52 protein-coding genes (2 of these 52 running past the window's edge) are annotated in these 56,225 nt (G+C 69.2%); 26 read left to right on the top strand and 26 right to left on the bottom strand.

Going from position 1 to position 56,225, the window contains the following annotated elements; all coding sequences use genetic code 11:
* Nucleotides 1-558 carry the 3' portion of a cysteine desulfurase-like protein gene (locus ACSMXX_RS24695; protein ID WP_473180891.1) on the top strand. Its footprint begins 654 nt before the window's first position, so the window shows 558 of its 1,212 coding nt (coding positions 655-1,212); its start codon lies off the left edge, out of view; its stop codon occupies nt 556-558.
* Nucleotides 559-634: 76 nt separating this feature from the next.
* On the opposite strand, the gene ACSMXX_RS24690 is transcribed toward ACSMXX_RS24695, so the two are convergent.
* Complete coding sequence (locus tag ACSMXX_RS24690; protein WP_473180890.1) at nt 635-880, bottom strand: hypothetical protein; 246 nt, start codon at nt 878-880, stop codon at nt 635-637.
* Here ACSMXX_RS24690 and ACSMXX_RS24685 point away from each other — a divergent pair.
* Nucleotides 879-1,667 carry a hypothetical protein gene (locus tag ACSMXX_RS24685; protein WP_473180889.1) on the top strand — a complete coding sequence of 263 codons (789 nt, stop codon included), beginning with the start codon at nt 879-881 and terminating at the stop codon, nt 1,665-1,667. The genes ACSMXX_RS24690 and ACSMXX_RS24685 overlap by 2 nt on opposite strands.
* Nucleotides 1,668-1,725: 58 nt before the next feature.
* Here the strand turns inward: ACSMXX_RS24685 and ACSMXX_RS24680 are convergent, their stop codons facing one another.
* Nucleotides 1,726-3,336, bottom strand: a complete 1,611-nt coding sequence (locus ACSMXX_RS24680) for a transporter (protein ID WP_473180888.1) — start codon at nt 3,334-3,336, stop codon at nt 1,726-1,728.
* The gene (locus ACSMXX_RS24675; protein WP_473180887.1) at nt 3,333-4,184 is read right to left on the bottom strand and encodes an ABC transporter ATP-binding protein; all 852 of its coding nucleotides are present in this window, start codon (nt 4,182-4,184) and stop codon (nt 3,333-3,335) included. The genes ACSMXX_RS24680 and ACSMXX_RS24675 overlap by 4 nt, the downstream gene beginning before the upstream one ends.
* Before the next feature lie 257 nt (nt 4,185-4,441).
* Between ACSMXX_RS24675 and ACSMXX_RS24670 the strand changes: the two genes are divergently transcribed.
* The 5 genes from ACSMXX_RS24670 to ACSMXX_RS24650 all read left to right on the top strand — a co-directional run bounded on the left by ACSMXX_RS24670 (nt 4,442) and on the right by ACSMXX_RS24650 (nt 7,997).
* Entirely contained in the window at nt 4,442-4,621 is a 180-nt protein-coding gene (locus ACSMXX_RS24670; protein WP_473180886.1) for a hypothetical protein, read from the top strand.
* Nucleotides 4,622-4,678: 57 nt separating this feature from the next.
* Nucleotides 4,679-4,906, top strand: coding sequence for a DUF2188 domain-containing protein (locus tag ACSMXX_RS24665; RefSeq protein WP_473180885.1), 228 nt, complete (start codon nt 4,679-4,681; stop codon nt 4,904-4,906).
* Nucleotides 4,907-5,165: 259 nt separating this feature from the next.
* Nucleotides 5,166-6,773 carry a D-alanyl-D-alanine carboxypeptidase/D-alanyl-D-alanine endopeptidase gene (gene dacB, locus ACSMXX_RS24660; protein WP_473180884.1) on the top strand — a complete coding sequence of 536 codons (1,608 nt, stop codon included), beginning with the start codon at nt 5,166-5,168 and terminating at the stop codon, nt 6,771-6,773.
* A gap of 140 nt (nt 6,774-6,913) precedes the next feature.
* The gene (locus tag ACSMXX_RS24655; protein ID WP_473180883.1) at nt 6,914-7,255 is read left to right on the top strand and encodes a PadR family transcriptional regulator; all 342 of its coding nucleotides are present in this window, start codon (nt 6,914-6,916) and stop codon (nt 7,253-7,255) included.
* Between the two features lie 13 nt (nt 7,256-7,268).
* A complete protein-coding gene (locus ACSMXX_RS24650) occupies nt 7,269-7,997 on the top strand; it encodes an HAAS signaling domain-containing protein (RefSeq protein ID WP_473180882.1) in 729 nt (242 codons plus the stop codon).
* 78 nt (nt 7,998-8,075) lie between these two features.
* Here ACSMXX_RS24650 and ACSMXX_RS24645 read toward each other — a convergent pair whose 3' ends face one another.
* The 3 genes from ACSMXX_RS24645 to ACSMXX_RS24635 form a co-directional block, all read right to left on the bottom strand.
* The gene (locus ACSMXX_RS24645) at nt 8,076-8,807 is read right to left on the bottom strand and encodes a M23 family metallopeptidase (protein ID WP_473180881.1); all 732 of its coding nucleotides are present in this window, start codon (nt 8,805-8,807) and stop codon (nt 8,076-8,078) included.
* 65 nt (nt 8,808-8,872) lie between these two features.
* The gene (locus ACSMXX_RS24640) at nt 8,873-9,409 is read right to left on the bottom strand and encodes a DUF6083 domain-containing protein (protein ID WP_473180880.1); all 537 of its coding nucleotides are present in this window, start codon (nt 9,407-9,409) and stop codon (nt 8,873-8,875) included.
* Between the two features lie 116 nt (nt 9,410-9,525).
* Nucleotides 9,526-10,569 carry a chitinase gene (locus ACSMXX_RS24635; RefSeq protein WP_473180879.1) on the bottom strand — a complete coding sequence of 348 codons (1,044 nt, stop codon included), beginning with the start codon at nt 10,567-10,569 and terminating at the stop codon, nt 9,526-9,528.
* Nucleotides 10,570-11,151: 582 nt separating this feature from the next.
* Between ACSMXX_RS24635 and ACSMXX_RS24630 the strand changes: the two genes are divergently transcribed.
* From ACSMXX_RS24630 to ACSMXX_RS24620, 3 genes are read left to right on the top strand one after another with little or no spacing between them, the layout of a single operon-like run.
* Nucleotides 11,152-11,568 carry an ImmA/IrrE family metallo-endopeptidase gene (locus ACSMXX_RS24630; RefSeq protein ID WP_473180878.1) on the top strand — a complete coding sequence of 139 codons (417 nt, stop codon included), beginning with the start codon at nt 11,152-11,154 and terminating at the stop codon, nt 11,566-11,568.
* Nucleotides 11,565-12,836: an MAB_1171c family putative transporter gene (locus tag ACSMXX_RS24625; RefSeq protein WP_473180877.1), complete on the top strand. Its 1,272-nt coding sequence runs from the start codon at nt 11,565-11,567 to the stop codon at nt 12,834-12,836. Before ACSMXX_RS24630 ends, ACSMXX_RS24625 begins: the two co-directional genes overlap by 4 nt.
* Nucleotides 12,814-13,809, top strand: a complete 996-nt coding sequence (locus ACSMXX_RS24620; protein ID WP_473180876.1) for an aldo/keto reductase — start codon at nt 12,814-12,816, stop codon at nt 13,807-13,809. Before ACSMXX_RS24625 ends, ACSMXX_RS24620 begins: the two co-directional genes overlap by 23 nt.
* A 43-nt stretch (nt 13,810-13,852) precedes the next feature.
* On the opposite strand, the gene ACSMXX_RS24615 is transcribed toward ACSMXX_RS24620, so the two are convergent.
* Together ACSMXX_RS24615 and ACSMXX_RS24610 are read right to left on the bottom strand one after the other, a co-directional pair.
* Nucleotides 13,853-14,305, bottom strand: coding sequence for an XRE family transcriptional regulator (locus tag ACSMXX_RS24615; RefSeq protein ID WP_473180875.1), 453 nt, complete (start codon nt 14,303-14,305; stop codon nt 13,853-13,855).
* 299 nt (nt 14,306-14,604) lie between these two features.
* Nucleotides 14,605-15,342, bottom strand: coding sequence for a FadR/GntR family transcriptional regulator (locus tag ACSMXX_RS24610; RefSeq protein WP_473180874.1), 738 nt, complete (start codon nt 15,340-15,342; stop codon nt 14,605-14,607).
* Nucleotides 15,343-15,411: 69 nt separating this feature from the next.
* Between ACSMXX_RS24610 and ACSMXX_RS24605 the strand changes: the two genes are divergently transcribed.
* Nucleotides 15,412-16,893, top strand: a complete 1,482-nt coding sequence (locus ACSMXX_RS24605) for an Nramp family divalent metal transporter (RefSeq protein WP_473180873.1) — start codon at nt 15,412-15,414, stop codon at nt 16,891-16,893.
* Between the two features lie 110 nt (nt 16,894-17,003).
* Here ACSMXX_RS24605 and ACSMXX_RS24600 read toward each other — a convergent pair whose 3' ends face one another.
* Nucleotides 17,004-18,101, bottom strand: a complete 1,098-nt coding sequence (locus ACSMXX_RS24600) for a hypothetical protein (RefSeq protein ID WP_473180872.1) — start codon at nt 18,099-18,101, stop codon at nt 17,004-17,006.
* A 165-nt stretch (nt 18,102-18,266) separates the two neighbouring features.
* Here ACSMXX_RS24600 and ACSMXX_RS24595 point away from each other — a divergent pair, with 165 nt between their 5' ends.
* Nucleotides 18,267-18,953 carry a TetR/AcrR family transcriptional regulator gene (locus ACSMXX_RS24595; protein ID WP_473180871.1) on the top strand — a complete coding sequence of 229 codons (687 nt, stop codon included), beginning with the start codon at nt 18,267-18,269 and terminating at the stop codon, nt 18,951-18,953.
* A gap of 39 nt (nt 18,954-18,992) precedes the next feature.
* On the opposite strand, the gene ACSMXX_RS24590 is transcribed toward ACSMXX_RS24595, so the two are convergent.
* A complete protein-coding gene (locus ACSMXX_RS24590) occupies nt 18,993-21,260 on the bottom strand; it encodes an ATP-binding cassette domain-containing protein (protein ID WP_473180870.1) in 2,268 nt (755 codons plus the stop codon).
* 62 nt (nt 21,261-21,322) lie between these two features.
* On the opposite strand from ACSMXX_RS24590, the gene ACSMXX_RS24585 reads away from it, so the two are divergent.
* From ACSMXX_RS24585 to ACSMXX_RS24555, 7 genes are all read left to right on the top strand, one after another.
* A complete protein-coding gene (locus ACSMXX_RS24585) occupies nt 21,323-22,411 on the top strand; it encodes a helix-turn-helix transcriptional regulator (protein WP_473180869.1) in 1,089 nt (362 codons plus the stop codon).
* Between the two features lie 167 nt (nt 22,412-22,578).
* Entirely contained in the window at nt 22,579-23,856 is a 1,278-nt protein-coding gene (locus tag ACSMXX_RS24580; RefSeq protein WP_473184944.1) for an MFS transporter, read from the top strand.
* A gap of 11 nt (nt 23,857-23,867) precedes the next feature.
* Nucleotides 23,868-24,020 carry a hypothetical protein gene (locus ACSMXX_RS24575; RefSeq protein ID WP_473180868.1) on the top strand — a complete coding sequence of 51 codons (153 nt, stop codon included), beginning with the start codon at nt 23,868-23,870 and terminating at the stop codon, nt 24,018-24,020.
* A 562-nt stretch (nt 24,021-24,582) separates the two neighbouring features.
* Nucleotides 24,583-25,395: a basic amino acid ABC transporter substrate-binding protein gene (locus tag ACSMXX_RS24570; protein ID WP_473180867.1), complete on the top strand. Its 813-nt coding sequence runs from the start codon at nt 24,583-24,585 to the stop codon at nt 25,393-25,395.
* A 68-nt stretch (nt 25,396-25,463) separates the two neighbouring features.
* The gene (locus ACSMXX_RS24565; protein WP_473180866.1) at nt 25,464-26,249 is read left to right on the top strand and encodes an amino acid ABC transporter permease; all 786 of its coding nucleotides are present in this window, start codon (nt 25,464-25,466) and stop codon (nt 26,247-26,249) included.
* A gap of 6 nt (nt 26,250-26,255) precedes the next feature.
* Complete coding sequence (locus ACSMXX_RS24560) at nt 26,256-27,050, top strand: amino acid ABC transporter ATP-binding protein (RefSeq protein WP_473180865.1); 795 nt, start codon at nt 26,256-26,258, stop codon at nt 27,048-27,050.
* A gap of 1,288 nt (nt 27,051-28,338) precedes the next feature.
* On the top strand, nt 28,339-28,929 hold the full coding sequence (locus ACSMXX_RS24555; RefSeq protein ID WP_473180864.1) for a hypothetical protein: 591 nt from the start codon (nt 28,339-28,341) through the stop codon (nt 28,927-28,929).
* Between the two features lie 436 nt (nt 28,930-29,365).
* Here ACSMXX_RS24555 and ACSMXX_RS24550 read toward each other — a convergent pair whose 3' ends face one another.
* The 6 genes from ACSMXX_RS24550 to ACSMXX_RS24525 all read right to left on the bottom strand — a co-directional run bounded on the left by ACSMXX_RS24550 (nt 29,366) and on the right by ACSMXX_RS24525 (nt 36,618).
* Entirely contained in the window at nt 29,366-30,460 is a 1,095-nt protein-coding gene (locus ACSMXX_RS24550; RefSeq protein ID WP_473180863.1) for a CaiB/BaiF CoA transferase family protein, read from the bottom strand.
* Between the two features lie 39 nt (nt 30,461-30,499).
* A complete protein-coding gene (locus ACSMXX_RS24545) occupies nt 30,500-31,261 on the bottom strand; it encodes an SDR family NAD(P)-dependent oxidoreductase (RefSeq protein ID WP_473180862.1) in 762 nt (253 codons plus the stop codon).
* Nucleotides 31,262-31,378: 117 nt separating this feature from the next.
* Nucleotides 31,379-32,554, bottom strand: a complete 1,176-nt coding sequence (locus tag ACSMXX_RS24540) for a thiolase family protein (protein WP_473180861.1) — start codon at nt 32,552-32,554, stop codon at nt 31,379-31,381.
* A gap of 30 nt (nt 32,555-32,584) precedes the next feature.
* Nucleotides 32,585-33,595, bottom strand: a complete 1,011-nt coding sequence (locus ACSMXX_RS24535) for a TRAP transporter substrate-binding protein (protein WP_473180860.1) — start codon at nt 33,593-33,595, stop codon at nt 32,585-32,587.
* On the bottom strand, nt 33,582-35,216 hold the full coding sequence (locus ACSMXX_RS24530) for an AMP-binding protein (RefSeq protein WP_473180859.1): 1,635 nt from the start codon (nt 35,214-35,216) through the stop codon (nt 33,582-33,584). The genes ACSMXX_RS24535 and ACSMXX_RS24530 overlap by 14 nt, the downstream gene beginning before the upstream one ends.
* Nucleotides 35,217-35,256: 40 nt before the next feature.
* Complete coding sequence (locus tag ACSMXX_RS24525; RefSeq protein WP_473180858.1) at nt 35,257-36,618, bottom strand: MFS transporter; 1,362 nt, start codon at nt 36,616-36,618, stop codon at nt 35,257-35,259.
* Between the two features lie 235 nt (nt 36,619-36,853).
* Here ACSMXX_RS24525 and ACSMXX_RS24520 point away from each other — a divergent pair, with 235 nt between their 5' ends.
* Genes ACSMXX_RS24520 through ACSMXX_RS24510 form a run of 3 tightly spaced genes read left to right on the top strand, consistent with a single transcriptional unit; the run spans nt 36,854 to nt 39,446 of the window.
* A complete protein-coding gene (locus ACSMXX_RS24520; protein WP_473180857.1) occupies nt 36,854-37,621 on the top strand; it encodes an SDR family NAD(P)-dependent oxidoreductase in 768 nt (255 codons plus the stop codon).
* A 41-nt stretch (nt 37,622-37,662) separates the two neighbouring features.
* A complete protein-coding gene (locus ACSMXX_RS24515; RefSeq protein WP_473180856.1) occupies nt 37,663-38,868 on the top strand; it encodes an acyl-CoA dehydrogenase family protein in 1,206 nt (401 codons plus the stop codon).
* Entirely contained in the window at nt 38,865-39,446 is a 582-nt protein-coding gene (locus tag ACSMXX_RS24510; RefSeq protein ID WP_473180855.1) for a TetR/AcrR family transcriptional regulator, read from the top strand. Before ACSMXX_RS24515 ends, ACSMXX_RS24510 begins: the two co-directional genes overlap by 4 nt.
* A gap of 297 nt (nt 39,447-39,743) precedes the next feature.
* Here the strand turns inward: ACSMXX_RS24510 and ACSMXX_RS24505 are convergent, their stop codons facing one another.
* The 6 genes from ACSMXX_RS24505 to ACSMXX_RS24480 form a co-directional block, all read right to left on the bottom strand.
* Nucleotides 39,744-42,308, bottom strand: coding sequence for an acyl-CoA reductase (locus tag ACSMXX_RS24505; protein ID WP_473180854.1), 2,565 nt, complete (start codon nt 42,306-42,308; stop codon nt 39,744-39,746).
* Complete coding sequence (locus tag ACSMXX_RS24500; protein ID WP_473180853.1) at nt 42,305-43,471, bottom strand: LuxE/PaaK family acyltransferase; 1,167 nt, start codon at nt 43,469-43,471, stop codon at nt 42,305-42,307. Before ACSMXX_RS24500 ends, ACSMXX_RS24505 begins: the two co-directional genes overlap by 4 nt.
* Nucleotides 43,468-44,619: a GNAT family N-acetyltransferase gene (locus tag ACSMXX_RS24495; RefSeq protein WP_473180852.1), complete on the bottom strand. Its 1,152-nt coding sequence runs from the start codon at nt 44,617-44,619 to the stop codon at nt 43,468-43,470. The genes ACSMXX_RS24500 and ACSMXX_RS24495 overlap by 4 nt, the downstream gene beginning before the upstream one ends.
* Entirely contained in the window at nt 44,616-45,974 is a 1,359-nt protein-coding gene (locus ACSMXX_RS24490; protein WP_473180851.1) for an MFS transporter, read from the bottom strand. The genes ACSMXX_RS24495 and ACSMXX_RS24490 overlap by 4 nt, the downstream gene beginning before the upstream one ends.
* Nucleotides 45,971-47,233, bottom strand: coding sequence for a phenylacetate--CoA ligase family protein (locus ACSMXX_RS24485; RefSeq protein ID WP_473180850.1), 1,263 nt, complete (start codon nt 47,231-47,233; stop codon nt 45,971-45,973). Before ACSMXX_RS24485 ends, ACSMXX_RS24490 begins: the two co-directional genes overlap by 4 nt.
* Nucleotides 47,234-47,621: 388 nt before the next feature.
* Entirely contained in the window at nt 47,622-47,843 is a 222-nt protein-coding gene (locus ACSMXX_RS24480; RefSeq protein ID WP_473180849.1) for an AsnC family protein, read from the bottom strand.
* A gap of 427 nt (nt 47,844-48,270) precedes the next feature.
* On the opposite strand from ACSMXX_RS24480, the gene ACSMXX_RS24475 reads away from it, so the two are divergent.
* Nucleotides 48,271-49,125, top strand: a complete 855-nt coding sequence (locus ACSMXX_RS24475) for an oxidoreductase (RefSeq protein WP_473180848.1) — start codon at nt 48,271-48,273, stop codon at nt 49,123-49,125.
* Nucleotides 49,126-49,680: 555 nt separating this feature from the next.
* Here the strand turns inward: ACSMXX_RS24475 and ACSMXX_RS24470 are convergent.
* From ACSMXX_RS24470 to ACSMXX_RS24460, 3 genes are all read right to left on the bottom strand, one after another.
* Entirely contained in the window at nt 49,681-49,992 is a 312-nt protein-coding gene (locus ACSMXX_RS24470) for an SCO5918 family protein (RefSeq protein ID WP_473180847.1), read from the bottom strand.
* 114 nt (nt 49,993-50,106) lie between these two features.
* Nucleotides 50,107-51,618 (bottom strand): DEAD/DEAH box helicase, encoded by a 1,512-nt coding sequence (locus tag ACSMXX_RS24465; protein ID WP_473180846.1) that lies wholly within the window; start codon nt 51,616-51,618, stop codon nt 50,107-50,109.
* Nucleotides 51,619-51,910: 292 nt separating this feature from the next.
* Complete coding sequence (locus ACSMXX_RS24460) at nt 51,911-52,114, bottom strand: cold-shock protein (protein WP_197352952.1); 204 nt, start codon at nt 52,112-52,114, stop codon at nt 51,911-51,913.
* A gap of 537 nt (nt 52,115-52,651) precedes the next feature.
* Here ACSMXX_RS24460 and ACSMXX_RS24455 point away from each other — a divergent pair.
* Together ACSMXX_RS24455 and ACSMXX_RS24450 are read left to right on the top strand one after the other, a co-directional pair.
* Nucleotides 52,652-52,870 carry a hypothetical protein gene (locus ACSMXX_RS24455; protein WP_473180845.1) on the top strand — a complete coding sequence of 73 codons (219 nt, stop codon included), beginning with the start codon at nt 52,652-52,654 and terminating at the stop codon, nt 52,868-52,870.
* Nucleotides 52,871-53,492: 622 nt separating this feature from the next.
* Nucleotides 53,493-53,831 (top strand): MerR family transcriptional regulator, encoded by a 339-nt coding sequence (locus ACSMXX_RS24450; protein ID WP_473180844.1) that lies wholly within the window; start codon nt 53,493-53,495, stop codon nt 53,829-53,831.
* Nucleotides 53,832-54,229: 398 nt separating this feature from the next.
* On the opposite strand, the gene glnA is transcribed toward ACSMXX_RS24450, so the two are convergent.
* Complete coding sequence (gene glnA, locus ACSMXX_RS24445; protein WP_473180843.1) at nt 54,230-55,645, bottom strand: type I glutamate--ammonia ligase; 1,416 nt, start codon at nt 55,643-55,645, stop codon at nt 54,230-54,232.
* A 201-nt stretch (nt 55,646-55,846) separates the two neighbouring features.
* On the opposite strand from glnA, the gene ACSMXX_RS24440 reads away from it, so the two are divergent.
* Nucleotides 55,847-56,225, top strand: the 5' portion of a protein-coding gene (locus tag ACSMXX_RS24440) for an RDD family protein (protein ID WP_473180842.1). Its footprint extends 92 nt past the window's final position; 379 of the gene's 471 nt are visible here — the first part of the coding sequence; it begins with the start codon at nt 55,847-55,849; the stop codon falls past the right edge of the window.

The following is a 56,225-nucleotide window of genomic DNA, read 5'->3' as shown; positions in this document are numbered from 1 at the left end:
AAGTTCCTCGGCCCGCACATGGGCGTGCTCGCGGCCCGGCCCGCACTGCTGGAGACTCTGGCTCCGGACAAGCTGCTCGCCTCCACCGACGCGGTCCCGGAGCGCTTCGAGTTCGGCACGCTGCCCTACGAACTCCTCGCCGGCGCCCGGGCGGCGGTCGGCGTCCTCGCACACCTCGGCGTACATCCCGAGCGGAACCGCCGCGAGCAGATCGCCGCCGCCTTCGCGGTGCTGGAGGAGCACGAGGAGGCACTGCTCGGCCGCATCGAGAAGGGCCTGTCCGCACTCCCGGCCGTGCGTGTGCACTCGCGCGCCGCCGTGCGCACTCCTACGCTCCTGCTCACCCTGGACGGCCACAACACCGCCGAAGCGGCTGCCCACTTGGCGGAGCGCGGCATCAACGCCCCCTCCGGTTCCTTCTACGCGATCGAGGCCGCACGCCACCTCGGTCTCGGCGACGGCGGAGGGCTGCGCGTCGGGCTCGCCCCGTACAACAACACCGAGGACGTCGACCGGTTGCTCGACGGGCTGGCGGACTTCCTGCACCAAAAGGCCTGAACACCAGGCCTGAACACCCCGGAAACGGAGTGCTTGTTCAGGTGGCGTGGCCAATTCGTGGCACAGCGGCCGAAACTCAGCGCGGCTCATCCGAAACGGCACCGCGCAGAAATTGACAACTATCGCACACATGACGGAACGCCTGGCTATGTTCGGTGTTGACCTGCCAACCGTGTGCCCAGACCAGCGCGCGGACGGCGAAACGAGGGAACGCGTCACGACGGATTCCAACGAGGGGGCCGGCGATGGCAGCACTGAATTGTGCCCGGTGCGGTGCACGCATCGAGGTGGACGGCACATCGTCATGTTCCTGCGTGCCCATGGCCGCCGATGAGATAGAGGCCTCGGACTTCGAAGCCTTCCGGCCCCGGGCCGCGTCGTCATCGTCGTCGTCCGGGCACACGGGAAAGATCATCGCCGGAGAGCTCCTGTACCGGTCCAGCCACCGGCGACCGAGCCGGCGCGGCAAGGGCGTCGTCGTGGGCCTCGCCTCGGCCGTGGCACTCGGAACGGTGACGTTCAGCCTGCAGGCGATGAATGCGGACCGGGACGTACGGGGCGGCGACAGGCCGGCCGTTTCGATCTCACCCGACCCGGACATCGCCGCGCGGGAGGCGGCAGAGGACGCCGACGCGTCCACGCCCGACCAGCCGGACACCGGTGGTCCCCCGCAGTCCGGTGACGACGGCGCGGGGCAAGGAGGCGAGGACGCCGGGGAGCCCCCTGGCTCGCAGCCTCCCCCGACGGATGACGAGAACCCCGCACCGCCACCGCCGGAGGACGACGCAGGAGGTGGCTCCTCGCAGGGCGGCGGCGACGGGGGTGGAGACGACGACGGTGGCGAAGACGACGGCGGCGCCCAGGGCGGCGGCGACGGCGGTGGAGACGACGACGGCGGCGGTGGCGAAGACGACGGCGGCGACGGCGACGGCGACGACGGCGGCGGGCTGCTGCGCGGCCTCGTCAGCCTGCTGTTCGGCGGCGGAGGCGACGACGACGGCGACCGCGACCACGGCCAGGACGACGGCCGCGACGACGACGGCCGCCACGGTGGCGGCGACCGGGGCAACGGCCACGACCGTGGAGGCGGGGGCGGCGGGCACCACTAGTCGGCCCCGGCCGAGGCAACCACCGCCCGTCAGCCCCGGCTGAGGCAACCACCGCCCGTCAGCCCCGGCTGACCGCCGTGAGGATCTCCGGGAGACGGGCCGCCACCCGCGGTGCCGCGACCCGGAGAGCGAAGGCCGGGGCGGAAAGCCCGTAGAGAAGTCCGGCCGGCAGCACGACCCACAGCCACGCGTGACCTCCGGAGAGGTGCAGCCAGATCGTCAACGCGGTCAGCGGTGCGCACAGCAGGGCACCGATGGCCATGCCGCCGAAGATGCTGAGGTAGGCGAGAGAGCCCTGACCGGGGGCGACGTTCTTGGAGCCGCTGTCCTGCGGGATGGAATAGGGGAAGCGGTACGAGCTGTAGACACCGGTGGCCAGCAGGACGCCGAGCAACCCCAGTGCCAGCCCCAGCACTTCGGGGATCGCCTGCCACTCCCCCAGGAGCGCGGAGTAGGCCACCACGACGGCCGTGACGTAGGGCACCGCGACGAGCGCGATGGCCAGCATCCGGCCGCGCATCTCGACATACGCGTCCCGCGGGGAGGAGATCGTCGAGGCCACCAGCCAGAAGCCCGAGTAGTCCTGCCCGAACTGGTTGTACATCTGGATGCCGAGCAGCCCTGCCACCCAGCAGGCGTTGTACACACTTCCGTTGCCCTGAGCCGCAAACACGGCCGGCAGCAGGATTCCCACGCCGAGCGAGGACGCCCAGCCCACCTTCGTCTTCGGGTCCCGCCAGGCGTAGCGCAGGCTGCGGAGCATCACCGCACCCGTGCGGCCCTGAGGCAGGAGCCCGGCCAGTCCCTTGCCGCCGCTGCGTCCGCGCGTCTTCTCCTGCCCCGTGGCGGCCTGGACGGTCGACGCGTCCGGTGAGGTCATCAGCCGGTCCAGGCTGCGGAACCACCACCACAGCAGCGCCACGAGCGCGGCACCGGACAGGGCGACTTGAGCCAGGGCGGGGCCGTACGCACCCTCACCCGCCGACTGCACGGCGGCCACCGCCGAGGCGGGCGGAACCCAGGCGAGCACGTCCGCCACGGGCTCGAGCGCAGAGAGTCCGCCGGCTTCGCTCAGCCGCTGAAAACCCAGGTTGAGCAGTTGTATTCCGACAGCGATGACCAGGCCGCTCAGCAGCGCCAGGTCCCGGCCACGACGGCTCGTGAGCAGACGGACGTTGACCGCGGCCACCGCCCGCGCCAATGCCAGGCACACGAGAACGAGCAGCGGGAGGGCGATCACCGCGACCACCGTCCCGACGGCGCCGTGCGCGAGCGCGAGGACGGCGCCGAGCGCGACAAGGACGGTGAACAGCGGGCCGATTCCGACGAGGGAGGCGACCAGCAACGCCGGCATCAGCCGGCGGGCCCGCAGCGGAAGCATGACCAGTCGGGTCGGGTCCAGGGTCTCGTCACCGCTGGGGAAGAAGACGGGCATCACCGCCCAGCCGAGCGCCATCAGAGCGGCCAACGGCACGACACCGGCGGCGGCGTGCTCGCTGCCGCGCAGCAGGATCAGGCCCAGGAGCTGACCTGCGCCGAGCAGCAGCACAAGCACGATGGAGACGACGAAGGCGGCAGTACGGCCCGAGGACTGGCGCAGCCCGTTCCGCAGAAGGGACAGCTTGAGCCGCGTGAACGTCCAGGTGACGGACTGCTGCTGCGCGCTCACTCGGCAGCACCGTCCGCCCGGCTGCTGCCACCGCCCAGCCAGTCGAGGCCGTCCCCGGCAGCCGCACGCTCGTTCGCGCCGACGAGGTGCAGGAACGCCTCGTGCAGCGAGCCCGCGGAGCCTCTGACGTCCGCGAGCGGGCCGTGCGCCCGGATGCTGCCGACAGCCATGACGGCAACCCAGTCGCACAGCGACTCCACCAGCTCCATGACGTGGCTGGAGAAGACGACTGTCGCACCGGAACCGGTGTAGCGCTCGAGCACGCCTCGGATCGTCTCCGCGGAGACCGGGTCGACGCCCTCGAAGGGCTCATCCAGGAAGAGCACTTCGGGGTTGTGCAGCAGCGCGGCGGCCAGGCCGATCTTCTTCCGCATGCCGGTGGAGTAGTCGACGATCAGCTTGTGCTGCGCGCCGACGAGGTCGAGCGTCTCGAGCAACTGCGACGTACGCCGGTCCGCCTCCTGGCGGGGGAAGCCACGCAGAGCGCCGAGATGACTGAGGAGCTCGCGCCCGGACAGCCTCTCGAACAGGCGCAGCCCCTCCGGCAGTACCCCGATGCGGGACTTGACATCGACCGGATCGCGCCACACGTCACGTCCACCCACCTCGATGGTGCCGGAGTCCGGACGCAGCAAGCCGGTGATCATGGAGAGGGTGGTGGTCTTGCCGGCGCCGTTGGGGCCGACCAGCCCGACGAACCTCCCCGAGGGCACGTCGAGGTCGATGCCGTCGACGGCGACCTGTGCACCGAACTGCTTCCGGAGCCCTCTCACCCTCACCGCCGCGACGAGGCTTCGGCTTTCAGTGGCGTCGAGTTGCTCCTGTGGATCGTGCAGTGTCACCGTCATGCCTCTCTACGTACTCCGCGGCCGCTGCAGGGACGACCGCCCGTCTTCTCGTCCGTCGGCGGACCCCCGTCTCCGGAATCCCGGGCCGGGCCCTGTCCGGATTCCGACACCTGCCCGGGTGGCACTTCAGTATCCATACGGGTTCTGGGAGGCGTGCCTTGTCGGCTGACTCGATACCTGGCCGAAACCGTGTCCCGGCTCGTCCCACCAGTCCCCAGGTCCGAACACACGTAGACGAACAGCCGGTTGAACGACGCATGAGTGCCCTCGACATCGGGCACTCGGCCGCGGAAGCCGACCCCGTGCATTGGAGGCATGCTGTGCTCGCCGCCATCGTCGGCGCGATCCAGACCGTGCCCTCAGCAATCCTCACGATCATCACGCTGCCCTTCCGTCTCGTAGGCCGCCCCCTCGGCGGCGCGAAGAGACGTCCGTAACCGCCGCAAGCGGCAACCAGGCGTCGACTCGAAAGACGAAGGACAGGAGGCCCAACCATGGGTGACAGGCACGTAGCCCCCGACGGCAACCAGTGGAAGATCTTCAACCCGGACGGTGTGCAGGCCACGACCCACACCGACACGCAGGAAGCGGCCATAGAGCGCGCCCGGGAGATCATCCAGAACGACGGCGGCGGAGAGCTCGTCGTCCACGGCGCGGACGGTCAGATCCGCGACAAGCGCACTCTCACGGCGGGAGACGCCCCCAACTCCCCGCGTGGCTGAGGCTCTTGACCACGAGATGTCCGGGAGGCCCGCACACTCCGGGCCTCCCGTTCTTTCGGTCGGGACGGGTGTGAAGCTGACTGAAAGGCGTGGGGTCGCGCTCCGGCGCCGGACCTCTCGTAACGTCGGCCCGTCACCCGGTCGGGAAGACGGTCCGGGCGGAAGCCGGCCAGGACGTCCTCTCGCCCCGGAGGCCATGACCGAGAACTGGCGCTGCGGATCCGTCGCGGCATCGCCCGCGGGCTGCCAGGCTCCTGCCATGAGGAGACACACACCTTCCTGGTTCCGGGTTCGCACGAGGGTCGTGGCCGTGGCTGCGGGGCTCGCCCTGGTGCTCGGCACCGGCGGCGCGGCCGGCGCCCGTACCGCCACGCCGGAGCAGAAGCCCTCGTGGCAGAAGGCCGTCGAGCGGATTCTCTCCGGCAAACGGCTGGACGGGGCCAGTTCGAGCGTGGTGGTGGCCGACGCGCGCAGCGGCAAGGCGCTCTACCGTCACCACAGCGGCAAGCGGCTGGTGCCCGCGTCCAACACCAAGCTGCTGACCTCGGCTGCCGCCATGGACGTACTCGGGCCCGGCTACCGCTACCGCACCGACGTACTCGCGCACGGCGACCGCGACGGCGGCCGCCTCGACGGCGACCTGTACGTGCGCGGCACCGGCGACCCGGCACTGCTGGCGAAGGACTACGACGCGATGGCGGCCGAGGTCGCCGAGTCCGGGATCGAGGAGGTGACGGGCAGCCTGGTCGCCGACGACACCCGGTTCGACTCGCAGCGGCTCGGGCGCTCATGGGCGGCCGACGACGAGTCCGCGTACTACTCCTCGCAGATCTCCGCGCTGAGCCTGGCCCCCGACACCGACTACGACACGGGCTGCGTGTACGTCGAGGTCGTACCGGGCTCCACGGCGGGCGAGAGGCCCAAGGTGAAGGTCACGCCCGGCAACGATTACGTCGACGTCGGGGTCGACGCCACCACCGTCGAAGCTAACGGTGAGACCACGCTCTCCGTCGACCGCGAGCACGGCGGCAACAGGCTCACCGTGAGCGGCGGCATCCCCGTCGGCGCGAAGCCGTACGAGTCGTGGACGAGCGTGTGGGAGCCCACCGGATACGCCGCGTCCGTCTTCGCCGACGCGCTGGAACGGCACGGCGTACGGGTCGCCGGAGAGACGGAACTGGGCAAGGCCACGCCGGAAGGCGCCCAGCGCGTCGCGCGTCATTCGTCGATGCCGCTGAAGGAGCTGACCGTCCCCTTCATGAAGCTGTCCAACAACAACCACGCCGAGGTCCTCACCAAGACCATGGGCCACGAGACGGCCGGCAAGGGCACCTGGAGCGCGGGCCTGAAGGCGATCCGCGGCTTCCTGGAGAAGGAGGGCGTGGACACCGGCACGCTGCGGCAGGTCGACGGCTCGGGACTGTCCAGGATGGACAACGTGTCCGCGGACCACCTCGCCACGCTTCTCCACTCGGTACGGAAGAAGCCGTGGTTCGAGCAGTGGTACGACGCGCTGCCGATCGCCTGCGAACCGGGCCGGCTTACGGGCGGAACGCTGCGCTCACGCATGTGCGACACCCCCGCCGAGGGCAACGCGCACGCCAAGACGGGCTCGCTGACGGGGGCTTCGGCGCTGTCGGGGTACGTGACCGGTGCGGACGGCCGCGAGCTGACGTTCAGCATCGTCCTCAACAACTACATGGCCGACTCGGTGAAGGGCGTCGAGGACGCGATCGTGGTGGCGCTCGCCTCGGACGGGAAGGACGGCAAGCCGGCGGAGAAGCGCGGTGGAGACCGCGACACCGGCCGCACCCCGGCTCCCACATTCGGCACGGAGTGCTCCTGGACGAAGCCGGCCCGCTGCTAGGACCTTCCACCGCGCCCGCGCCCGCGCCCGCGCCGCAACCGCCGCCCGTCCGGGAGACGTTCTCCCGTGCGGGCGGTCGTGCGTGCGTAGGAGACCGGTGGCGGTGGCGGTACCGTCCTCCGGAAGGTACCTTGTTCCGCATGGTACTTCCTGGCGGAGCGCACTCCGGAGTGAGCCAGCTCCGGCGTGGAATCCTTCAGTTCTGCGTTCTGGCCCTTCTGCGCGACGGCGAGAAGTACGCCTTCGAGCTGGTACGCGAGCTGTGCGACGCCCATGGCCTCGCGACCAGCGAAGGCACCATCTACCCGCTGCTCTCCCGTCTCCGGAAGGAAGGCTGGGTCAGCACCGCCTGGCAGGAGTCCGACACAGGACCGCCGCGCCGCTACTACACGCTGACGGCGTCGGGGCGTACGGCGCTGACGGACTTCGCCCGGGAGTGGGGGGCCTTCAAATCGACCGTCGACAAGCTTCTTGGCCAGTGAGGGTGAGGCACCGGTGACATCCAGGGGAGATCAGCTCGTCGAGGAATACCTGCGCCGCTTCGACAACGCTTCCGTATTCCTCGCGGAAGAACGCCGCGCGGAGCTGAGACAGGAGATCTTCGAGCACATAGCCGCCGGCACGGAGGAAGCGGAGGCGGTGTACGCCGAGGCCGTAAGTGCCGTTCTGGACCGGCTGGGGCCGCCGGCGGACATCGTGGCCTCGGAGACCGGTCCGGGATCCGGTCAGGGCGCCGGCCCTGGTTCCACGGCGGGCGCCGGTTCCACGGCGGGCGCCGTCGCCGCGGAGCCGCCAGGCCCGGGGTCCGGCGTCATGGGACCCGGAGGCCCCGCTGCCGCCCTCGGCCAGGACGCTCCGCACGTCCCCGGGTCCGTCACGAAGGGGGACGGCGGGCCGCCCCGTGGAAGAGGCTCCGCGGGTTTCCATGGCCGGTCACGGAAGCTCGCGCTCGTGCTCGCCGCTGCGGTGGTCGCGGCGCTCGCCGTCGGCACGGCGGCCATCGGGGCGAGCAGTTCGTCGAGTGATCCGGGCCCGGCGGTCAGCGAAACCTCGACCACGCCGTCGCAGAGCGATACGCCCACCAGCGAGCCGGCCACGAGCGAGACGACCACCAGTGAACCGCCGAGCGAATCCCCCCGGGACGGCGACACCAGCTCCGCCCCGCCGTCGCCGGACACCTCCACCCCGCCCCCGCGGGAGCCGAGCGCGAGTCAGACGGGATAGGCACGGCCGAGCCGGGTGGTGCCGCGCCGTACGTGCCGCACGGCACGGCACGCCGTACGTGCGGCACGGCTCCCGGCGTCAGTGACCCGCCGGTGCCGAGGCGACCGGCAGCGGCTCCACCACTGCGCCCTCGCCCGGCACCGCCTGCTCCCTGACCCGGACGTGCTCCGGGCCGGACGGCCATTCGCGGAAGCGCCGGAAAAGCATCGGCAGGCCTCGGGCGACGGACAGCTCGGAACTGTCCGTGACCTGCATGTGCACGTGCGGCTGAGTCGAGTTGCCGGAGTTGCCGCAGTTCGCGATGTGCTGTCCTTCCACCACCTTCTGGCCGACGGACACGCGGACGGAGCCGGCCTGGAAGTGCACCAGGGAGACGAAGGCACTGCTCTCCGTCAGCGAGATGACCACGTGGTTGCCGGCGACGGCGTTCACGCCCTGGCGGAGCCGCGCAGCCTGGCCCAGCGCGTACGGCACCAACGCCGGCTGCGACCGCCGCCCTTCGTGATCGGGCTCGGCGTCGTGCACGTGGACGACGGTGCCGCTGCCGGGAGCCAGGACCGGCCTGCCGAAGGCGAAGAAGAGCTCCGGCGGCTCGGTGGCGAAGTAGGTCCGCCAGCTTCGGCCGGGGGCGGTCCGGTGCCGATCGTCCACACCGACGAAGTCGATGGCGTATCGCCCGCCGAACAGGTCGGTCCCATGACTCGGGACCCGCCGGGCCGGGCTGTTCTCGACACGCCACAGCCCGGAGAACGGCAACGCGACTGTGACTCCGTGCGCCGCCGTACCTCGTGAAGCCGACTCTCCGACCATGACGTCAGAATAGGCGAGCACGGCGCGAGTGAGCCGGGTTCGCGCCGGCCTCCGTCGCCGCTGTGTCATGCGCTCCAACTGCCGCCCGACCGGAAGATGTTCTCCTGTACGGCGTCCGGGCTGAGGCACTGGGCCCGGTGGGCGGGACGTACGAGTTCGCCGGGGAGAGGGTCGATGCCGCGGAGTCTCACCGCGACGACGTCGACGGTCACGGACGGGTGCGCCGCACGGACCAGCCCCCGGCCTCCGGCCAGGGGGACCCTCTGCAGCCGCCAGCGGTCGTGCGGCGGGACGTCCTCGGCCGGCATGTCCCGCGTCGACAGGCACACCCAACGGTCGTAGTTCGTCGGGTAGTTCGCCACCTCGGCACCGCAGTGGGGGCAGGGCTGCGGCTCGTACCAGCCGCAGTCGTCGGGGCCCGGATCCGGTCTGGGCGGGGCCGTCGCGCCTTCCTCCTCCGCGAGTTCGTTCGCGATGACGTTCCAGCACGGATCGCAGAGCACGACACCCATGGGATAGGCGCGCCCCCGTTCCGCGACGCTCGGATCTTCGAGGTGGCAGTCCTGGCAAACGGCTCGGCTGAAGTCCTCGATCGCCCCCATGTTCCGCAGCGTGAGCGCGGTCGGTGACGGGTGACAGGGCGTACTCCCGTCGCACCGTTGCGCGGCGGGCGCAGCACGGCGGTTGAACCGGCCGGCAGACGGCCCTGCCGGCGCGCTCAGCCCGTGAACGCCTTCGCGAAGGCGTTCGTCCGCTCGCCGATGCCCGAACAGGTCGCCTGCGCCTTGGAGTCGGCCCCTCCGGGGCAGGGCGCGTCGCGGGTCGCCGACCACATCGACAGGCTGCCCAGCTCCTTGCTCTCCGCGAACTTCCTGAGCTCCGCCGCGTCGCCGGGCCGGAAGACCTCGCCCTTGACGTCGTTGACGCCGATCATCGGGGTGACGGCGAGAGAGTCCCAGGCCTCCTCCTCGTCCTTGATGCCCAGGGCCGGCTGTATCTGCCGATGGGCGGCGGTGGCGGCCTTCACGGCGTACTTCCCCATGTCGCCGTCGTAGTAGGTGCCGTAGTCCATGGCCATGATGTTGACCCTGTTGATCCGCGCCCCGTTCTTCTGTGCGTTCTTCAGCACCGCGAGGGAGTCGGCGTTCAGGCCCGCGGGCATGACCGGGAGGGTGAAGGAGACGTTCAGATTCGGGCGCTGCCGCTGGAGGCGGACGATCGCCTGGCTGCGGAGTTCGTTGGCTTTCTTGTCCGTCAGGGCGGGACCTTCGAGATCGAAGTCGAGCTTCGTCAGGTCGAAGGCGTCGATGACCTCGGTGTAGGCCGCGGCGAGTGCGTCCACCGAGCGGCAGGCCCGGGCCAGTTCGTTGCCGCTCTGGCCGCCGAAGGAGACCCGCACGTCGCCGCCCTTGTCGCGCAGCTCGTCGGCCTGCGCGGCCACGGGGTTGCCGGTCAGCTTCTGCCTGCCGCCCCACTGGGGCACGCACCGGCCGCCGCCCGGGGAGACGAATGCGAGGTTGTACTCCTTCACACCGGTCTTCTCGGCGCTCCGGAGGAGGTCGAACGAGGGCTTGAGCGAGGTGTCCACGTACGGGGCGAAGGCGTCCGGCGTGGGGGCCTCGCTCTCCTTGGGCGGGGTCTTCGCCGGAGGCGGCCCCGTGGGCTGCGGCTGGTTCTGTCCCGTCGAGCAGCCGGCGAGCAGCGAAGCCGCCGCTGCCGCCGCAACTGCCGCCGCGGCCAGGGAAGTCCGGGCCGGCCTCACCGTGCGACTCCTCCCGGAAGGCTGCGCTTCGGTGGTTCGGCGCGGTTCCTCATCGCGGGCTGCCTCCTTCGGCGAACGGAAGTCGCATGTTCCGGCGTACGACAAAGCTATCGGCCCGGCCGGGGCAGAACTGCGCGATGAGGGCTGCCGCTGATGGGACTTAGGCCACAGTTAAGGGGGCGGAAGGCCGCGGTTAAGAAACAGAGCTGACAAGCCCTCACACATGGCCAAGGGCCCGGGTTCAATTCCCGGGCGGCACCGCGCTATCGTCGGCAGCCGGCGTCCGGCATTCTCGAGGACCGCCCGGGCAGGGGCCCCGGAAGCGTACAGGCGCTGCCGCCCATTGGACGGGGACAGAGGGGCACTAACTAGGGGTACGCGTTGCGCCGAGTGAACTGGTGGCATCGGAGCCATGAGCTGAGACGGATACGTCGCTCGAGCGAGAAACTCCTCGCAAGTCTGAACCTGCCGGACCAGTGCGACATCGCCGGCCTGTGCGACCAGTTGAGCGCGAGACGCGAGCGCCCGCTCCGGCTCGTGCCGGTGAGCGTGCCGGGCGCGCACCCTTGCGGACTGTGGATCATGACGGAGACGGTCGACTTCATCGTGTACGAGTCGGACACCAGCAAGCCGCATCAGGACCACATCATCGCGCACGAACTGGCCCACATGGTCTGCGGCCACCGCAGCGGGGCGGGCGAAACGGTCCACGGTGACACCGCCCGGCTGCTCTTCCCCGACCTCGGCCCCGAACTCGTACGGAAGATACTGGGGCGCGGGAACTACTCGAGCCTTGAGGAGCGGGAAGCGGAAGTCACCGCGTCCCTCATCCTCGAACGCATCAACCGCCCGGTGCTGGAGCCGATTTCGGCGGTGCGGGCCGAAGACGCGGAGGCGGTGGAGCGTATCGAACGCTCGCTGCGACGACGGCGTGCCGGCCAGTCGTCCACTGACCGCGGCCGGCGCGAACGGCGGGCCCCCGGGGCGGAGACCTCATGACCGACCTGAAGAGCGTTTTCTTTCCGCTGAGCGCCGGGATCTGCGCTCTCGCCTTCCTCTACAAACTCCGCCATCTGCGACCGGGCCGGCGTGACCCGGCATTGCTCGCGCTGCTCCTCGCGCTCATGTTCAAGGGAATTTCCTTCACGCTGTCGACGCCGGTGGTATCAGCGGGAGTCGACGAATACCTGGGCGTACCCAATCTCGGCGCCCTCGGCATTCACTTGACGGGCGGAGTCACTTCGAGCGCGGCGTTCCTCGCCGCTCTGGTCTTCTGGGTCTACCCCGCGGAGCAGGCGTGGCCGAAGGTCCGGCGCCGCATCACGCTCTTCGGACTCGTCGCCGTGACCATGTTCGTCCTCTGGTACGCAGCCGGTACCGACGGCCAGGGCAGGTCGCCGCACTATCTGCTGCAGAACGCTCACCGGCCCGTGGTCGCGGCGTACTTGCTGCTGTACGTGACCGCGTTCGCGGCAGGGATGGCCGAGATCGCCCGGCTGGGCCGGCGGTACGCAAGGGCGGCGGGGCGTGCGTGGCTCCGGCGCGGCCTCAACACCACGTCCGTGGGTGCGGCCGTCTACATCGCGTACTGCGTCAACCGCGCTTGGGCCGTCGTCGCCGTGCAGGCCGGACTCGACCCCCTGCAATGGGAGTTGGTGACCCCGTTGTCGAACGGCATCGGCATTCTCCTCGTCGCGACGGGATTCACCATGCCCTCCTGGGGGCCCCGGCTGTCTGCGGCCCGGATGTGGATCGCCAACCGCATCGCCTATCAGCGGCTGTATCCGCTCTGGAACGACCTGTACCGGGCCGTCCCCGAGATCGCCCTCCACCCGCCGGCTCCGTCGTTCGTGGAACGGATCAGACCCGGCGACCTCCGGTACCGGCTTTACCGCCGGGTGATCGAGATCCGTGACGGTCTGCTCGCGATGCGCCCCTACATGAGCGCGGAACCGGCCGTCACCGCGGTGCGCGAAGTGCGCGGTGTATCTGCGGCCGGCGAGGCGGAGCGCGCGGCCGCGGAGGCGGCCCGGCTCAACGCGGCGCTCAGGGCGAAGGCCGGCGACCGCCCGCCGCCCGACCCCTGCGGTGAAGCACGTGGCGACACGGTGTCCCGCATCGGCGAGGACTACGCCGGCGAACTCGGCTGGCTGCTGCTTCTGGCGAAGGCTTACGCCGACGTCCGGCGTGACGAGAAACGTAACGAGAGACGTGACGCAAAACGTGACGCAAAAGAGGTACGAGATGAAGTTCCGGCCACTCGGTGATCCGGCCACGGAGGTGTCCGCGATCGGTCTCGGCTGCATGGGTATGTCGATCGCCTACGGTGCCGCCGACGAGAAGGAATGCCTGCGCACACTGGACCGTGCCGCCGAACTGGGTGTCGGCCTGCTCGACACGGCGGACGTCTACGGAGCCGGAGCGAACGAGGAGCTGATCGGCCGTTGGCTGCGCGGCCGCGACCGCGAAGCGGTCTTCCTCTCCACCAAGTTCGGCCTGAGGCGCGACGCCGCCACCGGCAGGGTGGACGAGGTGGACACCTCTGCCGAGTACGTCCCGGTCGCGTGTGACGCGTCGCTGGCGCGGCTGGGGGCCGAGCACATCGACCTGTACTACGCGCACCGACGCGACCCGGGCGTCCCCGTCGAGGAAACGGTGGGCGCCATGTCGGATCTGGTCGAAGCGGGCAAGGTCCGCTTCCTCGGTCTGTCGGAGGTCAGTCCGCAGACCCTGCGCCGCGCACACGCCGTGCACCCCATCGCCGCGATCCAGCTGGAGTATTCGCTGTTCACGAGGGACGTGGTGGAGGGGGAGATGCTCGCCACCTGCCGTGAGCTCGGTGTCGCCGTGGTGGCGTACTCGCCGCTGGGGCGGGGCATGCTCGGTGGCGCGCTGGGCTCCCGCGAGGCTCTGTCCGAGGAGGACAACCGCCGGCGATGGCCCCGCTTCGCCGCCGAGAACATCGAACGCAACCTCGCCCTGGCGGAGGCCGTGAAGGACGTCGCCGAGCAGATCGGCTGCACACCTGCGCAGGCCGCGTTGTCCTGGCTCCTGGCGCAGGGCCCGGACATCCTGCCGATTCCGGGAACGAAACGCACGCGGTATCTGGAGGAGAACGCCGAAGCGGCCGGCGTACTCCTTGATCCGGCTCAGGTGGCCCGGCTTCGCGAGGCGGTGCCGGCACGGGCCGTGGCCGGTGGACGCTATCCCGATCAGGCCCTCGCACGTCTCGGTCACTGAACGACCGTGCGCGGACACCGAGTCGGGCGCCTCCCCCGGATGATCAGGCCTTCCCCCGCCCTTTCTCCCCGCGGCCCGGCCCGTCCTTCTGTCCGCTGCCTCTGACGTCGGACGACTGAAGCTCGCTGACCTCCGCGATGATGCGGAGCAACGACGCGCGCCCGGTGTCGTCCATGCGCATGGCGCGGAGCGCGATGTCGCGGACCTCGGCGTTACGCATGGCGGAGGCGAGGGCGATCTGGGTGTCGACGCGGTCGGCGGTGTCCTCGTCGAAGAAGTAGGCCGCGGGCACGTCGAAGAACGCGGCGAGGGCCTCGAGATGCCGCTTGGTGGGGTTGTCCCGCTGCCCTGTGCGCAGCTGCCAGATGTACGTCTTGGAGAACGTGCCGGCGGACAGCTCACTGCAGCCGCGAGCGACCTCTTCGTAGGTGTACTCCCTGCCACTGGGCGTGACTGTCTTGAAGAGCTTGTCGATCTTCTCGGCCAGTGAAGGCACAGGGACCCCTTCGTTCGCTGAGATGAACTCCAACTCAGGCTGCCGTCCAGCATAGTTGACAGGATCGGACGCGGCCGTCTACCTTCACCCTGTTCGCTGAGATGAACAGAGGGTAGCTCGTCGCCCATACGAGCGGACAGTCCGGGGAATCCGGGCCGTCACGCAGGCCGGAGGTGCGGCAGTGCTTCACCTGTGGTGCGTCGGCACGTGAACGAGGGGCGGACATGCGACGCCCGATGCGCCCCGCCCTCCGCGGGGGAAGGGGCGGGGCGCATCCCTCGCACCGTCCCCCCGCCCCCTCATACCTGGCTCCCCAACGAACGCGCGATCTCCTGCTCGGCGGACTCGATGATCGCCAGGACGGCCGCCGACGCCTCGCCGCACCGGCCGCCCCGTACGGCTTCCGCGAGGGCGCGGTGAGCGGGAAGCGAGGCCTCGACCGCTCCGGGAGTCTGCGAACTGACGGCGAAGCTGTGCTCCAGGGCGACGTCGACCGCGCGTCCCAGCGAGCCGAACAGCCGGTTGCCGCTCGCGTCGAGCAACGCGCGGTGAAAGGCGATGTCCGCCTCGACGTACTCGCCGAGCCCCGGGCGCGCGGCGGCGGACTCCATCGCCACCAGTGCGTCGAACATGGCCTGTATGTGACCGGGTCCGGCCCGCCGGGCCGCCAGCCCGGCGGCCTCGGGCTCGACGGCCCGCCGCAGTTCACAGGTCTCGGTCAGTAACTGCCGCGGCTCGCACGTCTGTTGCCAGCGCAGCACGTCGCGGTCCAGGTGGTTCCAGCACTCCTGGGGCAGTACGCGTGTGCCGGTGCGCGGACGGGTCCGCAGCATCCCCTTGGCCGCCAGGGCCTTGACTGCCTCGCGCAGCGCCCCGCGGCTGACGCCGAGCTCTCCGGCGAGCTTGTCCTCCACGGGCAGCGACCGGTCCGGCTCCACCAGGCCGTTCACGATGCGCCGGCCAAGTTCGTCGACGACGCGCTGGTGCATGGTCCGGTACTGCTCCACGATCTTTGCCCACCCCCTGGACGCACTCATCGAATCATTTGATGATTGCCGCCACATTACGTGAACTAGTTCGATCAGGCCCAAGAGAGGCGTTCTCCGATGACGCACACGGACGACCGAAGCGGCACCGGCCGCCCAGCCGACAGTCCATTCCCTCTGAGCACCCGCAATCTGCCGCCACCGGAGGTACGGGAGCTGCCGGCACCGCCCCGGCAGACGTGGAAGATCATCGGCCCCGGCATCGTAGGAGCCGGGGTGGGCCTCGCCTCCGGCGAGTTCATCCTCTGGCCGTACATCGCCTCGCAGGCCGGGCTCGTCTTCCTGTGGGGCGCGGTCGTCGGGGTCGTCACCCAGTGGTTCCTGAACATGGAGATCGAGCGCTACACGCTCGCCACCGGCGAGACCGCCATCACCGGCTTCAACCGGTACTGGCGGCACTGGGGCGCGGTGATGGTGCTGCTGACGTACGCGGCGAATCTCTGGCCCGGCTGGGTCACCAGCTCCGCCACCATGGCCTCGTACGTCTTCGGCGGCAACCCCACCATGATCGCCCTCGTGCTGTTGCCGTGCATCGGCGCGATCCTCACGCTCGCCCCTGTCGTCTACACGGCGCTGGAGCGGCTGCTGTTCCTGAAGGTCGCGGTCATCGGCGGGTTCTTCGCGCTGGCGGTGATCTTCGCGGTGAAGGCGTCGAGCTGGGCGGATCTGCCGCAAGGCGCAACGCACATAGGCCAGTTCCCCAGCGAGCTCGGTGTCGCCGTGCTGATGGGTGCGATGGCCTACGCCGGAGCAGGCGGCGGACAGAACCTCTGCCAGAGCAACTGGATCCGGGACAAGGGCTTCGGCATGGGCCAGTACGTGCCCCGGCTGGTCAGCCCTGTCACGGGCAAGGAGGACACCACCGCCGCCGCTTCCGCCACCGGCCCGGACGCCACCACCGGCTACGTCTTCGTCCCGGACGCGGACAACATGGAGCGCTGGAAGCGCTGGTGGCGCTTCACCAATACCGAACAGGCCCTGACGTTCGGGCTCGTCACCGTCCTGACCATCGTGCTCTCCTCGCTTCTCGCACACTCCACGCTCTTCGGCACCGAGGGTCTCGCAGACGACGTGACCTTCCTGAAGGACGAGGGTGAGGCGCTGAAGTCGCAGGTCGGCGACTGGTTCGGCGTGCTGTTCTGGATGATCGGTGCGTTCGCGCTGTTCAGCGCGGCGGCCGGCATCGTCGACTACACCAGCAGGCTCGCGGCCGACGTCCTGAAGTCGACGTACATGCGCAAGTCCCGGCTGTCCGAGAGCCGGCTGTACTTCTGGCTGGTGTGGGGGCTCGTCCTCATCGGGATGGGCATCCTGCTGGCCGGGGTCGACCAGCCGCTGGTGCTGCTCGTCATCTCCGCGTGCGTCGCGGGACTGATGATGTTCGTCTACGGAGGCCTGCTGCTCTACATGAACCGCAAGGCGCTCCCCTCGCAGATCAAGGTGCGCGGATACCGGGTCGCCGCGCTGGTGTGGGTCGTGCTGCTCTTCGGCGTGCTGTCCGTACTCACGGTGAGGCAGCAGATCCTCGACATCTTCGGCTGACGCCGCTCTCCGGCTCTGCCCGCTCCGCCTTGCGGCACAAGGAGCGGGCAGAGCCGGCGGATGGCCCGCGGCCCCCCTCGACAGCGCCTCCGCGGGCCACCCGTGGCGGTTCAGAAGCGGTTCACGTCAGCGACCCGTCCGGTCCGCGCCGCTCGGTGGGTACGGCACCGTATCCGCTGGTCGAGGCGTGCGAGCAGGAAGGACATCACCGCGATCATCACCGTCCCGACAGTGATCGCGACGGCGGACGGGCCCCATGCGTAGTCGTTGACGGCGGGCGCCGTGACCACCGCGTAGAGCGTCCGCCCGATGAGGGCGCCACCGGCGAGCCAGATCCAGTGGCTGCCGGACCAGCCGGCGGTGCCGGACCACCGGTGTACGAGCCACCCGGCGCCGGCTGCGACCGCGGCGGCCATAACCATCGGGACGAATCCGGCCCAACTGTCCCTGCCGGCCGCGTCCGGCCAGCCGAACAGCAGGCCCGGCGGCATCAGCAGCCCCAGGAAACATGCGGAGGCGGCCCCTCCCGTGAGCGCGGCGAACACCGGCCGCGGCGCGCTCCGCCCCTCCGACGGCGCCGGGGACGGCGTCCGGCCGGGAAGAACCCGCAGCGCGAGGCAGAGGAGCACGGCGACGGCGGCCACGATGCCGAAGACGACCGGAAGCGGCGTCTGGTACCCGGGGTCCTCGGTGGCGGCGATCCCCGCCCGCAGCAGGACGACGCCGAAGACGGTTCCGGCCGCCGCGACGGCGAGACCGCCGCGGCGCAGGTACGGGCGGCCACGGTGCCCCGGAAAGAGCAGGTCGGCGAGGAGCACGGGAATCAACACGCTGAAGACCGTGTGGTATCCGATCTGGGATTCCCAGTAGGTGGTGTTGAAGCCGAGCACCCGCGGCCCCCAGTCGGCGGCTCCGTACAGGTCCGGGCTGGTCAGCGCCTGGAGGCCGATGCCGTCCTCGACCACTTCGTAGACCAGGCCCGCCACAAGCAGGCTGGGCCATCCGCCGCCGAAGCGGGCGACCAGTTCACGCAGGAGCAGGACCCCCGAGCCGTACATCACCACCAGCGCCGGGAGCAGCAGCCACATGAACGGCATGGTCACTCCCGAGAACGTCACCTCGGCGCTGGCCGGTGCGAGGACGACCAGCGCCCAGGCGGCCTTGCGGTTCCCGTACGCCGACGTGCGTTCCCTCGACCGATCCGCCACGTCTTCCCCCTGTCTTCCGCGCAGATTTACCTGGTCGAGTAAAAATTACTCGGTCGAGTAAGATGGCGCAACGGCCGCCCCCTGGTGCCCACTTGGGCTGCGAGGACGGACGCGGGAGAAAGGGCCCGTCTCTGTGGAGCCGCCGGACCCGGACAGGAGCTGCCGATGCCCGCAACACCCGCCGAGAGGACCGCCTCGGCGACGACGCGACGCGCCCAGATCATCGACGCGACGATCGGCACCATCGCCGAACTCGGCTACCGCCGCACGACGTTCGCGCGGATCGCCGAGCGCGGCGGACTGAGCAGCACGCGGCTCATCTCCTACCACTTCGCCGGCAAGGACGAACTGGTGAGGGCGGTGGTGGCCGACGTCTACGCCTCGATCGACCGGTTCCTGATCGAACGGGCGAGTGAGGATCCGGCGAGCCGCCCGATCGGGCGGCCCTCCGGCGAGCCGGCGCATCCGTACACCGGCTCCGCCTCCGACGAGCTGCGCGCGTACATCACCGGCGTGGTCGCGTTCGTCGACGGGCACGGCACCCGCATGAGTGCGCTGCAGTCGATCTTCGCCGCGCTGCACGACGAGGAGAGCAACCCCGCGGCCTATGACGCCGCCACCGACCGCGGCGTGCTCGGGCACATCCAGGACATCCTGCGGCGCGGCCAGGCGAGCGGGGAGTTCCGGGCGTTCGACACCCTCGTCATGGCCGCGACGATCCAACGCTCACTCGGCGGGCTGCCGTTGACGCGGCGGACCGAACCGGACCTCGACCTCGCGGCGTACGCCGAGGAGTTGGTGACCCTGTTCAGCCTCGCGACCCGGGCGCGCCCGGGCGAACGGCCGGTCTGACCGAGCGCGCGCCCCGCACGAACGCCACCGGTGCGGAGCTCAACTGCCCGCCTGGGCAAGGGCGTTCGGCCCGGTCCGGCCGAGGGCACGGCCGGTGGGGTTACCGCGGTCGGTGTAGTCGGCGACGTGGCCTTCGTAGAGGACCCTCCCGCCGTGCCTGCCGGGACCGGGGCCGAGGTCGACGAGCCAGTCCGCCTGGCGGACGACGTCGAGGTTGTGCTCGATCACGACGACGGTGTGGCCTTGCTCGACCAGGCTGTCGAGGACGTGCATGAGGGTGCCGATGTCGTCCATGTGCAGCCCGGTGGTGGGCTCGTCGAGCACGTACGTGGTGGGCGCTTCCGCCTCCCGGAGCTCCTTGGCGATCTTGACCCGCTGGCATTCCCCTCCGGACAGCGTGCTCAGGGACTGCCCCAGCCGCAGGTAGCCCAGGCCGACGGCGGCGAGCCGGCCCAGCCCCCGGGAGACGGCCGCCTCGGGCAGCCGGGCGACGGCCTCGTCGACGGTGAGGTCGTCGACGTCGGCGATCGACAGTCCGTTCACGGTGTGTGCGAGGACCTCGGGGGTGAAGCGGCGTCCGCGGCACGTCTCGCAGACGACCTCCTGGCCGTCCATGAAGGCGAGGTCGGTGTAGATGACGCCGAGCCCCTTGCAGTCTGGGCAGGCACCCTCGGAGTTGGCGCTGAAAAGGGCGGCGGGGACGTGGTTGCGCCTGGCGAAGAGCTTGCGGACCGCGGGCGCGATGCCGGTGTAAGTGACCGGCGTGGAACGGCGGTTGGTGCTGACGGGCTTCTGGTCGATCACGGTTGCGCCGTGCTGGGCCACCAACTCGTCGGCGAGGCTGGACTTTCCGGATCCGGCGACGCCCGTGAGGACGGTCATCACACCCGTGGGGAACCGCACGGTGAGGTGCCGCAGGTTGTTGCGGCATGCGTCGGCGACGGTGAAGTGCCCCGTGGCGGCACGCGGTTCGGGCTTGAGCGGCCGGTGCCGGGCGAGGGCACGGGCGGTCGGTGTGCCGGCGTCCCGGAGCCGGCCGAAGGTGCCCTGGAAGACGAGCCGTCCGCCGGCGGCGCCCGCCCCGGGGCCGATCTCGACGATCTGGTCCGCGTGCGCCATCACCGCGGGGTCGTGCTCGACGACGAGGACGCTGTTGCCGCTGTCGCGAAGCCGCTCCAGAAGCTCGATCATGGACTCCACGTCGGTGGGATGCAGCCCCACGGTCGGTTCGTCGACCACGTACGTCATCTCGGTGAGGCTGGATCCCAGGTGCTTGACCGTCTTGATCCGTTGCGACTCCCCGCCGGAGAGAGTCGTGGTCACCCGGGAGAGCGTGAGGTAGCCCAGGCCGATCGTGATCATCGCCTCCAGCCGGGCCGTCAGAGCCTCGACGACGGGTGCGACGCGGGCCGACTCGACCTGATGAACGAGGGCCACGAGCTCGGTGATCTCCAGCCGGGACATCTCGCCGATGGTGCGGCCGAGCACGGTGGCCTCTCGTGCGGCCTCGTTGAGCCGGTCACCGGCGCACTCCGTGCAGGTGGCGGCCCTGGTGAACCGCCGGATGGTGTCCTGCTTGCGCTCCGAGAGGTTGTCGGAGGTGTGCAGGTGGATCCGCTCGAACCGCTCGACGACTCCCTCGTAGCCCCTGGGAGGCCTGCTGCCCAGCTTCGCGGCCGCCTCACCGCCGTACAGCAGCGCCTCGCGTTCGGACGGGGACCAGCGCCCGAGCGGGGTGTCCGCGTCGAACGAACCGATGTCGGCGTACTGGGAGTACCAGTAGCCGCCGTTGCCGAAGCCGGGCAGCCGGATCCCCCCGTCGGCAAGGGACTTGTCCAGGTCCAGGAAGCGCTCGACCGCGCTGACCACCACCTCCCCGAGGCCGGAGCAGCCCGTGCACATTCCGGCGGGATCGTTGAAGGAGAAGTGGTTCGACTCACCGACATGGGGCGTGCCGAGCCGGGAGAACAGCAGCCGCAGATAGGTCCAGGCGTCCGTGACCGTGCCGACGGTCGAGCGGGCGTTGCCGCCGATCCGGCGCTGGTCGATGACGATCACGGGGGTCAGACCCCCGATGTGCTCGACGTCCGGGCGGGCCCACTTCGGCAGCCGGTTCCTCGCGAACGGCGGGAAAGTCTCGCCCAGTTGATACCCGGCCTCGGCGGCGATCGTGTCGAACACGAGCGACGACTTGCCCGAACCGGACACGCCGACGAACACGACCAGCCGGTCGCGCGGGACGTCGACGTCCACCTCGGCCAGGTTGTTCGTACGGGCTCCGCGAAGGCTGATGTTCCGCTCTGTCATGCCCGCGAGAGTACGAACAGATGCGGTCACATCCTGACCGCAACAGCTGACAGGATCGGAGCATGGCTGACGTCACCGAACGCATGCTGGCCCTGCTGTCGACCTTGCAGACGGGCCGGCGGTTCAGCGGGGAGGAACTGACCCGGCGGCTGAGCGTCAGTCCACGGACCCTGCGCCGGGACGTCGACCGGCTGCGCGGATACGGATATCCCGTCGAGACCCAGCCGGGGCCGGGCGGCTACTACCGGCTCGCCGCCGGCCGCACGATGCCGCCGCTCGTCCTGGACGACGACGAAGCGGTGGCCACGCTGCTGGCGCTGGCCTCCCTCGCCGCCACGGAGCCGCCGGCCGGAGGGTCCCGGTCCACCGACGGCGGACGGGCCGGCGACGGTGGACGGGCCGACGGCGGACCGGCCGAAGGCGGACCGGCCGATGACGCCGGACGGTCAGCCGGAAGCGGGATCGACGACGCCGCGACCCGCGCCTACGGAAAACTGGACCAGTTCCTCCCCGCACGGCTGCGTCCTCGCCTGGCATCGATCCGCTCCAGTCTGGAGACGAGTCCGCAGCGCGCTCCGAGCGTGACCGCACAGCAGCTCGGCACCGCCGCCGAGGCCATCGCGCACCGCGAGACGATGTCGTTCACGTACACCGACGCACGCGGCGAACGGACGGACCGGCGCGTGGAACCGTACCGGCAGGTCCATCACCTGCTGCGCTGGTACCTGCTGGCCTGGGACCTCGAACGGGAGGACTGGCGCATCTTCCGCCTGGACCGGATCACCCGACCGCTGCGGACCGGCGACCGGTACGTGCCGCGGCCGCTGCCCGCCGAGTCGGCGGCGGAGTACCTGCGGCAGGGACTCAACAGGGGCAGACAGCCCGTCAGGATCCTCGTCGACGCCCCGGCCGCGGACGTCGCCGACGCCCTGAAGTTCCAGGATGCCGAGATCCACTCCGTGAGCGAACGGCGGACCCGCGTCAGCCTGGCGCTGGACTCCTGGCAGTGGCTGGTCCTCCATCTCGCCTTCCTGGACGCGGACTTCCAGATCAGCTCCGGCACGCAGTTCAACGAGGCCTGCCGCACTTTCGGAAACCGGCTCCTGTCCGCGACCTCGGAGGCCCCGGCGGCACCGGAGGCCGCTCACTGACCGGATCCCCTGAAATGCGGCCTCCGGGGGCGGCACGCGTCCGTGCGGGCGCCGGAAGAATGCGGTTGCAACCCCCCGTCCGGGACGTTCATAGTCCGGGGGTGAAACACGGACCGGGGGCGGCGCCAGGCGACGGCCCTCCCTCGCGCAGGCGCCTCGCGCCGCGCATGCCCCCGTGGGCCGGCCGCAACTACACGCTGTTGACGACGGCCGCCGTGGTCACCGGTCTCGGAAGCTCAGGTGCCCTGATCGCTTCGGCGTTCGCCGTACTGGAGGCAGGCGGCGACGGCACCGACGTCGGTCTGATCGCCGCCTCCCGTACGGTCCCGCTGGTCCTCTTCCTGCTCATCGGCGGCGCTGTCGCCGACCGGCTGCCACGGCACCGCGTCATGGTCGCGGCCAACGTGCTCAACTGCCTTTCGCAGGGCACCTTCGCCGTCCTGGTGATCTCCGGGGACGCCCGGTTGTGGCAGATGGCCGTTCTCTCCGCGCTGGGCGGCACCGGGCAGGCGTTCTTCGGACCCGCCGCCGAGGGCATGGTGCTGGCCACCGTCCGGAGTGAGCAGTCGGCACGGGCCTTCGCGGTCTTCCGCATGGGCATGAACGGCGCGAGCATCGGCGGCGCCGCGCTGGGCGGTGCACTGGTCGCCGCACTCGGCCCGGGCTGGGTACTCGCCGTGGACGCGGCGGCGTTCGCGGTCGCCGGCTCCCTGCGGGGTCTTCTGGACCTGAGCGGAATGCCTGAACGGGCGCGCGGCGCCGGCCTGTTCGCCGACCTCCGCGACGGCTGGCGCGAGGTTACCGGGCGGCCCTGGCTGTGGTCTGTGATCGCCCAGTTCGCAGTCGTCAACGCCGTGGTCGCCGCCGCCGAAGCGGTGTACGGACCACTGGTCGCCGAGGAGCACCTGGGCGGCGCCGGGCCCTGGGGTGTGGCACTCGCGGCGTTCGGTGCGGGCACGGTCGGCGGGGCCCTGCTGATGACCCGCTGGCAGCCGCGCCGGATCCTGCTTGCGGGCGCACTGTGCGTCTTTCCGCTCGCACTGCCTTCCGCGGCACTCGCCGTGCCGGTGACGGCCGGGCCCCTGACCGCGGTGATGTTCGCAAGCGGGCTCGCCGTCGAAGTCTTCGCGGTGACCTGGATGATGGCGCTGCACCAGGAGGTGCCGGAGGAGAAGTTCTCCCGCGTCTCCGCCTACGACTGGCTGGGCTCAGTCGCGATGGTCCCCCTGGCCACCGCACTCGCGGGACCTGCCGAGGCGCTGGTCGGACGGTCCGGCGCGCTCTGGGGCTGCTCGGCCCTGATCGTCGTCCTCACCGCTGCCGTCCTGTGCGTACCCGGCGTACGGAACTTGGAGCGCCGCACCACGGCTGCGCCGCCCGTGGCCCAGCCGACGCCGAAGGACACCCCGGAGCCCTCGGGCGACGGCGCCCCGTCCCCGTCCTGAACCGCCTGCTCGTGTCGCAGCCGCTGTCCGGCCACCTCCCCACCGACGACCTCTTCCGCTTGTTCGCCTGTCCAGCCCGGCGCCGTTTGTCGCAGTCCGCGCTGGAGAACGTGCTGTCCACGATCAGCTCCTACGACCCCTGGGAAGTGACGGCCCTCGTCTGAGAGGCGATCGAGTCGCTGCTCGGATCCGGCACACTCCGACCGGACCCGATGCAGCACGGGTCCTGGACCGTCCATCCCCTCACCGCTCGGGCGGTGCGCCGTCATGACACCGACACGGCGAGGCAGGCAGACCTCCGACGCCTGCTGCTGCATACGCTCACACCCGTGCCGCCGGCCCCCGTCCCGGTTCGGTCTGCCACGGCACTTACCCCGGCCACCTCACAGCCGGCTCCGGTGGAAGCCTCCGCTCCCCGGGGCACCGTCGAGCGTGCCGCGGCTTTCGACTTGCAGGTCGAACTGGTTACCCGAGTCGGAGTCCAACCGCTGGCGGCCGATCAAGGTTCGCTGCGCGAAGCCCTCACATCGCTGCACTCGGTGTTCGCCACCACACCGAAGCCGCTGCAGAGCTGGAACCTCGGCTCCCACGTCGCCGGCATTCCGAGGTTCGTTATCCGGTCGCAACTCTCTCACCAGCGACAACGTCCGCGTCATGATGCAAGGATGCAGCGCAACTCGCCCTTTCGGGTGCGGCTTTGCCGAACAACCTCCTGGAGGCTCGAAGGTGTCTGCGCGTACCACGCTTCGTCCGGTCGCAGTTGCTCTCCCCTTTGTCCTGGCGTCCGGCCTGCTGGCCGGCTGTACCAGCACCAAGTCCTCCGGTGCGAAAGGCGGCTCGGAGGTACAGCTGGTCGCGCAGGGCAAGCTGACGGTGTGCACGCACCTGCCCTACGCACCCTTCCAGTTCAAGAAGTCGGGCAAGATCGTCGGCTTCGACGTCGACATGATGGATCTGGTGGCCAAGAAGCTCAAGGTCAAACAGGACATCGTGGACACGCCCTGGGAGGGCATCCAGTCCGGCGAGGACCTCAACGCCAACAAGTGCGACGCGGCCGCCGCGGGCATGACCATCAACGACGTGCGGAAGAAGAACCTGGACTTCTCCGCCCCGTACTTCGACGCCACCCAGGCCCTGATCGCCAAGAAGGGCGCCAAGTACTCCTCGCTGAAGGACCTCAAGGGCAAGAAGCTCGGCGTCCAGGCCTCCACCACCGGCGAGGAGTACGCCAAGAAGCAGGCCCCGAAGGGCGTCGAGCTCGTCCAGTTCGAGGATGTCGCCCTGCTGCTCACCGCGGTCAAGTCCGGCCAGGTCGCCGCCGGCATCAACGACAACGGCGTGCTCTACGACTACATCAAGAAGAACCCGGACACGGACGTCACGGCCGAGTTCGACACCGGCGAACAGTACGGCTTCGGCGTACGCAAGGGGAACTCCGCCCTGCGCAAGCAGATCGACGAGGCGCTGAAGAAGGCCAAGTCCGACGGCACGTACGACAAGATCTACAAGAAGTGGTTCGGCACCGCGCCGGAGAAGTAGGCCCCGATCCGGCCCCGAACGCCGGGAAATGCCGCCGAGCAGGCAGCAGTTGAGGAGTTGCACACCACATGTCCATGTCCCGCCGGCAGCGGACGCGGACCGTCCGGGGCGTCCAGTACGGGGTGCTGGCGCTCGTCGTGGCCGCCGTGGCCTTCGGCGCGAACTGGGGCGAGATACGCCGCGCCTTCTTCGACCTCGACGTCGCGCAGGCCCAGTTCCCCGACATCATCACCACCGCCCTGGTCAACACCGTCGTCTACACCCTCCTCGGGTTCGGCTTCGGCCTCGCGCTGGGCCTGATCCTGGCGCTGATGCGGCTGTCGTCGGTGCCGCCCTACCGGTGGCTGGCGACCGGGTACATCGAATTCTTCCGCGGCGTGCCGGCTCTGCTGGTCTTCATCGCGCTCGGCTTCGGCGTCCCGATCGCCTTCCAGGTCGTCATCAACCAGTACGTCACCGTGATGCTCGCCCTCGGCCTCGTCGGCGCCGCCTACATGGCGGAGACAATCAGGGCCGGCATCCAGGCCGTGCCCAAGGGCCAGGTGGAGGCGGCCCGTTCGCTGGGCATGTCGCAGGGCCGCGCCATGCGCTCGATCGTCATCCCGCAGGCGTTCCGGATCGTCCTGCCGCCGCTGACCAACGAGTTGATCCTGCTGACCAAGGACTCCTCGCTCGTCTATCTGCTCGGTCTCTCCCTCGGTCAGTACGAGCTGGCCAAGTTCGGCCGTGACGCGCTGAACGAGAACCGCAGTCTGACCCCGATTCTCGTCGCCGGCCTGTGCTACCTGATCATCACCCTCCCGCTCGGCCACCTGGTCCGGCGGCTCGAGGCCCGTACCGCGAAGGCCAGGTGACCGAAGGTGACCGACCACAAGGCAGACGAGGCAGCGATACGGGTCGAAGGGCTGCACAAGTCCTTCGGCGAGCTCGAAGTCCTCAAGGGCATCGACTTCACGGTGCGCCCAGGTGAGGTCGTGTGCGTCATCGGCCCGTCCGGCTCGGGCAAGTCGACGCTGCTTCGGTGCGTGAACCTCCTGGAGGAGCCGACGGCGGGCACCGTCACCCTGTCCGGCACCGAACTGACCGACCCCGACGTGGACATCGACCGGGTCCGGCGCCGTATCGGCATGGTCTTCCAGAGCTTCAACCTCTTCCCGCACCTGTCCGCGCTGGACAATCTGACCATCGCCCAGCGACGCGTCCTCGGGCGCACCAAGGACGAGGCCGAGCGCATCGGCCGCGACAATCTGCGGCGGGTCGGGGTCTCCGAGAAGGAGTCGGCCTACCCCGCCCAGCTCTCCGGCGGCCAGCAGCAGCGGGTGGCCATCGCCCGCGCTCTGTCCATGGACCCGGAGCTGATGCTCTTCGACGAGCCGACGTCCGCACTCGACCCCGAACTCGTCGGCGACGTCCTCGCCGTCATGCGCCGTCTCGCCGACGAAGGCATGACGATGATGGTCGTCACCCACGAGATGAGCTTCGCCCGCGAAGTCGCGGACCGCGTGGTCTTCATGGACGGCGGCGTCATCGTCGAGGAGGGCACCCCGAGCCGGGTGATCGGCGACCCGCAGCACAAGCGCACCCGCACCTTCCTCTCCCGGGTGCTCGACCCGGCCGCCGCCGAGGTCACCGAGGCCGGCGCGTCACCAGCCTGACAAGGGCGGTGGCCCGCGGAAGACTCCGGAAGGCGCTTCCCGCGGGCCACCGAAAACCACGCACCGTCGAAAACCACGCACCTCGAAGGCCACGTACGGGACTGTTCACACGAGCCCCAGGTCCGACCGGCGGTCAACTCCTCACCAACAGGCCCGAACCAGCTCGTCGTGGACGAAATGACCCAACATTCCTTCCGCATGGAGCGGTTCACGGCCGACGCACGCAACTCCGTGATCGACAGGCCTAATTCATGTGCCAACGTCTCGTGCGAAGCGAGGGTCACTGCTGCCTTGGAATTCGGCCGTGTTGTCGGATGCAGCACGGTTCATCCTTGCCGAGTCTGCTCATAAGCAGAGCACTATCGGTCCTGCCACTGCAATTCCCTCTAACGTTGAACCGGTCTGCGGACTGTGCACCGTGGTCGGCGCACGAACAGTGCCGCGGGGGAACGCGACACAGCGGATCCGTTGAGGAGGCTGAGGGTGGCAGCGCTAACGTGCTCAACATGCGGGGCACTTATCCAGACCGACGGCACATCGCCCTGTCCGTGCGTGCTCATGGCCGCGGCAGAAGTCGATCGGGCCTTCGAGGCCTTCCAATACAGGTGGAATCCCCTCCCGTCCAAGCCCACCGCACCGCCTGCACCTGCCTCGGACGGCACAGGCGGCTCGCGTCCGGGCCGACGGGGCAAGACCGTTCTCATGGCCATCGCAGCGGCCGCGGCGTTCGGGACAGTGGCATTCAGCGTGCAAACGTTGAACGACGGTGAAACTAAAGACGAGAGCAGCGGCCCGTCCCTCTTGCTTCCACCCGGCTTGGGCGGCACTGACCCGGGTGATGCGACCGGCGAACGCCCACCGGGGGACGCCGATGGTTCCTCGCCGCCTGACTGGTCGGACCAAGTCAGTGACGACGACGGTGGGTTGCACCCCAATATGCCTCCCCCCGAGCAGCACAACGATGACCCCTCACCTCCGCCTCCGCCGAACGACGGCGGAGGCATCCCGCCCATCGACGACGGAGGCGACGCCCCGCCCAACGACGACGGAGGAACCCCACCGAACGACGGCGGAGGCATCCCGCCCATCGACGACGGAGGCGACGCCCCGCCCAACGACGACGGAGGAACCCCACCGAACGGCGGCGGAGGCATCCCGCCCATCGACGACGGAGGCGACGCCCCGCCGAACGGCGGCGGAGGAACCCCGCCCAACGACGACGGAGGCGCCCCGCCGAACGGCGGCGGATTGGACAGGCTGCTGGGCAAAGTCGGTGGCCTGATCGACGGTGGCGGCCGCAGCCACGGCGGTGGTGGTCACCAGGGTGGCGGCGGTAGCCAAGACGGCGGCCACCAAGGCGGCGGCGGTCCCCAGGGCGGAGGCGGCCACCAAGGCGGCGGTGGCGGAGGCCACCAAGGCGGCGGCGGTCCCCAGGGCGGCGGAAGCCAACAAGGCGGAGGCCCCCAGGGCGGAGGCGGCCACCAAGGCGGCGGTGGCGGAGGCCACCAAGGCGGCGGCGGTCCCCAGGGCGGCGGAAGCCAACAAGGCGGAGGCCCCCAGGGCGGAGGCGGCCAACAGGGCGGCGGTCCCCAGGGCGGAGGCCCCCAGGGCGGAGGCGGCCAACAAGGCGGCGGCGGTCCCCAGGGCGGCGGAGGCCAACAGGGCGGCGGTCCCCAGGGCGGAGGCGGCCACCAAGGCGGCGGTCCCCAGGGCGGCGGAGGCCAACAAGGCGGCGGCAGCCAGGGCGGCGGAGGCCAGGGCGGCGGAGGCCAACAAGGCGGCGGTGGCGGAGGCCAACAGGGCGGCGGTCCCCAGGGCGGAGGCGCCCAGCAAGGCGGCGGTGGCGGAGGCCACCGCTAGGGCCTGTTGCGAAAGTTGATCCGACCTAGGTGATCACGGTGCGGCGCGAAGGGACTTGGGGGCACGGGGACCCGGGCTTCACGCTGAGGACGTACCCGAGTCTCATGCCGAACAGCCAGGCACGTACGCGGCGGGCCGTCGACGGGGCATTCCGTGGCGCGACCGCCGGCGGCGAGCCGGAGACCACGTAGCTCGACGCTCCTCGCTGAAACGGCCGTGGGCCGCACCTCCCAGAGCGGGAAGTGCGGCCCACGGCCCGTGTACGGCCCAGGAGAGCGAACGAGCGCCCTGACCTGCGTTGATCCTTAAATGTCGAAGTACAGCCGCCAAATCATGCTGACCTGCGTGAACATGGCGTGCGCACTGGGCGGGTGCACAGTGGGTGCACGCACGCCACCGCGCACCGGTCGCTCACCTCGTTGTCGAGAATCCTCGCCGCGTCGACTGTCCGCAGATCACGACTCACGCTTCAGCACCTCGTCGGTATCGGCTCCCGGCGAGCGGGGAGGAGACGGTACGTCCGGTACGGTCCGCGAGAAGCGCGGCGCGGGAGCCGCCTGTGTCACCCCGCCCTCGGTGATGTGCGTCGCGCGGGCGGTCATGTGCGGGTCGCTGGCAGCTTCGTCGAAGGAGAGCACCGGGGTGACGCACGCGTCGCCGGTGCCGAAGGCGGCAGCCCATTCCTCGCGGGTGCGGGTGGCGAAAGCGGCGGTGAACGCCTCACGCAGTGCTGGCCAGCCGGAACGTTCGTACTGTGGCGGCAGTTCGTCCGGGTCCAGCCCGAGTCCGGTCAGGAGGAGGGCGTAGAACTGCGGTTCCAGGGCGCCGACCGCCACGTGGCGTCCGTCGGCGCAGCAGTAGGTGTCATAGAAGGGTGCGCCGCCGTCGAGGAGGTTCCGGGCAGGGCGATCAGTCCAGGCGCCCTGTGCACGGAAGGCCCAGATGTTCTGTGAGAGCGAGGTGACCCCGTCCACGATGGCCGCGTCGACAACCTGGCCTCGTCCCGATTGCTGCCGTTCCCACAGCGCTGCGAGGACACCCATCACGAGATAGAGGGATCCTCCGCCGAAGTCGCCGATGAGGTTGAGCGGTACGCACGGACGGCCTTGAGGATCGGTGATCGCATGGAGAACGCCGCTGAGGGAGAGGTAGTTGATGTCGTGACCGGCCGAGTGCGCACGTGGGCCGGTTTGTCCCCAGCCCGTCATCCGGGCGTAGACGAGACCGGGATTGCCCCTGAGACACACCTCGGGTCCAACGCCCAGTCGTTCGGCCACTCCGGGACGGAAACCCTCGATGACGACATCCGCGGCCTCGATGAGATCCAGTGCGGACCGGAGTCCGTCCGCAGTCTTCAAGTCCGCGTGCACCGACCGGCGTCCGCGCTGAAGCCAGTCGGGCGCTTCGGGCGGAAGGACCTGGTATCCGCCGGAGGGCCGCTCCACCCGGACGACGTCGGCACCGAGGTCGGCGAGGAGCATGGCCGCGTGCGGAGCGGGACCGATGCCGCCGAGTTCGATGACGTTCAGAGCGCTAAGAGGTCCGGACATGGCTTCCTCTCTCTGGGTGCGGGCGCGTGCCGGGTGGTGTCACCTGGGTGTCAGCCGGATGGCACCGTCGAGGCGGATGGTCTCGCCATTGAGCATGGGGTTCTCCGCGATGTGCTCGACGAGCGCCGCGTACTCCGCGGGCCGTCCGAGCCTGCTGGGATGCGGCACCTGCGCGCCGAGGGACTGCTTCGCCTCGTCGGGCAGTGCGGCCAGCATCGGCGTCTCGAACAGACCGGGAGCGATGGAGACGACCCGGATCAGGCGGTCGGCCAGGTCGCGGGCGAGCGGCAGCGTCAGACTCGCGACGCCGCCCTTCGAGGCCGCGTATGCGGCCTGGCCGATCTGTCCCTCGAAGGCGGCGACGGACGCGGTGTTGACGATGACGCCGCGTTCGCCGTCGACGGGTGCTGTGGCTGCCATGCGGGCCGATGCCAGCCGGGTGATGTTGAACGTGCCGACCAGGTTGACCTGAAGGACCCGGGTGAAGGCCTCCAGCGCGAGGGGACCGTTCCTGCCCAGGACCCGGCCCGGCGTGGCCACACCGGCGCAGTTCACGGCGAGACGCAACGGTCCCCGGCCTTCGGCGATCTCAAGTGCAGCCTCGGCATCCTGCTCGCTGGTGACGTCGGCCGGCGCGAAGAGAGCGCTTTCGCCCAGCTCTTCGGCGACTTCCCGGCCACCGGAGGCAGGCAGGTCGACGAGAGTCACCAGGGCGCCCGCCTGCACCAGCCGTCCGGCCGTGGCCAGTCCCAGCCCCGAGGCCCCGCCGGTGACAAGGCATGCGGCACCTTGAAGCTTCATCGCGTACTCCTCAACGCTCGGTCCGGTAAGAGGGATGGATGAAGGAGGCTCGTTTCAGCGCATCGCACGGGCACCGAAGGACGCGCCGGCCGGTACGGCCCCGTGCGCTGCTCCGGCTCACGGCAGGCGCTCCAACACGGTCGCGTTCGCCATTCCGCCCGCCTCGCACATCGTCTGCAGGCCGTACCGTGCGTCCCGGTCCTCGAGCGTCTGCACGAGAGTTGAAGCGATGCGCAGTCCGGACGCGCCAAGGGGGTGCCCGAGCGCGATCGCGCCTCCGTTCACGTTCAGCTTCTCGCCGGGCACGCCGAACTCCCGTTGCCAGGCAAGCGGTACGGCCGCGAACGCCTCGTTGACCTCGAAGAAGCCGATGTCCTCCGGCGAGAGTCCGGCCCGCTCCAGGACCTTCTCGGTCGCCGGGACGACGCCCATCAGCATCAGCACCGGATCGTCCCCTGTGACCGCCGTGGTGTGCACCCGGGCCCTGCCGCGCAGTCCCAGCGCTGCCGCCTTCTCCCCGCTCATCACCAGGGCAGCGGACGCCCCGTCGGTGAGAGGTGACGAATTGCCCGCCGTCACGGACCAGTCGATCTCCGGGAAGCGATCGCACATCGCCTCGTCCGTGAACGACGGGCCGAGCTGCGCGAGCCCTTCCAGCGTGGTGCCGGCGCGCAGAGTCTCATCCGTCGTGAGTGCACAGCCCTCGACCGTCACAAGATCGGGCGCGAACAGCCCGGATGCACTCGCCTCCGCTGCACGGGCATGTGATGTGCAGGCATACGCGTCTAGCTCAGCCCTGGTCAACTTCCATCGTGCCGCCACGAGTTCGGCAGAGATGCCCTGCGGCACCAGGTGCGGCGGGAACCGTTCGGCGACACGGGGGCCATGGGGGTCGGCGTCGCCCACGTTCGACCACAGCGGCGCCCGGCTCATCGACTCCACGCCGCACGCGACGACCACATCCGCGGCTCCCGCGATGACCGTGTGAGCCGCGAAGTGCAGTGCCTGCTGGCTCGAACCGCACTGACGGTCGACCGTGGTCGCCGGCACGCTCACGGGGAATCCCGCCGCCAGAACGGCACTTCGTGTGATGTTGGAGGCCTGGACACCTGCCTGCGTGACGCATCCGCCCACGACGTCCTCGATGACGGCCGGCTCGATCCCGCTGCGCTCGACCAGCTCGCGCAGCGCGGCGGCCAGCAGATCCGCCGGATGCAGATGGGACAGGGCTCCTCCGAGCTTGCCCTTGCCGCTGACCGTGCGCACCAGATCGACGATCACCGCGTCACGCATCACCGGACACCTCCAAGGCTGAGGTTCCTGTCATGACAGCTCCACTCCCTTCTTGCGCAACGACTCGTCCACGGCGGGGTGTGCGTCGAAGAAGTCCGCCGTTATCGGCGCGACCTGCCGCCGCCATCGGGCCGTTTCTCGTTCAGCGGCGGTGGAGTACGTCGCCCCTTCGGCGACGCTCGCCCTGATGACCTTCTGGTCGTCCCGCTGCATCCGCCGCCAGACGCCGGTCATTCGGCCACCGGACGCGACGAGCGCCGCGCGTTGCCGTTCTGTGAGCCCTGCCAGCCACCGTCCGTTGGCGACGACTGCGTAGGTGATGAACATCAGCCCGGGTATCTGGAGCGCGTGCGGGGCGTGCCGGCGGACCTCGGTCGACCAGCCGCCGGGCGAGGTGAAGACGCCGTCGACCTTGCCCGCGCGTATCGCCTCCTGGAGGCGGGGGATGGGGATGGCCACAGGTTCGGCCCCGAGCTTGCGCATGATCTGCTCGTAGATGCCGTCCCCGGCCACCCGTATCTTCTTGCCCTTCAGATCCTCGAACTGCCGCACGTCCTTCTCGGGGAACGCGAAGAGCTGGTCGGCCCCGCGCATGAGGCCGAGCAGAACGAGGCCGTGGGGACGCACCTGTTCGCCCAGCACTGCGGCCACGGCATTCCTCTTGCCGGCCTCACCCATGACCGTGTCGTCCAGTCCGAAGGGCAGGTTCATGAACCCCGACTGCGGCTCCATGGCCTCCAGATGCGCCATGTTCACCGCTGCCAGATCGGCGCGTCCGGCTTTGACGGCGTCGAGCGATTCCCGGCCGGCGAGGACGGTCCGCTGCGGGTTGATCCGTACGGTGACGGCACCCTCCGAGCGTGTCCTCACCGACTTGGCGAAGTCCTCGAAGTACGGAATCCGCGGGTGATCCGGCGGGATGTCGTGCACGAGCGTGGCGCGGCGCTTCTCATCGGCCGGTTTCTCACCGCCCGTGCTGCAGGAGACCGTGCCGAACAGCAGCCCGGCGAGGGAGTATCCGAAGCTTCTACGGTCGAGCATGAGGGTCCTCCGTCCGTACGCGCAGAGCCGACCGCAGCAGCTTGCCTACGGAGTTGCGGGGCAGCGCGTCCATGTAGTCGAACAGGCGTGGAGCGGCGTGAGCGCCGACCCGCCGGGTAACGGCAGTTCGCAGTTCTGCTTCCAACTCCCCTGCGGGGGCTGCCGGGTCGGTGCGTACGACCACGGCGCGGACCACCGTGCCGCCCTGGCGCCCCGTGCCGGCGACGGCCGCGGCCTCGGCGACGCCGGGGTGCTCGCTCAGGACGCGTTCCACCTCGACTGGGCTCACGTTGTAGCCGGAGGTGATGATCATGTCGTCCTCGCGGCCCAGGAACTGCCAGCGGCCCCCGGGCAGCACCCGGGCACGGTCATCGGTGACGAACAGCTCGCCGTGCCACTTCGCCTCCCAGGCGTCCGGCCGGTTCTCGTAGCCGCTGCTGAGCCGGTACTTGGGGCGCTCGACGGCGATCAGCCCGCTCTCGCCGTCGGCTACGGGTTCGCCGTCGTGACTGACGAGACGAACGGTGAAGCCGGGTACCGGTCCACCGAGTGTGCCGGGCTGCGGCGAGGCGCCCGCGGCCAAGTCGGCCAGCACCATGCCGATCTCACTCAGTCCGTAGCCGTCCCGGATCGGTGGTGCACCCGAGGCGCTCCAGACAGCGGCCGTATCGGCGTCGAGCGGCTCACCCGCGGCAGCGGCGGATGTGAGGTCGCCCGGAGCTCCCTGACGGCGCAGCGCCGGCAGGAGCTTGCGGTAGGCGCTGGGTGCGGCGGCGATACTGCTGACGCCTTCCTCCGACAGCACCCTTATCCAGGCCGCCGGATCGAAGTCCCCGCTGTACATCACGCGCGGCACGCCCATCGCCATCGGGGCCGCACCCGTGGTGTACAGGCCGTATGCCCAGCCCGGGTCCGCGGCTGTGAACAGCAGATCGCGCGATGAGACGCCGAGCGAGTACCGCGCGAAGGGCAGCACGGCGAGCAGCGCCGAATGGGGCATGACACACGACTTGGGGTCGCCGGAGGTGCCGCTGGTGAACAGCAGCGTCGCCGGGTCCTGGGCCGCGGTCGCCGCCACGGGGCCGTCCGCGGCGCTGCGGTCCCACTCCGCCCAGAAGCTCTCATCGCCCCGGACCAGACCCGAGCCGCGAGGACCGGTGACCGTGAAGACCCTCAACTCCTCGTCCAGGGCGGACAGGGCGGCCTCCAGCGTGTCCCTCCACTGGTGACCAGCGACCACCAGTTGCGCGTTCGAGGAACGCAGCCGGTACACCAGCGCGTCCGTACCGAAGCCGCAGAACAACGGGACGTAGACCAGACCGCTTCGCCAGGCGGCCAGCGCCACGATCCAGCTTTCGACCTGACGGGAGAGCAGGCCCGCGACACGGTCACCGCGGCGCAGGCCCGCCCGTGCGAACATCCGGCCGGCCTTGGCGGCCGCACGGTCCAGCTCGCGGTAGGTCCACCGCTCGGACGTGCCGTCCGCGTGCCGGATGATCAACGCCAGCCGGCCACGCTCAGTGGCATACCGGCTACACGCTTCCTGCGCGGAGTTGAACCCCTCGGCGGGATCGCGGGACAGCGCCGCCTCGATCTGCGTCCATGTCTCTCCGGTGTTCACGGCAGACCCCGGATCGAATCCGTCCGGGTCCTCACGGTCCTCATGAAATCCTCCGCTGTTCTTCAGTGTGGTGCGACGGGACCGCGAGCAGAGCGAGGAATGTGACCACGCAGGCACCCGCGATGTATGCGGATATCACCCAGGATTCACCCGCACCGGCGAAGAGGGCTGCCGCGACGAACGGCGCGGGACCACTCGTTACCATCCCGCCGATCTGATAGGCCGTCGAAGCGCCGGTGTAGCGGTATTCGGCCTGGAAGAGCCCGGCGAGGAATCCCGCGATCGCGCTGTAGGTCACTGCGTGCCCGACGGTCACCACGAGGATCATCGCCACGAGGATCAGGGGTGTGGACCCGGAATCGAAGAGCCAGAAGAACGGGAAGGCGATCGCAGCCATGTACACCGATCCCGCCAGCAGTGAATTCCGCTTCCCGAACCTGTCGGAGAGCATGGCCGCGTACGGAATCGTGAAGATGTCCAGCACGCACGCGAGAATGAGGCACGAGAGGACGACCCCCCGGGAGACGCCGAGCTCCTGCGGCCCGTAGGAGAGCACGAACACCGTGACAACGTAGAAGGGCACGTTGGCGGCGGCCTGAGTGAACATGCCTACCAGCAAGGGCTTCTTGGCGTGGCGCAGCAGGTCCCCGAGCGGGAACGAGGAAACGGACCGCGCTTCCTGCACCTGCACGAAGTCCGGTGATTCGATCACCTGAAGGCGTATGTAGAGCCCCAGCGCGACCAGGACGACCGACGCCAGGAACGGCAGACGCCACCCCCAGTCGGCGACGGACTCCGCCGGGAGCAGTTCCACGGCGAAGAACGCACTCGACGACAGCACCAGACCGGCGGGCACGCCCGCCTGCGGCCAGCTTCCGTAGAAGGCTTTCCGTTCCGGCGGCGCATGCTCGACGGCCAGGAGCACCGCCCCGCCCCATTCCCCGCCGACCGCGAATCCCTGGATGAAGCGGACGACGACAAGAAGTGCGGGTGCGGCGATACCGATCTGGTCGTAGGTGGGCAGCAGCCCGATGGCGACCGTGCCCACACCCATCAGCAGCAGCGAGAAGACGAGCATCTTCTTGCGTCCGGCGCGGTCGCCGAAGTGACCGAAGACGAGGCCGCCGAGCGGCCGCGCGGCGAAGGCAACACCGAAGGTCGCGAATGATGCGAGAGTTCCGGCGGCCGGGCTGAGGGTCGGGAAGAACTGCTCGTTGAAGACCAGCGTCGCCGCCGCCCCGAACAAGAAGAAGTCGTACCACTCGATCGCGGTTCCTATGAAGCTCGCGAACGCGACCTTCGCCGGGTTGCTCTGTGTTCTGGTCAGCTCCTGTGCGGTCACGAGCGGCTCCCTGCGTTCCGTGGACGGGCTGAGCTGTGCGATGACATAGCTAACACGCATCAGAAGTCAGCGCAATACCTCTTGGAACGATCGGTACAAGGATCCTGCTTGGATTGCCACCATCCTTGGGTCTTGATCGAGACCGGCGATCCTGACCACCGCCCAACCCCTTGACCTGCAGATATACAGGTCGACCACTACAGAATCGCCGATGCGAGAGGTAGCCAAGTGCATCGAAATTTCGATTAACGAAGCCCACTGGCGCATTGAATGTATCGATCGGTACACTCACTTCATGAGCACACCAGCAGCCCTCCAGGACGCCCCCTCCGCCCGTTCGGGCACCCGCACCGTGCTCGTGACAGGCGGATCGCGAGGAATCGGGGCGGGCGTCACCAAGGAACTCGTGGCCCGCGGGCGCAACGTCGCAGTCGGCTTCCGCAGCGGCCGCGAGGAAGCCGAGAGGCTCCGCGCCCGCACCCCCGAGCAGGTCATGCCGGTGCAGTACGACCTCGGTGACGAACGGACGGCCGCTTCCGCCGTCGCCACCGTGCTGGAGCGCTGGGGACGCCTGGACGCGCTGATCCTCAACGCCGGGCAGTGGCGGGGCGGCCGTCTGTCCGAGATGGATGCACAGGAGTGGTGGCGCATCATCGAGCTCAACCTCGGCGGAGTCGCATCGCTGACACGTACCGCGCTTCCCGCGCTGCTGCGTTCCGACGACCCCAGCATCGTGGTCGTCTCCTCAGTCGTCGGAGTCATCGGTCACGCGGGAGATACCGCGTATGCCAGCGCGAAGGCCGCCATGATCGGCTTCGCCCGGTCACTGGCGAAGGAAACAGGCCGGGACGGGGTCCGGGTCAACGTGCTGGCGCCCGGCTTCGTCGACACGGACATGACCGCTCAGGTGCCGGCCTCCGCCCGGGCGGGCATCGCCCGCTCCACGCTGTTGCGGCGTTTGGGAGCGGTCGAGGAGATCGCTCGCGCCGCGGCGTTCCTGAGCGAAGACGCGACCTACTGCACGGGCACGGTGCTCTCAGCGGACGGCGGCTGGTCGATCTGACCGCTGCTGGAAGTCAGCTCATCTCCTACGAAAGGTCAATCGTGTACGACGGACTGAGCGATACGGAATACGAGCGGCTGGCGGAGAACGTCCGCACCGCGATCTGGGAGGAGCTCGCGCCCCTGGAGTCCCGAATCGAGGACGAGGAGCAGATCCCTTACGACATCGTGCTGCCGGTGTTGCGCGAGTGCGGAGCCTTCGGCCTGCTCGTTCCGCGTGAATACGGCGGCAGCGGCCTTTCGATCCGGCAATACCTGCCCATCATCGCCGAGTTCGCCAAGATTCAGGGCGGCATCCGTGTCGTCGTCCACGTGCACAACTCCTTCGCGCACGCCCTGTCCGAGGTCGGCGACGACACCCAGCGGAGGGCGATCCTTCCCGGGGCCGCCACCGGCGCCAAGTCGGTGGCATTCGCGTTGACGGAACCCGAGCACGGCACAGGGGCCGACCTCGGCACGACCGCGCGTTCCAGCGGCTCCGGATTCGTTCTGACCGGTCAGAAATGGCTTATCACCAACTCCGACCTGGCCAGTCACTTCTTCGTGTTCGCCAAGACCGGGCCCGAAGAGGTCTCGGCCTTCCTCGTGGAACGGGACGCTCCCGGGCTGAGTATCGAGCCGCTGCCCGAGACCATGGGCTGCAAGGGCGGTGAGCACGGCCTGGTCACTCTCGACGAGGTGACCGTCGACTCCTCCGCACTCGTCGGCAAGCCGGGAGAAGGCCAGCAGCACCTCGAGCGTGCGCTGGAGATCAGCCGCGTCTTCATCGCTGCCAGCTCGCTGGGCACATCGGAACGGGCTCTCGAACTGTCACTGGCACACGCACAGTCGAGGGTGACCTTCGGCAAGGCCATCGGGCAGCGGCAGGCCATCCAGCGCTACCTCGCCGAAATGGCCACGGACGTGTACGCCCTGCGCGGCATGCTCGCCGACTCGGCGGCCAAGTGGGATGCGGGGACACGGATTCCGGCCGAGTCCTCGATGGTCAAACAGTTCGGCCTGGAGGCCGTCGGCCGGGTGACCGACCGCGCCTTGCTGGTGCACGGCGGCATCGGCTACACACGAAAGCACCCGGTCGAACGCCTCTATCGCGATGCCCGCCTGAACTGGCTCGAGGAGGGCACGCCCACGATTCAGTACATGGTGGCCGCGCGGGAGTTGCTCTCCGGGTTCCGGTTCAGCGACGGCTTCGGGGCGATAGGCTGGCCCGGCCGTGACGAGCGAGTTCAGGGGTATGCCGGCAGATGAGCACGACCTACGGGGACAACCGGGAGCGCGTCATCGGCATCGCCGCCGAACTCTTCGCCCGAAACAGCTATCACGGCACCGGTGTTGCCGAAATCTGCACGGCAGTCGGCCTGGGGCGCGGTGCGCTGTATCACTACATCGGGAACAAAGAGGCCCTGCTTTACGAGATCAGCAAGACCCAGGTCGACCGCATGAACGACCAGGCCGAGGAGCTACTGCGGGCCGGTTATCCCGCGGAGCAGCTGCTTCGGGAGATGGCCCGGCAGCTCCTCCGGAACATCGCGAGTCATCGTTCCGAATGGGCGGTGTTCTTCCGCGAGTACACAGCGCTCACGGGCGAGAAACGGGACAAGGTCGTCGCCGCTCGTGAGCGCTACGAAGGATATTGGCGCCAGGTACTCGACCGCGGTGTCGACGAGAAGGTACTCAGGCCCACCCCTCGACTGCTCGTCAAGGGAATCCTGGGCATGCTCAATTACACGTATCTGTGGTTCGAACCCGGAGGCCCGGTCAGTCCTGACGAGCTGGCGGACGAATTCCTCGACGCGCTGCTGGACGGTGTGCGCTTGAAGGGTTGAGTGCGTGCGGTCTGCACCGTACGCCTTCCGAAGTCATGGAATCAGCGCTGTTCCGCCTCCGTCTCCACGGGCCGTGGAAGAACCAGCGAGCTGTACGACGAGCGGTGGCCTCCACCCGATACGGGAGGGAGGCCACCGCTCAAAGCGCCTCGGCCATCGGCAGCCGAGTCCGAGCCTTACTCTCTAGATGTCGAAGTACAGCTGCGAACGGGCCCTGGCCTGCACAGAAGCAGGACGCTCCTTGGGTCGGTGCACAACGGGTGCACAGCAAGGGCATCCGACTTCCCTTACCGCACGTCATCCCGTCGTGCGCCGGTCCACGAACGTGCGCAACTTGCCGCTGGCCGGAGTCCGTTCGAACGCGGCCCCGTCCGTGATCTCGATCGAGCACGTGAGGAGGTCCTCCTCTTCGACGGCGGAGCGCAGGTCCGGAACCTCCGCCAGGAAGGCGGCGCGAGCTGTTTCGGCCGGCGGGGCGTAGCGCTGGTCGAGCCGTACAGTGAGCCGCTCCCGCGCTGCCTCCGAGGTGAGGACGATCTGGAGTTCTCCGCGGTAGCCGAGGCGCGTCTCGGCTGCTTCGACGAAGCGCCGGTAGTGGTAGGAGTTCGTGCCGATGCGTGCCACATCACCGTGGCGGCCGAGGAGTTCGATCCGTGGGGCACGGCTGCCGCAGGGGCACACACCGCCCAGCGCTCGGCCGATGTCGCCGATCTGGTAGCGCTCGAGCCGCTGCCCGGACCGGGCCCGGCTGGTGAAGATCAGTCGCCCCGGTTCACCGGTTCGTACCGGCCGGTCCTCCTCGAGGTCGAGGATCTCCAGGGTGTGCAGATCGGTCAGCACGTGATGGACGGAACCGTCGGCGTGCTCGCACTGGTATGCCAGCGGCCCGAGATCGGTGCTGCCGTACGCGGCCGACCGGATCACCTCGACGCCGAAGTCGTCGGTGAGGACGCGGCGTTGCTCGGCGGTGAAGTGCTCGCCCCCGTAGTACACCTTCCGTACTCCGCCGTAGGCGCGCAGGGTCTCGCCTTGGGTGTGGAAGAGCTGCCAGAGGTAGGAGGGCATGCCGAAGAGGGTGTCGGCCCGGTAGGCCACCAGGGCCTCCGCGACCGCGGCGACGTCGTTGCCCGCGGACAGCGGGATCTGAGTGGCGTTCAGCCGCTCCAGTATGGAGAAGAAGCTGATGAAGCTGCCGTACAGGCCGCCGCTGTAGAAGAGGTTGGCGGCGCGGTCGCGGGCCGGATCGAACCCGGAGTCGAGCAGGCCGTTCGCAGCTGCGCGCATCTGGGTGTCGTAGTCGGCGTTGGTGAAGACCGAGAGGGCGGGCGCGCCTGTGCTGCCGCCGCTGCGGAAGTACAGGTGGGCGTGTTCGGGGGCCAGGCTCCGCAACTGCTCCTGGACGCCTGCCTTGTCGAGCAGTGGCCCGGTGGGCGGGGCCGGCTGTACGGGCGGAGCCACGAGGTCGTCCAGGCAGGAGGTGGCGGTGAAACGCCGGTCGGCCTGTACGGCGACCCGTCTGCTGTATCGCTGCAACGCGTAGACGCCGTCGTGGGGTTCGCCGTCGTAGGCGTCGAGCATGGCGCCTACCGGGGTCACTCGCGTGACACCTGCGGAGACGACGGAGCGGGTGAGCTCTGCCACGTCTGCGCGGGTGCCGCCGATCGCCGCGGTCTGGAGGTAGCGCCGCATGGGTCGCAGGGTGGCGGCTATGTCATGGCGTGGCAGCGGCTTGACCCAGACGCTGCGGTGGAGCGGCGAGGCGGTCATCGCGGGACGGGTGTCGGCGAGGACGCGCCAGGAGCCGTTCTCGGCGGCGACGACCCGGGTCAGGCCGAGGTGTTGTTCGAGCCGTGCGACGAGTTCGGTGTTGGTGATCTCGGCGTGCTCGGCGAGGCCGAGTGGGGTGAGCGGCAACTTCTCGGAGACTTGGGCCAGTTGGGCCGCGAAGCTGTCCGCGAAGGCGAAGACCTCCTCCCGGGCGACCTCCTCCCGGGCGTCGGTGTCGAGGTAGACGACCTGAGGGCTGGAACAGGCCTGCTGGTCGAGGCGGCAGACGTCGGTGGCGAGCGCGGACTGGACGGAGGGGTCGCTCCAGGCGTCGCGGGTCAGGTACGCGAAGGAGATCTTGTGGCCCCACTCGACCAGTCGGCAGCCGGGCGGCGTGAGCGCGGCGATCCCGGTCACGGCGTCCTCGCCGCCCCAGACGGCGACCGCGTCGGCCGCGGCGCACAGGGGCTCCAGCCATGCGCGGCGGCTGGAGGGGAAGCTCAGGGCGATGACCCGGCGGGCGAGGATGCCGGTCTCGTCGGCGGCGGCGAGCTCGGCGAGCAGACGGGGAGCGAGCGGTGTGTCGGAGCTGCTCGTCTTCAGCACGTTGAGGTTGCCGGTCAGCAATCCCTCGACGACGCTCAGCGGAGCCACGCCCGCAGCGTTGCCCGGTGCGATGTGCACGACGAGGCCGACCGGCGCCCACGCCTCGTAGACGGTCTCCCGCGCGTCGGGCCGGGTGAACCGCTCCGGGTGCAGTCCGCCGAGTTCACGGCGGAGCTTGCGCGCCAGCGCCGGTCGGCTGAGGGCCTCGGCCAACTCGGCGAGCAGGGAAGCCGCATCCTCCGGTTCCGTGCCGCCCTCGGTGAGACAGTCCGTCAGCCGGGCGTGAACCGGGTCGCCGGGGGTGCGCAGTGCCTCGGAGAGCCGGTCGCAGGCGCTCAGCACGACGTCGGTGGGCAGCTGCTCCGCCACCGTGCGCTCGGTCAGGGCAGGCAGGTCGGCGAGGAGCTCGGTGGCCTTCGCGTCGTCGATGAACGCGCCCTGCCACAGGTGGAGTCCGCTGGTCGCTCCGGGGGTCGGTGCGCTGGTCATGACATTCCCTTCAGAAGTTCGGCGGCGGCCACCGCGCAGCTGCGATTGCGGCTCACTCCGGCCCGGCCGTGGACGGTGAACCAGGGGGTCGGCTGGGCACAGCCGCATTCCTCGCCGGGGTGCAGCGACGCCAGGTCGCCCATGAGCACGCTCTGCGCCGGGACCGAGGTGATGTACGGGGAGACGAGGTGGAGGTAGCCGCGCTCACCGTGGGGAAGCGGCTCGAGGGTGGCGGTGTCGCGTACGGCGGCACGGGACCACACCGGAACGTGCAGCCGGTGTCGTTCGCACTCCACGTAGGGCACGCAGTGCTCGACGGAACCGAAGGTGTCGCGGATCCGCTCGGAGGGGATGCCCAGCTGCTCGGTGACCTCCGCATAGAAGGCGTCCTTGCCGATCTGACGGTCGGCGTGGCCCTTCCAGCCGCCGCCGAGGACGACGAGCGAGCCGGGCGGCAGCTGCACCGGAGGGATCCCCAGCGAACGCATCCGCTCGAGGGTGAAGTGGAGGAAGGCCGGGAAACCGAGGATCCGCACCGGCAGTCCCTCGTCGGCGTACCGCTGGAGCGCCTCGATGCAGCCGCGCACGTCGAACTCGTGTCCCGTGCCGGTGTGGCGCAGGGCGTGAGTGGTGTCCCGGGCGGGTGCGAAGTCGCACAGGTAGTTGTCGGTGAAGGATGTGCCGAGCTTCAGTTGCGGTGCGGGCTCGTAGCTGTAGAGCAGGTAGTTGACGGGTTGGTCCGGGGTGATCCACCCGTAGTGGTCGAAGACGCGGGCCACCATGCGCTGGGCAGAGCGGATGGTCCACTCGTCGAAGAACATCTGCGACTTCTGGCCGGTCGTGCCGGAGGAAGTGAGGTGGAGAAAGACCTCGTCCCGGGAGATGGACAGCAGCTCGTGACGCTTGAAGAAGTTGGCGTGCACCAGCGGGGCGCGGACGTCCGGGCCCACGCTGGGGGCCGGCGTCCCGGGCTCGTCACTCAGCAACGACCGGAAGAACTCTGAGCGTTCGGCGTGCCACGAGTTGTTCTCGGCCATCGCGGCGGCGAAGAGTGCGTCGGTCTCCGGGCCCTGCTCGTAGGGTGCCGCGAGGTCGCACAGTTGCTGGACGTGCTGCAGCGACGCAGGATCGGGGACCTCGGCGGGAAGCAGATGGCGATTCATGAGACAACCTCGTGAAGTGGAAGGTACGTCGCGGTCCAGGCCCTCAGATACGCGCTCAGATACGGCTGCACCAGCGAACTGACGGCGGTGGTGCGGAAGTCGATCTGGCGGTTGGTCCGGGAGAGCACGACGTAGTCGTGGAAGCGGTCACCGACGCGGCGCATGGCCGGATAGAGCGCGCTGGGAACGAATCCCGCGGCCAGGAAGGCGCTGAGCCCCGCGGTGTCGGAGAGTGGAAGCAACGTCTCGACGTAGTCCACGCCGGTACGGGTGACCGCAGTCATCAGCGGTTCCAGGGCGTGCGCCATGGCTGCCGGGTAGGGGTGCACCGCGATGAGTGAGCAGCTTCCGGTGACCGGGTCCAGATCCGCGTACGCCTCGAACTCACCGTTCTCCGGGGTGAGGATCGCGTTCGGGGAGTGCAGCGGGAAGAAGCGTCCAGCCGGGTCGGGGAACCGTTCGATGAAGCGGCGACCCACGAAGTGGCGGGCGGTGACGGTCTCCATGGCCGTGGTGGAGGGGACCGCCGGTCCGGAGAGCAGGCCGGTACCCGGCGCCTCGATGGGGCGGACGCTCGCGTAGCCGATGCCCGAGGTCTCCTCCGCGGCGGTGAGGAGCGGAGCCAGTGGGGCGGGCACGCACGGCACGTGCTCGCGGTGGTTCAGTACGTCGTCGGCGTAGCGGACGAAGAGGGCGAGGCTCTCGCAGCCCGCAACTTCGACGGCGTTGGGCATCAGCCCCAGCGGGCTGAAACCGTTGCGCACCACGATGTGCTGAGGGCCCTCCGTCACCACACGGACGGTGGTGTAGATCGAGTCGAGGGAACCGGTGGCCAGGGCGCCGGTGCAGACCGCGCCGGTCAGCCGGCCGGCCAGACCGCCCTCGCGGTGGACGGGGTGGACGGCGAGTCCGACGAGTTTGCCGATCCGGCTCCCGGGGTCGGTCTGCACGACCACGGAGCCGGCCAGTTCCCCGGCGCCGGCCTTGCGTGCGACCAGCCAGTGGGTGTGCGGATCGGTGATGAGCCGTCGCATTTCGGCGGGGTCGCTGCCGAGCGGCACCGGATATCCGTGGCCGTACACCTCGAAGTACAACTGCCGCAGTTCCGCGACGTCCTGGAGGACGGCCGGGGTGATCGTGACGGTCATCGTGCTCCTCCTTCAGCGGTGGCGGTGGCAGCCACGGTCGCGGTGTCCGTCGCGGTCGTGTGCGAGGCAGCGACTGCCGTCGCCCCGGAGGCGGGTGAATCCGTCCGCTCGTCGGCGGCGTTCCCACGGGCGCCCGTCCACCACAGGACGAGGGCCACAGGCACCAGGCCCATTGCCTGGACCAGACAGAGGGTCTGCGGCGAGATCTGGTCGCCCAGGACGCCGAACAGCAGGGAGGCGAGCGGGAAGGTGGCTCCGAGCAGCGACTGCATGACCGCGAAGAACCCCGGCTTGTCGGCGGGTGGTACGAGCCGCTGGAAGAGGGCCACGAACCGTACGCCGACGGCCCCCACGCACCATCCCGCGACGACCATGGCCGCCGCGTAGGCGGTCCGGTCCGCGAGCATGCCCGGAAGGGCGAACGAGGCCGCCATGAGTCCCAGGCAGACGGTGCCGACCGTGGTCGGGCGCCCCGGCAGCCGGCCGCCGGTGAACGACCCGGCGAGGGTGCCGATGCCGAGCGATGCTTCCAGCAGCGCCACCGTCGAACCGTCGGCACGCAGCACGGAGGCGGTGTAGAGCGGCATGACGACGAAGACGGCCGTGGTGAAGACGTTCGCCGCGGCGAAGCAGAGCAACACACGCCGGATGAACGGCAGTCCGGCGAGGATCTGCCGCAGCGTACGACGCGGAGCGGCGGACCGTTTCGCCGTTCCTCCGACTCCCGTCCCGCGGGATGCCGTTCCGGGGAAGCGTGTGACGCCGATCAGCCCCGCGGCCAGCAGGTACGCGCCGGCGCATCCGGCGACGATGCCCGGCAGCCCCCAGGCGTCGACCACGAGCGGGCCGAGGAGACCGCCGGCCAGCCCCGCGAGGGATTGCGTGGCCAGCTCGAAGCCGGTCGCCGCCTCGATGTCGGCGTCGTCGACGAGTTCGGGCACGGACGTGGTCAGACAGGGGTCGAACAGGGCCTGGCAGCCCGCCAGGAGCAGGGCCGCACCGTAGGCGACGCCCGTCGGCAGCGGGGTCGTGAACGCCCACGCCGCGGTGCACGCGGCGACCAGTCCGGCCCCGGCGGCGGCTGCGGCCATGACGGACCGGTACGGGTTGCGGGCGATGACGGCGGCGACCACGGGGGCCAGGGCGACCGCGGGAAGCGTGCACACGGCGAGGAACGCGCCGGAGGCGAGGCCCGGTTCGGACCCGGCGGCGTACTGGACGAGCCACCAGACGATGCCGACCTGGAACATCCGGGCCGAGGCCTGAGTGAGGACCTGGGCGATCCACACGGCGCAGAAGGCGGGGTTGCGCAGGACGATGGGTGCTCGCCCACGCTGCCCCTTCACTGCGCTCATGCGTGCGGACGTTCGTCGATGACGCGAATCAGCTTCCCGGAGCGGGCGTTGACCGCGAGTTCGGCGTGCCGCACCCACTCCACGGCCATCGGGTGGACGTGCCCGGCGTCGACCGCCGTCGCGTACATCGGGCGGGCCGCCAGGAACGCCTTCTCCACGGCTGCGGTGAGTTCGGGCAGTTCCTCCTCCCGGAGGTCGGAACCGAGGCGCAGCGTCAGCCCGTCGCGGTCCTCCCAGCGGCGCACCACCAGTTGCAGACCGGTGATGCGGCCCGCGGGGTCGACCGATCGCACCAGGTCCTGCACGTCCTGGGTGTGCAGGGCCACCGCGCCGACGCGGACTCCCTCTTCGGCACGCCCGAGGATGCGGAAGTGCCCGGCTGTTGTGCAGGTCCACTCGGCGCGGTCGCCGACGGGGTAGCGCAGCACAGGCATCAGGCGCCGGCGCAGGTCCGTGACGACGACACGGCCGGGGACGCCGGTACGGGTGACGGGTTCTCCGCTGACCTCGTCGAGGATCTCCACCACGGTGTGCGGAGTGAAGGCACGGTGCAGCCGCGGGTCGCCGCCCGGCACTGCAGCGCCCACGAGTCCGGCGTCCACCGCGGCGTAGCCGACGGAGGCCACACGGGCGTTGGGGAAGGCCGTAGCCAACAGGCGCTGCTGGTCGTTGAAGATGCTCTCGCCGCCGAAGAACAGGGTGGTCACGCAGGGCAGTTGTCGACCCTCGGCCCGCAGGTACTCGGCGAGGGAGCAGAGAGTCGTCGGGGCTCCGGCGATCACCTCGACGTCGAACTGCTCGAGCGTCCCGACGGTCGAGGCCAGGGGCGCAGCGCCGCCGATCGGAAGGCGGACGTTGGCCACCGGGGCGCGGTGCAGTGAGTCCAGAATGAAGCTGAAGCTGGCGTAGAGATCACCCGTGTAGAAAAGGTCGGCGACCCGCTGACCGGGCCGCAGCCCGGCGTCGACAAGCCCGGCGCCGAAAGCCGTGGTGAATTCGTTCCATTCCTCCCGGGTGTAGAAGGAGAACTTCGGCGCACCGGTGGTCCCACCGCTCTTGAAGACCACCGCCTCGTCGAGCGGGCCGGTCAGCAGTGTGTTTCCGCGAGGGGTGTTGGCCTGCCAGAACTCGGTCTGAGGTATGACGGGGAGTTCGGTCAACTCCGCCACGGAGTCGGGCAGACCGGAGTAGAGCGCTGCGTAAAAGGATGAATTGCGGCGGACGAAGCGTACGAGTTCCGCGAGTGATTGAACGGGCATAGTCACCTGCTTTGTGGCATGCGAAGGAGGACGGCGTCCCGGAAGAGCGGACACCGTTGAGGTTTGGTGCGGTTCAGCTGCTGGTCAGGCAGTACAGCGTTCTACGGCCGGTCCCGGAAGTTTCACGGACGGCCGGAATCTTTCTGGAAGACCCTGCGCAGAAGACTCGCTTCTGTTTCGGTCAACTCTGGCTTGCTTCTTACTGCTTGAGGCTTGCGCCGACGCTCGACACTAACACCAGTCCGACGCACTGATTACACCCAGCTCCACGCAGCGACGGTGAGTTACATCTCATGGCGGAGGAATTGTCCGGACAGCGGCGGGCATCGCACGGCACCGCATCACCAGCGTCGCCGAAGCGGTCCCCTCGTGAAGTCGCGGCGTCGCCTCAGCGTGGCTCGGTCCAGAGCGAGGGGCCCGGCTGGCAGGTGACCCAGGCGAGGCGCTGTTCGGTCAGGCGATCCCACCGCCTGGAGGCCGTCACCGGATTGATCCCCAGGACCTCCCCCACCAACGTCCAGGAAGCACGCGGACTGATCTGCAGCGCATGGATGATCGCGAGGTCGGTTTCGTCGAGCGTGCTCGAATCCTGCATCGACGTGGGATTCATGGCGGCTTTTTCAATCTGCCTAGGACCGGCGGGGCTACGACTGCAGTGTAGGGCTGACACGTTCCCATCCGAACGTGCTCCGTCTTTCTAGCAGGCCGGTAATGCCGGGAACAGCCGTGAATCAGATGGAACACTCATGGCTCGCGCGGATACGGCCGACCGTGGCCGGAGCACTTCGAGTCGGGCCGGAACGACTTCCGGTGTGGCTGCCCGAAAACGTCCTGGAATCCTACGCCAGCCGGCTGGAGTCCTCGGGGCTGACCGACCCGCAGCATTCCAGGCTGCGGGCATGGGTGGGTGAAGAACGGGCGGACGAAACGAACCAGGTAGTTCTCGAATTCTGCGGGGCAGTGCCGTAATACGGAGGCACTCTGCGAGAAGCAGCCGAACAGAGTTCCCGAGCACATCGATTGGGGTCTTACCGGCCATGAACGAATACGACAACGGATCGCATCGCGTCTGGCTCGTCACCGGCGCCTCCAGCGGCTTCGGCCGTGCGCTCGGCGAAGCTGTACTCGAACGCGGAGACAGCCTGGTGGCGACCACCCGGGACCCGGAGACGGTGCAATCCCTGGTCGCCCTAGCCCCGGACCGAGTCCTCGCTGCCGCCTTGGACGTGACCGACACCGCGGCCTGCGAACAGACGGCCGAACAGGCGCTCTCCCGGTTCGGCCGCATCGATGTCGTGGTCAACAACGCAGGCTATGGGCACGTAGGCGCGATCGAGGAACTCACGGATGACGAGATGCGCCGGCAGTTCGACGTCAACTTCTTCGGCGTCGTCAACGTGACCCGGGCCGTACTGCCGATCCTGCGCAGGCAGCGCAACGGTCACCTCATTCAAATGTCATCGCTGAACGGGATCGAAGGTCTGCCGGGTGGCGGGTACTACGCCGCCAGCAAGTTCGCGGTGGAAGGAATTTCGGAGTCCCTTGCCGACGAGGTCGCGCATCTCGGTATCAAGGTCACGATCATCGAGCCGGGTCCGCACCGTACGCGATTCGCCAGTCAAGGCTCCATCAAGTGGGCCGAGCCGATGAGCGACTACGCGGAGAGCGTGGGACAAACGCGTCAAGCCCTCGAAGCCCTCGACGGCAATCAGCCGGGTGACCCCATGCGCGCAGCCCGGGCCATCATCGACGTCGTCAGCGCAAAGGCACCGCCACGGCGCCTGCCTCTCGGGCAGATGGCCATCGATCACATCCGCACGCGGCTCAGGACCCATCGCGAGGAACTCGAAGCCTGGGTGGCCCTCAGCTCCTCCAGTGACTTCCCCGACTGACCGACGAGGGACGGGGCTTATGCAGGTTTGCAGATGGAAGGTCGTCGCTTCGAATCCGCCAGTCGGTTCACAAGCAAGAGGCCAGTTCCGATCTTGGAAGCGACCTATTCGATCTTGGTTGCCGACGCTCGCCTTCATCCAGGGATTTCAGCTCCCTTGGCAGAGGCCACGAGTGTGGGCCGTACCTGACGCCGTCAGCTACTCGGTCCCCGGTGCACATCGGGTACACAGCGCGGGCATCTCACTTCGACCCTGCGTCGCCAGCATCCGGCCGGCCTCTCGATGTGCTGTGCACCAACCCCGGCCCATCCAGATGCGGCGCTGATCCCACTCGCCGGAATTGATCTGGGTTGATCAACTCAGCAGTGAGGTAGGTGCGTTGGCGAGGGCTTCGCCTCCCTGCTGGACGACGGTTCCCGTGACCAGGGCCGGCAGCGCCTGGGCGACCCCGTGCAGCGTGCCCGCCTGAGCGTCGGGAGTGGGGAGCGAGGTATCGACGGTGGCACCGTTCGCACCTCCGCTGCTGCTTTGGTGGCGGTTCGCGCTGCCCGTCGGTCAGACGGTCTCAGGGGCTCCAAGCATCGCGGAAGCCTCTTGGAGGGGGGTGAGGCCTCGCGTGGGCGCGGCGGCCTGGGAAAGGCCGCGGCAGGTGAAGCCGAGCCGGGTCATGGCCCGGATGACTTCACCGGCGCTGAAATCGCGGCGGTCCTGGCGTGTGATGACCTGGCCGACCTGCTTGACGGGGTAGGTGCGGCGCCCGATGGTCACGGATTCGCCGACGACCTGCTCGGGCCTGACGCCTTTCATCGATTCGAGGACGCCGGTCTTGGTGAGGTCGAAGGGGAAGCGGGCGATGATGCAGCGCATGGGTGCCTCACAAGGAGAAGAGCGAAGGGGATGGTTCTGCTGCGGTGAAATGCTCACCGGACACCGCGGGGACGCCGGGGACGCTGACTTGTTCGTCGATCCCCCGGACACCCCCTAGGCCGCCTCGCCAAAGGAGGAGCGCCCCACCTTCACGCGCCGGGCAGCCGAAGCGGAGCTGCGTCGGCCGCGTGAGGATGCGCTGCGCTTAGGCCTCTGCGCACCTTCGGTCACCGGCGCGGTGATCGTCACGGGGATGCCGGAGGGGGTCTGGGCGCCGGTGATCCGGCTGAGTGCCTCCTCACCGGAGCGGACCTGGGTGGTCTGGGGCACGATGCCGGCGGCCGCCATGAGGCGGGTCATGGTGCGGCGCTGGTCGGGGGTGACCAGGGTGACGACACTGCCGGACTCGCCGGCCCGCGCGGTGCGTCCGCCGCGGTGGAGGTAGTCCTTGTGGTCGGTCGGCGGGTCGACGTTGACGACGAGGTCGAGGCTGTCGACGTGGATGCCGCGCGCTGCGACGTTGGTCGCCACGAGCACGGTGACGTTCCCGCTCTTGAATTGGGCCAGGGTTCGGGTGCGCTGCGGCTGCGACTTCCCGCCGTGCAGGGCGGCCGCCCGCACCCCGCTGTTCAGCAGGTCCTTCGTCAGCCGGTCGACGGCATGCTTGGTGTCGAGGAACATGATCACTCTGCCTTCGCGCGCCGCGATCTGCGTCGTCGTCCGGTGCTTGTCGGCCCCGTGGACGTGCAGCACGTGATGCTCCATCGTGGTGACCGCACCTGCGGACGGGTCGACGGAGTGCACGACCGGGTCGGTGAGGTAGCGGCGGACCAGGAGATCGACGTTCCGGTCGAGGGTCGCAGAGAACAGCATCCGCTGGCCCTCGGGGCGGACCTGATCCAGGAGTGCGGTGACCTGGGGCATGAAGCCCATGTCCGCCATCTGGTCCGCCTCGTCCAGGACGGTGATCGCGACCTGGTTCAGCCTGCAGTCGCCGCGGTCGATGAGGTCCTTGAGGCGGCCCGGCGTCGCGACGACGACCTCGGCGCCACCGCGCAGCGCACTGACCTGCCTGCCGATCGACATTCCGCCGACGACGGTGGCAAGGCGCAGCTTCACCGAGCGGGCGTAGGGGGTCAGAACGTCGGTCACCTGCTGCGCCAGCTCACGCGTCGGTACGAGGATCAGAGCCAGCGGCTGACGGGGCTCGGCGCGCTGGCCGGCGGTGCGGGCCAGCAGGGCCAGGCCGAAGGCGAGGGTCTTGCCGGAGCCGGTGCGCCCGCGTCCGAGGACGTCGCGGCCGGCAAGGGTGTTGGGCAGGGTCGCGCCCTGGATCGGGAATGGCACGCTCACGCCTTGCGCGGTCAGCGCGGCCAGCAGCCGCTCGGTCATGTCGAGTTCGGCGAATGCCTCCACGGCGGGCAGCGCGGGAGTGATCATCTTCGGCAGGGCGAACTCGCCCTGCACCGCTGCGGGCCGCCGGCCGTGGCCGCCTGAGCGGCGCGGGCCCGCAGAACGGCTCGGGGCGGGCAAGCCGAAGCGGCCGCCCCGGCCCTTACCGGCGCCCGCAGCGGAACCGCCGGTGCGCCTGCGGGAGGAGCGGTCGTTCGTACGTGTGGGGTTCATTCAGAACCTTTCCTTGATACGGCACGTATCAAGGAATTCCCGCAGCGGAAGAGCAGCGCGGGGGATCACAAGCACGGGCCGAATGGAACGTGGATCTGGCCCTGCAGCGAATCCGGTGCGGGTCCAGGAGATGAAATGAGTGACGTCATGTGGACGTGAAATCCAGGACGTCGACGTGTGCAGATGAAGAGGGGTCCGCAGGCCGCGGTTGCCCCACAGGCGAAACCACTGCGGAAAATTCCCGCAGCTGGACCCGCCCCGAGAGACGCCAGCTACAAAGTGCGCGTCAGCGTCAGGCGGGAACGATGTTCTCGGCCGTCGGGCCCTTTTGGCTCTGCGCGATGTCGAAGGTGACCTTCTGGCCTTCGAGCAGCTCACGGAAGCCCTGGGCAGCGATGTTCGAGAAGTGGGCGAACACGTCAGGACCGCCACCGTCCTGCTCGATGAAGCCGAACCCTTTGGCGGCGTTGAACCACTTCACAGTGCCAGATGCCATGCCATATCTCCCTTTGGGGCAGTACGCCGGGACCCGCAATGCACGGGTACCGGGTCGCCGCGATGATGCCCCGACCGGGAAATACCCGGAAACACAAAAACGCTTCCAGCGGAAGAAAACACCACCGGGAGCGTTGGAGGTTTTGGGAACCAAGACTGCAACTGACGTCGACAGTAGCACGCGATCGCGGCCTGCGGACGTCGGATAAGTCCACTCTGTTCGTTGCGGCAAAAACACTCCCCGCCCGACGGATTAAACCCTCACCTCGCGGTCATAGATATTGATCCACCCGCAACGCCAAAGTTCTTGGGCCATCCGGCTGTCCGGCGAGGGCGATCGGCAGCGCTCCCCGGATCCGGGGAGCGCTGCCGGTACCGCTGCCTTGGCGCTACCGGGCGAGGGGGGCGCTTACGTGTCTTGTCAACGGGCGTCCGGGTGATGACCGCGGTGGCGCGGGCGGGGGGGGCGACCAGGGGCCGGCCGAGGCCTCCGGTGCCACTCCGTTCAGATCGGGGGACGGAGCGAACGGTTGCGGCGTTGATGCTCATCGCGTCCATCACAGTCACCCTGTTCGTGAATGCCCTGTCCTGCCTGTCGGGGCTTGTGCCCCGGCAGGGCCTGGTGACCTGGCTGGTGACGGCCCTTGCACCTGTCCGCTCACCGTTCGAGGCCGATTACCTCACCGCCGAACTCACAAAAATCTATGTCGGCCGGAGTAGACATGGAGTGCTGGTGTGGTTATGGTTTCTCCCGTAGCCCAGAGAGACAGCAGGGCCTGGCAGAGACGAACTGCCGGCCAGCAGTACCCGAAGTTCGCAGGACGGTGCGGTGGTTGAGTTCCGAAGCCAAGGTTGTTGCAGGACGGCGACGGACTGACGACCGGACCGGGTGGCCGCAGTATCAGGGGCCGCCGTGAGCAGGACCGCAGTACCCAGCAGTGAAGTCAGTGAGCAGCACCTCGGTGAAGGCGTCGGCTGCGGGCGCGCGCACTGGGAAGTTCGGCAGTGGGGTTCTGAGCCAGAGCAGACGCAGGACGGGCGACAGGGCTGGCTGCCGAAGCGCGGCGCTATCACAGGCCGCTAGCAGTTCGCATCACCAGCAGTAGGTAAGTGATTGATCCCAGAGGAAGAAACGGAGGAGCCAGGCGCCATCAGGATCGCCCGGGCGGAGTTTTGAGCCCGGGTACCGCAGGACATCGATAGTGAGGTGGTCTCCGGTCAAGCAACCGCGATCCCCGCACGCTCGACAGCATCTTGGTCGGGTCTGCGGAAACAGGAAGCCGACGCAGTGTCAAGGTCGGCAGATGGTGTAGCAGTTCCTTCGGGGTCCTGGTGCCGTACGGCACCAGGACCCCTCAATGCGTCCACAGAGAGGTGCAATGACAGCAGACGACTCGTTCAGCCGTCTCGACGACGACGATTACCCCGCCTACACGATGGGCCGGGCCGCCGAAATGCTCGGCACCACCCAGGGCTTCCTCCGCGCCATCGGAGAAGCCTGCCTCATCACCCCGCTCCGATCAGCGGGCGGCCACCGCCGCTACTCCCGCTACCAGTTGCGCATCGCCGCCCGGGCCCGGGAGCTCGTCGACCAGGGGACCCCCATCGAGGCTGCCTGCCGCATCATCATCCTCGAAGACCAACTCGAAGAAGCCCAGCGCATCAACGCCGAATACCACCGCGCCGCCGAATCAGCGGACCCAACATCCGCGGCCTGAAGCGACTGAAACGTGCAACTCTCCCCGCGACTGCCGCCCACCCATGCTGCGCGGGACGCAAAGCGTTCCGGGTAGCTTGAGCGTCGCTGCAAGCCACGTCGGTCTGGCCGCCCGCCTGGATGCCCTCACCCACGCCGACGGCCTGCTGCCAGGCCAGCAGCGACCGGCATCAACACCGAGGCCCCGAACTGGGTTTGCTTTGCCAGCCCTCGGCTTCGTGCGGGGATTGCAGCTCCCCTTGACGGCGGCACCTGACTACTCGACAGCACATCCGACACCCGGTGCACTTCCGTGCACATGAGGGTGGAACGGACGATGACCCGCGGAAGGCGCTCGCAGGGGCTCTTCCGCGGGTCATCAATTCCCGTATCGCGAAGACCGGTTCTCCCGGCCCGGTCTCAGATGTCGAAGTACAGCTCGAACTCGTGCGGGTGCGGCCGCAGTTGCATCGGGGCGATCTCGTTCTCCCGCTTGTACTCGATCCAGGTGTCGATCAGGTCGGCCGTGAAGACGCCGCCCGCCTGCAGGTACTCGTTGTCCGCCTCCAGGGCGTCGAGGACGGCGGGGAGGGAGGTCGGGACCTGCGGCACGCCCGCGTGCTCCTCAGGGGCGAGCTCGTAGAGGTCCTTGTCGATCGGCTCGGCCGGCTCGATCTTGTTCTTGACGCCGTCGAGGCCCGCCATCATCAGCGCCGAGAAGGCCAGGTACGGGTTCGAGGACGGGTCCGGAGCGCGGAACTCCACGCGCTTCGCCTTCGGGTTGGAGCCCGTGATCGGGATGCGCATCGCCGCGGAGCGGTTGCGCTGGGAGTAGACCAGGTTGACCGGCGCCTCGAAGCCCGGGACCAGACGGTGGTAGGAGTTCACCGTCGGGTTGGTGAAGGCCAGCAGCGACGGGGCGTGCTTGAGGATGCCGCCGATGTAGTAGCGGGCGATGTCGGACAGGCCCGCGTAGCCCTGCTCGTCGTAGAAGAGGGGGGAGCCCTCGTTCCACAGCGACTGGTGGACGTGCATGCCGGAGCCGTTGTCGCCGAAGATCGGCTTGGGCATGAACGTGGCGGTCTTGCCGTTGCGCCAGGCCGTGTTCTTCACGATGTACTTGAAGAGCATCAGGTCGTCGGCGGCGGCGAGCAGCGTGTTGAACTTGTAGTTGATCTCGGCCTGTCCGGCGGTGCCCACCTCGTGGTGCTGACGCTCGACCTGAAGACCGGCCTTGTTCAGCTCGAGGGTGATCTCGGCACGCAGGTCGGCGAAGTGGTCGACGGGCGGGGCGGGGAAGTAGCCGCCCTTGTAGCGGACCTTGTAGCCGCGGTTGCCGCCGTCCTCGATGGTGCCGGTGTTCCAGGCGCCGGCCTCGGAGTCGATGTGGTAGTAGCCGGCGTTGGCCTTGGTCTCGAAACGCACGTCGTCGAAGACGTAGAACTCCGCCTCGGGGCCGAAGAACGCGGTGTCGGCGATACCGGAGGACGCGAGGTACGCCTCGGCCTTCTTCGCCACGTTCCGCGGGTCACGGCTGTACTGCTCGCCGGTGATCGGGTCGTGGATGAAGAAGTTGATGTTGAGGTGCTTCTCGGAGCGGAACGAGTCCAGCCGGGCCGTGCTCAGGTCGGGGACGAGCGCCATGTCCGACTCGTGGATGGCCTGGAAGCCGCGGATCGAGGAACCGTCGAACATCAGGCTCTCGTCCGGGTCGAAGGACTCGGCCGGGACCGTGAAGTGCTGCATGATTCCCGGCAGATCGCAGAACCTGACGTCGATGAACTTCACGTCGTTGTCCGCGATGTATTTCTTGGCCTCGGCGGCGTTCTGGAACATCCATTTCCTCCTAGTCCCGCCGCGGAGGGACGGGAATTGCTCGGGGCGCAGGCCAGTGCGGGTGGGCGCGCGCTGTGGCCGACGATAGGCAGGCGCGATTTCTCAAGCGTGACCCAGTTGTTTCGCTGATGTTAACCAGTGTCCGGCCCGTACCCGATGACCTGCGGACAAGGTCATTTTCGCGCGCGATACCGTTGTCCTGTGAACAACAGGGATGCCATCGGCTCATGGCTGTCCGGCCCCCGCGCCGCGGCCGAGGACATGGGGGCGGACTTCGGACACCGCGGTGAGCGGCTGGGGCTGCCCGCGGACGGGCCCCGCTCGATCGCGCCGGTGGGGCGCCGTCTGGGCGCGCTCTTCATCGACTGGGCGGTCTCCGTGCTGATCGCGTACGGACTGATCGCGGACGGTGACCTGAGCAGCGCGGACAACTGGGCGCTGGCCGTGTTCCTCGTGATGAGCCTGCTGACGGTCGGCACCGTCGGCAGCACCCCGGGCAAACGGCTGCTGAGGCTGCGCGTGGTGGCCGTCGAGGGTCTGGGACGGCCGGCGCTGTGGCGGGTGGCCGCGCGTACGGCCC

This window comes from Streptomyces sp. DSM 116795 (assembly GCF_055792905.1).
This window is presented reverse-complemented; position numbering and strand designations above follow the sequence as displayed.

Bases quoted from the DNA above. Each gene is read 5' to 3' on its own strand.
- ACSMXX_RS24685 (WP_473180889.1), top strand. From the start codon at position 879: ATGGCCGCCGATGAGATAGAGGCCTCGGACTTCGAAGCCTTCCGGCCC.
- ACSMXX_RS24690 (WP_473180890.1), bottom strand. From the start codon at position 880: ATGGGCACGCAGGAACATGACGATGTGCCGTCCACCTCGATGCGTGCA.
- ACSMXX_RS24675 (WP_473180887.1), bottom strand. From the start codon at position 4,184: ATGACGGTGACACTGCACGATCCACAGGAGCAACTCGACGCCACTGAA.
- ACSMXX_RS24670 (WP_473180886.1), top strand. From the start codon at position 4,442: ATGAGTGCCCTCGACATCGGGCACTCGGCCGCGGAAGCCGACCCCGTG.
- ACSMXX_RS24665 (WP_473180885.1), top strand. From the start codon at position 4,679: ATGGGTGACAGGCACGTAGCCCCCGACGGCAACCAGTGGAAGATCTTC.
- dacB (WP_473180884.1), top strand. From the start codon at position 5,166: ATGAGGAGACACACACCTTCCTGGTTCCGGGTTCGCACGAGGGTCGTG.
- ACSMXX_RS24655 (WP_473180883.1), top strand. From the start codon at position 6,914: ATGGTACTTCCTGGCGGAGCGCACTCCGGAGTGAGCCAGCTCCGGCGT.
- ACSMXX_RS24645 (WP_473180881.1), bottom strand. From the start codon at position 8,807: ATGGTCGGAGAGTCGGCTTCACGAGGTACGGCGGCGCACGGAGTCACA.
- ACSMXX_RS24640 (WP_473180880.1), bottom strand. From the start codon at position 9,409: ATGGGGGCGATCGAGGACTTCAGCCGAGCCGTTTGCCAGGACTGCCAC.
- ACSMXX_RS24630 (WP_473180878.1), top strand. From the start codon at position 11,152: ATGACGGAGACGGTCGACTTCATCGTGTACGAGTCGGACACCAGCAAG.
- ACSMXX_RS24625 (WP_473180877.1), top strand. From the start codon at position 11,565: ATGACCGACCTGAAGAGCGTTTTCTTTCCGCTGAGCGCCGGGATCTGC.
- ACSMXX_RS24620 (WP_473180876.1), top strand. From the start codon at position 12,814: ATGAAGTTCCGGCCACTCGGTGATCCGGCCACGGAGGTGTCCGCGATC.
- ACSMXX_RS24610 (WP_473180874.1), bottom strand. From the start codon at position 15,342: ATGAGTGCGTCCAGGGGGTGGGCAAAGATCGTGGAGCAGTACCGGACC.
- ACSMXX_RS24605 (WP_473180873.1), top strand. From the start codon at position 15,412: ATGACGCACACGGACGACCGAAGCGGCACCGGCCGCCCAGCCGACAGT.
- ACSMXX_RS24595 (WP_473180871.1), top strand. From the start codon at position 18,267: ATGCCCGCAACACCCGCCGAGAGGACCGCCTCGGCGACGACGCGACGC.
- ACSMXX_RS24590 (WP_473180870.1), bottom strand. From the start codon at position 21,260: ATGACAGAGCGGAACATCAGCCTTCGCGGAGCCCGTACGAACAACCTG.
- ACSMXX_RS24585 (WP_473180869.1), top strand. From the start codon at position 21,323: ATGGCTGACGTCACCGAACGCATGCTGGCCCTGCTGTCGACCTTGCAG.
- ACSMXX_RS24580 (WP_473184944.1), top strand. From the start codon at position 22,579: ATGCCCCCGTGGGCCGGCCGCAACTACACGCTGTTGACGACGGCCGCC.
- ACSMXX_RS24565 (WP_473180866.1), top strand. From the start codon at position 25,464: ATGTCCATGTCCCGCCGGCAGCGGACGCGGACCGTCCGGGGCGTCCAG.
- ACSMXX_RS24550 (WP_473180863.1), bottom strand. From the start codon at position 30,460: ATGTCCGGACCTCTTAGCGCTCTGAACGTCATCGAACTCGGCGGCATC.
- ACSMXX_RS24545 (WP_473180862.1), bottom strand. From the start codon at position 31,261: ATGAAGCTTCAAGGTGCCGCATGCCTTGTCACCGGCGGGGCCTCGGGG.
- ACSMXX_RS24540 (WP_473180861.1), bottom strand. From the start codon at position 32,554: ATGCGTGACGCGGTGATCGTCGATCTGGTGCGCACGGTCAGCGGCAAG.
- ACSMXX_RS24535 (WP_473180860.1), bottom strand. From the start codon at position 33,595: ATGCTCGACCGTAGAAGCTTCGGATACTCCCTCGCCGGGCTGCTGTTC.
- ACSMXX_RS24525 (WP_473180858.1), bottom strand. From the start codon at position 36,618: ATGCGTGTTAGCTATGTCATCGCACAGCTCAGCCCGTCCACGGAACGC.
- ACSMXX_RS24520 (WP_473180857.1), top strand. From the start codon at position 36,854: ATGAGCACACCAGCAGCCCTCCAGGACGCCCCCTCCGCCCGTTCGGGC.
- ACSMXX_RS24510 (WP_473180855.1), top strand. From the start codon at position 38,865: ATGAGCACGACCTACGGGGACAACCGGGAGCGCGTCATCGGCATCGCC.
- ACSMXX_RS24505 (WP_473180854.1), bottom strand. From the start codon at position 42,308: ATGACCAGCGCACCGACCCCCGGAGCGACCAGCGGACTCCACCTGTGG.
- ACSMXX_RS24500 (WP_473180853.1), bottom strand. From the start codon at position 43,471: ATGAATCGCCATCTGCTTCCCGCCGAGGTCCCCGATCCTGCGTCGCTG.
- ACSMXX_RS24495 (WP_473180852.1), bottom strand. From the start codon at position 44,619: ATGACCGTCACGATCACCCCGGCCGTCCTCCAGGACGTCGCGGAACTG.
- ACSMXX_RS24490 (WP_473180851.1), bottom strand. From the start codon at position 45,974: ATGAGCGCAGTGAAGGGGCAGCGTGGGCGAGCACCCATCGTCCTGCGC.
- ACSMXX_RS24485 (WP_473180850.1), bottom strand. From the start codon at position 47,233: ATGCCCGTTCAATCACTCGCGGAACTCGTACGCTTCGTCCGCCGCAAT.
- ACSMXX_RS24480 (WP_473180849.1), bottom strand. From the start codon at position 47,843: ATGAATCCCACGTCGATGCAGGATTCGAGCACGCTCGACGAAACCGAC.
- ACSMXX_RS24475 (WP_473180848.1), top strand. From the start codon at position 48,271: ATGAACGAATACGACAACGGATCGCATCGCGTCTGGCTCGTCACCGGC.
- ACSMXX_RS24470 (WP_473180847.1), bottom strand. From the start codon at position 49,992: ATGCGCTGCATCATCGCCCGCTTCCCCTTCGACCTCACCAAGACCGGC.
- ACSMXX_RS24465 (WP_473180846.1), bottom strand. From the start codon at position 51,618: ATGAACCCCACACGTACGAACGACCGCTCCTCCCGCAGGCGCACCGGC.
- ACSMXX_RS24460 (WP_197352952.1), bottom strand. From the start codon at position 52,114: ATGGCATCTGGCACTGTGAAGTGGTTCAACGCCGCCAAAGGGTTCGGC.
- ACSMXX_RS24450 (WP_473180844.1), top strand. From the start codon at position 53,493: ATGACAGCAGACGACTCGTTCAGCCGTCTCGACGACGACGATTACCCC.
- glnA (WP_473180843.1), bottom strand. From the start codon at position 55,645: ATGTTCCAGAACGCCGCCGAGGCCAAGAAATACATCGCGGACAACGAC.